At 38.5% G+C, this 56,828-nt stretch carries 61 protein-coding genes (1 of these 61 running past the window's edge); 47 read left to right on the top strand and 14 right to left on the bottom strand.

Translation table 11 applies throughout. From position 1 onward, the window contains the following. The 24 genes from rplV to rplQ form a co-directional block, all read left to right on the top strand. On the top strand, window positions 1–238 hold the 3' portion of the coding sequence (gene rplV, locus EZ444_RS15090) for a 50S ribosomal protein L22 (protein ID WP_090777451.1). 125 nt of this gene lie to the left of the window's left edge; the window shows 238 of its 363 coding nt (coding positions 126–363); its start codon lies beyond the left edge, outside the window; it ends in the stop codon at window positions 236–238. A gap of 5 nt (window positions 239–243) precedes the next feature. Next, on the top strand, window positions 244–1,098 hold the full coding sequence (gene rpsC, locus EZ444_RS15085; protein ID WP_131609993.1) for a 30S ribosomal protein S3: 855 nt from the start codon (window positions 244–246) through the stop codon (window positions 1,096–1,098). 38 nt (window positions 1,099–1,136) lie between these two features. Further along, complete coding sequence (rplP, locus tag EZ444_RS15080) at window positions 1,137–1,559, top strand: 50S ribosomal protein L16 (RefSeq protein ID WP_131609992.1); 423 nt, start codon at window positions 1,137–1,139, stop codon at window positions 1,557–1,559. 72 nt (window positions 1,560–1,631) lie between these two features. Further along, a complete protein-coding gene (rpmC, locus tag EZ444_RS15075) occupies window positions 1,632–1,841 on the top strand; it encodes a 50S ribosomal protein L29 (RefSeq protein WP_131609991.1) in 210 nt (69 codons plus the stop codon). Window positions 1,842–1,854: 13 nt separating this feature from the next. After that, on the top strand, window positions 1,855–2,109 hold the full coding sequence (gene rpsQ, locus EZ444_RS15070) for a 30S ribosomal protein S17 (protein ID WP_048907439.1): 255 nt from the start codon (window positions 1,855–1,857) through the stop codon (window positions 2,107–2,109). Window position 2,110: 1 nt separating this feature from the next. Further along, window positions 2,111–2,479: a 50S ribosomal protein L14 gene (rplN, locus tag EZ444_RS15065; protein ID WP_090777443.1), complete on the top strand. Its 369-nt coding sequence runs from the start codon at window positions 2,111–2,113 to the stop codon at window positions 2,477–2,479. A 1-nt stretch (window position 2,480) separates the two neighbouring features. Then, window positions 2,481–2,819, top strand: coding sequence for a 50S ribosomal protein L24 (gene rplX / locus EZ444_RS15060; protein ID WP_131609990.1), 339 nt, complete (start codon window positions 2,481–2,483; stop codon window positions 2,817–2,819). Then, window positions 2,819–3,385 carry a 50S ribosomal protein L5 gene (gene rplE, locus EZ444_RS15055; RefSeq protein ID WP_090777441.1) on the top strand — a complete coding sequence of 189 codons (567 nt, stop codon included), beginning with the start codon at window positions 2,819–2,821 and terminating at the stop codon, window positions 3,383–3,385. The genes rplX and rplE overlap by 1 nt, the downstream gene beginning before the upstream one ends. Further along, window positions 3,385–3,654 (top strand): 30S ribosomal protein S14, encoded by a 270-nt coding sequence (rpsN, locus tag EZ444_RS15050; protein WP_131609989.1) that lies wholly within the window; start codon window positions 3,385–3,387, stop codon window positions 3,652–3,654. The genes rplE and rpsN overlap by 1 nt, the downstream gene beginning before the upstream one ends. A 115-nt stretch (window positions 3,655–3,769) precedes the next feature. Then, the gene (gene rpsH / locus EZ444_RS15045; RefSeq protein ID WP_090777439.1) at window positions 3,770–4,168 is read left to right on the top strand and encodes a 30S ribosomal protein S8; all 399 of its coding nucleotides are present in this window, start codon (window positions 3,770–3,772) and stop codon (window positions 4,166–4,168) included. Window positions 4,169–4,186: 18 nt separating this feature from the next. Continuing rightward, the gene (rplF, locus tag EZ444_RS15040) at window positions 4,187–4,744 is read left to right on the top strand and encodes a 50S ribosomal protein L6 (RefSeq protein ID WP_131609988.1); all 558 of its coding nucleotides are present in this window, start codon (window positions 4,187–4,189) and stop codon (window positions 4,742–4,744) included. Window positions 4,745–4,749: 5 nt separating this feature from the next. Next, window positions 4,750–5,103 (top strand): 50S ribosomal protein L18, encoded by a 354-nt coding sequence (gene rplR, locus EZ444_RS15035; RefSeq protein WP_131609987.1) that lies wholly within the window; start codon window positions 4,750–4,752, stop codon window positions 5,101–5,103. 18 nt (window positions 5,104–5,121) lie between these two features. Next, the gene (gene rpsE, locus EZ444_RS15030; protein WP_131609986.1) at window positions 5,122–5,640 is read left to right on the top strand and encodes a 30S ribosomal protein S5; all 519 of its coding nucleotides are present in this window, start codon (window positions 5,122–5,124) and stop codon (window positions 5,638–5,640) included. A 4-nt stretch (window positions 5,641–5,644) separates the two neighbouring features. Then, window positions 5,645–5,824 carry a 50S ribosomal protein L30 gene (gene rpmD, locus EZ444_RS15025; RefSeq protein ID WP_090777433.1) on the top strand — a complete coding sequence of 60 codons (180 nt, stop codon included), beginning with the start codon at window positions 5,645–5,647 and terminating at the stop codon, window positions 5,822–5,824. 111 nt (window positions 5,825–5,935) lie between these two features. Next, a complete protein-coding gene (rplO, locus tag EZ444_RS15020; RefSeq protein WP_090777431.1) occupies window positions 5,936–6,382 on the top strand; it encodes a 50S ribosomal protein L15 in 447 nt (148 codons plus the stop codon). A gap of 3 nt (window positions 6,383–6,385) precedes the next feature. Further along, a complete protein-coding gene (gene secY, locus EZ444_RS15015) occupies window positions 6,386–7,723 on the top strand; it encodes a preprotein translocase subunit SecY (RefSeq protein WP_131609985.1) in 1,338 nt (445 codons plus the stop codon). A 9-nt stretch (window positions 7,724–7,732) separates the two neighbouring features. Beyond that, window positions 7,733–8,518, top strand: coding sequence for a type I methionyl aminopeptidase (gene map, locus EZ444_RS15010; protein ID WP_131609984.1), 786 nt, complete (start codon window positions 7,733–7,735; stop codon window positions 8,516–8,518). A 71-nt stretch (window positions 8,519–8,589) separates the two neighbouring features. Further along, window positions 8,590–8,808, top strand: coding sequence for a translation initiation factor IF-1 (gene infA, locus EZ444_RS15005; protein WP_008244555.1), 219 nt, complete (start codon window positions 8,590–8,592; stop codon window positions 8,806–8,808). A 1-nt stretch (window position 8,809) separates the two neighbouring features. Then, window positions 8,810–8,926, top strand: a complete 117-nt coding sequence (ykgO, locus tag EZ444_RS15000; RefSeq protein ID WP_008244551.1) for a type B 50S ribosomal protein L36 — start codon at window positions 8,810–8,812, stop codon at window positions 8,924–8,926. Between the two features lie 84 nt (window positions 8,927–9,010). Next, entirely contained in the window at window positions 9,011–9,388 is a 378-nt protein-coding gene (gene rpsM / locus EZ444_RS14995) for a 30S ribosomal protein S13 (RefSeq protein WP_090777426.1), read from the top strand. 21 nt (window positions 9,389–9,409) lie between these two features. Next, entirely contained in the window at window positions 9,410–9,799 is a 390-nt protein-coding gene (gene rpsK, locus EZ444_RS14990) for a 30S ribosomal protein S11 (protein ID WP_048907426.1), read from the top strand. A gap of 65 nt (window positions 9,800–9,864) precedes the next feature. Continuing rightward, window positions 9,865–10,473, top strand: coding sequence for a 30S ribosomal protein S4 (rpsD, locus tag EZ444_RS14985; protein WP_131609983.1), 609 nt, complete (start codon window positions 9,865–9,867; stop codon window positions 10,471–10,473). Window positions 10,474–10,552: 79 nt separating this feature from the next. After that, the gene (locus EZ444_RS14980) at window positions 10,553–11,545 is read left to right on the top strand and encodes a DNA-directed RNA polymerase subunit alpha (RefSeq protein WP_090777424.1); all 993 of its coding nucleotides are present in this window, start codon (window positions 10,553–10,555) and stop codon (window positions 11,543–11,545) included. Between the two features lie 92 nt (window positions 11,546–11,637). Continuing rightward, complete coding sequence (gene rplQ, locus EZ444_RS14975; protein WP_131609982.1) at window positions 11,638–12,150, top strand: 50S ribosomal protein L17; 513 nt, start codon at window positions 11,638–11,640, stop codon at window positions 12,148–12,150. 57 nt (window positions 12,151–12,207) lie between these two features. Here rplQ and EZ444_RS14970 read toward each other — a convergent pair whose 3' ends face one another. Then, complete coding sequence (locus tag EZ444_RS14970) at window positions 12,208–12,762, bottom strand: 2'-5' RNA ligase family protein (RefSeq protein WP_131609981.1); 555 nt, start codon at window positions 12,760–12,762, stop codon at window positions 12,208–12,210. Between the two features lie 54 nt (window positions 12,763–12,816). Here EZ444_RS14970 and EZ444_RS14965 point away from each other — a divergent pair, with 54 nt between their 5' ends. Continuing rightward, window positions 12,817–14,028, top strand: a complete 1,212-nt coding sequence (locus EZ444_RS14965) for a class I SAM-dependent methyltransferase (protein WP_131609980.1) — start codon at window positions 12,817–12,819, stop codon at window positions 14,026–14,028. Between the two features lie 171 nt (window positions 14,029–14,199). After that, on the top strand, window positions 14,200–16,116 hold the full coding sequence (gene dnaK / locus EZ444_RS14960) for a molecular chaperone DnaK (protein ID WP_131609979.1): 1,917 nt from the start codon (window positions 14,200–14,202) through the stop codon (window positions 16,114–16,116). 73 nt (window positions 16,117–16,189) lie between these two features. Here the strand turns inward: dnaK and EZ444_RS14955 are convergent, their stop codons facing one another. The 6 genes from EZ444_RS14955 to EZ444_RS14930 form a co-directional block, all read right to left on the bottom strand. Beyond that, complete coding sequence (locus EZ444_RS14955; RefSeq protein WP_131609978.1) at window positions 16,190–17,089, bottom strand: nucleotidyltransferase family protein; 900 nt, start codon at window positions 17,087–17,089, stop codon at window positions 16,190–16,192. 98 nt (window positions 17,090–17,187) lie between these two features. Continuing rightward, window positions 17,188–18,732, bottom strand: a complete 1,545-nt coding sequence (locus tag EZ444_RS14950; protein ID WP_131609977.1) for a helicase HerA-like domain-containing protein — start codon at window positions 18,730–18,732, stop codon at window positions 17,188–17,190. Between the two features lie 115 nt (window positions 18,733–18,847). Further along, the gene (locus EZ444_RS14945) at window positions 18,848–19,963 is read right to left on the bottom strand and encodes a M42 family metallopeptidase (protein ID WP_131609976.1); all 1,116 of its coding nucleotides are present in this window, start codon (window positions 19,961–19,963) and stop codon (window positions 18,848–18,850) included. A 53-nt stretch (window positions 19,964–20,016) separates the two neighbouring features. Beyond that, on the bottom strand, window positions 20,017–20,433 hold the full coding sequence (locus EZ444_RS14940) for a GNAT family N-acetyltransferase (RefSeq protein ID WP_131609975.1): 417 nt from the start codon (window positions 20,431–20,433) through the stop codon (window positions 20,017–20,019). Window positions 20,434–20,451: 18 nt separating this feature from the next. Beyond that, a complete protein-coding gene (locus EZ444_RS14935) occupies window positions 20,452–21,993 on the bottom strand; it encodes an acyl-CoA carboxylase subunit beta (RefSeq protein ID WP_205945276.1) in 1,542 nt (513 codons plus the stop codon). A gap of 36 nt (window positions 21,994–22,029) precedes the next feature. Next, window positions 22,030–23,268 (bottom strand): porin family protein, encoded by a 1,239-nt coding sequence (locus tag EZ444_RS14930; protein WP_131609974.1) that lies wholly within the window; start codon window positions 23,266–23,268, stop codon window positions 22,030–22,032. Between the two features lie 199 nt (window positions 23,269–23,467). Between EZ444_RS14930 and EZ444_RS14925 the strand changes: the two genes are divergently transcribed. The 5 genes from EZ444_RS14925 to ltrA all read left to right on the top strand — a co-directional run bounded on the left by EZ444_RS14925 (window position 23,468) and on the right by ltrA (window position 28,448). After that, window positions 23,468–23,806, top strand: a complete 339-nt coding sequence (locus tag EZ444_RS14925) for a hypothetical protein (RefSeq protein ID WP_131609973.1) — start codon at window positions 23,468–23,470, stop codon at window positions 23,804–23,806. A 77-nt stretch (window positions 23,807–23,883) separates the two neighbouring features. Next, on the top strand, window positions 23,884–25,488 hold the full coding sequence (locus EZ444_RS14920) for a SulP family inorganic anion transporter (RefSeq protein WP_131609972.1): 1,605 nt from the start codon (window positions 23,884–23,886) through the stop codon (window positions 25,486–25,488). Between the two features lie 6 nt (window positions 25,489–25,494). Continuing rightward, a complete protein-coding gene (locus EZ444_RS14915) occupies window positions 25,495–26,166 on the top strand; it encodes a carbonic anhydrase (protein ID WP_131609971.1) in 672 nt (223 codons plus the stop codon). A 157-nt stretch (window positions 26,167–26,323) separates the two neighbouring features. Continuing rightward, on the top strand, window positions 26,324–26,515 hold the full coding sequence (locus EZ444_RS14910) for a hypothetical protein (RefSeq protein WP_131609970.1): 192 nt from the start codon (window positions 26,324–26,326) through the stop codon (window positions 26,513–26,515). Between the two features lie 667 nt (window positions 26,516–27,182). Beyond that, the gene (gene ltrA, locus EZ444_RS14905; protein WP_131609969.1) at window positions 27,183–28,448 is read left to right on the top strand and encodes a group II intron reverse transcriptase/maturase; all 1,266 of its coding nucleotides are present in this window, start codon (window positions 27,183–27,185) and stop codon (window positions 28,446–28,448) included. Between the two features lie 117 nt (window positions 28,449–28,565). On the opposite strand, the gene pruA is transcribed toward ltrA, so the two are convergent. Then, the gene (pruA, locus tag EZ444_RS14900; protein WP_131609968.1) at window positions 28,566–30,194 is read right to left on the bottom strand and encodes an L-glutamate gamma-semialdehyde dehydrogenase; all 1,629 of its coding nucleotides are present in this window, start codon (window positions 30,192–30,194) and stop codon (window positions 28,566–28,568) included. Window positions 30,195–30,312: 118 nt separating this feature from the next. Here pruA and lpxK point away from each other — a divergent pair, with 118 nt between their 5' ends. Genes lpxK through EZ444_RS14885 form a run of 3 tightly spaced genes read left to right on the top strand, consistent with a single transcriptional unit; the run spans window position 30,313 to window position 34,188 of the window. After that, window positions 30,313–31,374 carry a tetraacyldisaccharide 4'-kinase gene (gene lpxK / locus EZ444_RS14895; RefSeq protein ID WP_131609967.1) on the top strand — a complete coding sequence of 354 codons (1,062 nt, stop codon included), beginning with the start codon at window positions 30,313–30,315 and terminating at the stop codon, window positions 31,372–31,374. Continuing rightward, a complete protein-coding gene (locus tag EZ444_RS14890; RefSeq protein ID WP_131609966.1) occupies window positions 31,346–32,161 on the top strand; it encodes a purine-nucleoside phosphorylase in 816 nt (271 codons plus the stop codon). Before lpxK ends, EZ444_RS14890 begins: the two co-directional genes overlap by 29 nt. After that, window positions 32,161–34,188 (top strand): putative porin, encoded by a 2,028-nt coding sequence (locus EZ444_RS14885; protein WP_131609965.1) that lies wholly within the window; start codon window positions 32,161–32,163, stop codon window positions 34,186–34,188. Before EZ444_RS14890 ends, EZ444_RS14885 begins: the two co-directional genes overlap by 1 nt. On the opposite strand, the gene EZ444_RS14880 is transcribed toward EZ444_RS14885, so the two are convergent. Further along, on the bottom strand, window positions 34,185–35,366 hold the full coding sequence (locus EZ444_RS14880; protein ID WP_205945280.1) for an asparagine synthetase B: 1,182 nt from the start codon (window positions 35,364–35,366) through the stop codon (window positions 34,185–34,187). The genes EZ444_RS14885 and EZ444_RS14880 overlap by 4 nt on opposite strands. A gap of 312 nt (window positions 35,367–35,678) precedes the next feature. Between EZ444_RS14880 and EZ444_RS14875 the strand changes: the two genes are divergently transcribed. From EZ444_RS14875 to EZ444_RS14860, 4 genes are all read left to right on the top strand, one after another. Beyond that, complete coding sequence (locus EZ444_RS14875) at window positions 35,679–37,154, top strand: xylulokinase (RefSeq protein ID WP_131609963.1); 1,476 nt, start codon at window positions 35,679–35,681, stop codon at window positions 37,152–37,154. Between the two features lie 23 nt (window positions 37,155–37,177). After that, window positions 37,178–38,509: a xylose isomerase gene (xylA, locus tag EZ444_RS14870; protein WP_131609962.1), complete on the top strand. Its 1,332-nt coding sequence runs from the start codon at window positions 37,178–37,180 to the stop codon at window positions 38,507–38,509. Window positions 38,510–38,563: 54 nt separating this feature from the next. Next, entirely contained in the window at window positions 38,564–40,240 is a 1,677-nt protein-coding gene (locus EZ444_RS14865) for a sodium/sugar symporter (protein WP_131609961.1), read from the top strand. Between the two features lie 83 nt (window positions 40,241–40,323). Continuing rightward, complete coding sequence (locus EZ444_RS14860) at window positions 40,324–41,337, top strand: LacI family DNA-binding transcriptional regulator (RefSeq protein WP_131609960.1); 1,014 nt, start codon at window positions 40,324–40,326, stop codon at window positions 41,335–41,337. 7 nt (window positions 41,338–41,344) lie between these two features. Here EZ444_RS14860 and EZ444_RS14855 read toward each other — a convergent pair whose 3' ends face one another. Next, window positions 41,345–42,085, bottom strand: a complete 741-nt coding sequence (locus EZ444_RS14855) for an SDR family NAD(P)-dependent oxidoreductase (protein WP_131609959.1) — start codon at window positions 42,083–42,085, stop codon at window positions 41,345–41,347. Between the two features lie 203 nt (window positions 42,086–42,288). Here EZ444_RS14855 and EZ444_RS14850 point away from each other — a divergent pair, with 203 nt between their 5' ends. Both EZ444_RS14850 and EZ444_RS14845 read left to right on the top strand, forming a co-directional pair. Further along, entirely contained in the window at window positions 42,289–42,750 is a 462-nt protein-coding gene (locus tag EZ444_RS14850; RefSeq protein ID WP_131609958.1) for a peptidylprolyl isomerase, read from the top strand. 26 nt (window positions 42,751–42,776) lie between these two features. Beyond that, window positions 42,777–43,310, top strand: a complete 534-nt coding sequence (locus EZ444_RS14845) for a DUF5606 family protein (protein WP_131609957.1) — start codon at window positions 42,777–42,779, stop codon at window positions 43,308–43,310. A 267-nt stretch (window positions 43,311–43,577) separates the two neighbouring features. On the opposite strand, the gene rlmH is transcribed toward EZ444_RS14845, so the two are convergent. After that, window positions 43,578–44,051, bottom strand: coding sequence for a 23S rRNA (pseudouridine(1915)-N(3))-methyltransferase RlmH (rlmH, locus tag EZ444_RS14840; protein WP_131609956.1), 474 nt, complete (start codon window positions 44,049–44,051; stop codon window positions 43,578–43,580). A 93-nt stretch (window positions 44,052–44,144) separates the two neighbouring features. Between rlmH and EZ444_RS14835 the strand changes: the two genes are divergently transcribed. Further along, on the top strand, window positions 44,145–45,959 hold the full coding sequence (locus EZ444_RS14835; RefSeq protein WP_131609955.1) for a MutS-related protein: 1,815 nt from the start codon (window positions 44,145–44,147) through the stop codon (window positions 45,957–45,959). A 15-nt stretch (window positions 45,960–45,974) separates the two neighbouring features. Here the strand turns inward: EZ444_RS14835 and EZ444_RS14830 are convergent, their stop codons facing one another. After that, entirely contained in the window at window positions 45,975–47,372 is a 1,398-nt protein-coding gene (locus tag EZ444_RS14830) for an alpha/beta hydrolase family protein (RefSeq protein WP_165503624.1), read from the bottom strand. 115 nt (window positions 47,373–47,487) lie between these two features. Here EZ444_RS14830 and EZ444_RS14825 point away from each other — a divergent pair, with 115 nt between their 5' ends. Continuing rightward, window positions 47,488–48,825 carry a GH1 family beta-glucosidase gene (locus EZ444_RS14825; protein WP_131609953.1) on the top strand — a complete coding sequence of 446 codons (1,338 nt, stop codon included), beginning with the start codon at window positions 47,488–47,490 and terminating at the stop codon, window positions 48,823–48,825. Window positions 48,826–48,861: 36 nt separating this feature from the next. Continuing rightward, window positions 48,862–49,077, top strand: a complete 216-nt coding sequence (locus EZ444_RS14820; RefSeq protein ID WP_131609952.1) for a putative signal transducing protein — start codon at window positions 48,862–48,864, stop codon at window positions 49,075–49,077. A 76-nt stretch (window positions 49,078–49,153) separates the two neighbouring features. Here the strand turns inward: EZ444_RS14820 and EZ444_RS14815 are convergent, their stop codons facing one another. Next, on the bottom strand, window positions 49,154–51,430 hold the full coding sequence (locus EZ444_RS14815) for an aconitate hydratase (protein WP_131609951.1): 2,277 nt from the start codon (window positions 51,428–51,430) through the stop codon (window positions 49,154–49,156). 158 nt (window positions 51,431–51,588) lie between these two features. Then, the gene (locus EZ444_RS14810; RefSeq protein ID WP_131609950.1) at window positions 51,589–52,206 is read right to left on the bottom strand and encodes a polysaccharide deacetylase family protein; all 618 of its coding nucleotides are present in this window, start codon (window positions 52,204–52,206) and stop codon (window positions 51,589–51,591) included. Between the two features lie 43 nt (window positions 52,207–52,249). Here EZ444_RS14810 and EZ444_RS14805 point away from each other — a divergent pair, with 43 nt between their 5' ends. From EZ444_RS14805 to EZ444_RS14790, 4 genes are all read left to right on the top strand, one after another. Further along, a complete protein-coding gene (locus EZ444_RS14805) occupies window positions 52,250–53,617 on the top strand; it encodes a TolC family protein (protein ID WP_131609949.1) in 1,368 nt (455 codons plus the stop codon). A gap of 32 nt (window positions 53,618–53,649) precedes the next feature. Further along, window positions 53,650–55,008: an efflux RND transporter periplasmic adaptor subunit gene (locus EZ444_RS14800; RefSeq protein ID WP_131609948.1), complete on the top strand. Its 1,359-nt coding sequence runs from the start codon at window positions 53,650–53,652 to the stop codon at window positions 55,006–55,008. Window positions 55,009–55,083: 75 nt separating this feature from the next. Next, on the top strand, window positions 55,084–56,082 hold the full coding sequence (locus EZ444_RS14795; protein WP_131609947.1) for an NAD(P)H-dependent glycerol-3-phosphate dehydrogenase: 999 nt from the start codon (window positions 55,084–55,086) through the stop codon (window positions 56,080–56,082). Between the two features lie 58 nt (window positions 56,083–56,140). After that, entirely contained in the window at window positions 56,141–56,488 is a 348-nt protein-coding gene (locus EZ444_RS14790; protein ID WP_131609946.1) for a hypothetical protein, read from the top strand. Window positions 56,489–56,828 lie beyond the last annotated feature (340 nt).

Below are 56,828 nucleotides of genomic sequence, written 5' to 3'. Positions count from 1 at the left end.
AGCAGCAATAAGAGTTGAGAAACTATTATTATCAGCTATCAAAAACTGGGAAACTAAAAATGAAGGTTCTCGCCCTGAAGAAAACCAGTTATACGTGAAAACGATAATGGTAGGCGGTGGTCGTCAGTTAAAAAGATTAAGACCAGCACCTCAAGGACGTGGTTACAGAATACGTAAGCGTTCAAACCATGTAACTTTGGTAGTAGATAGTAAAAACGTTGAAACTCAAACTAATTAACAGAAATGGGACAAAAAGCACATCCAATAGGTAACAGGTTAGGAATCATCAAAGGTTGGGATTCTAACTGGTTCGGTGGCAACAACTATGCTGATAAATTAGTTGAGGACGAAAAAATAAGAAAATACCTTTCTGTACGTATCGCAAAAGGCGGCGTGTCAAAAGTGGTTATCGAGCGTACGTTAAAGCGTATCACGGTTACAATCCACACGGCTCGTCCAGGTATTGTGATTGGAAAAGCAGGAGCTGAGGTTGATAAGATCAAAGAAGAGTTGAAGAAATTGACTAAAAAGGAAATTCAAATCAACATTTTTGAGATCAAACGTCCTGAGCTTGATGCACAATTAGTAGCAGAAGGTGTTGCAAAACAATTAGAGGCAAGGATTTCATTCCGTAGAGCAATGAAATCTACTATCGCATCAACAATGCGTATGGGTGCTGAAGGTATCAAAATTATGACCTCTGGTCGTTTAGGTGGTGCTGAGATGGCTCGTAGCGAACAGTATAAAGAAGGAAGAATTCCTTTGCATACTTTCCGTGCAGACATTGATTATGCATTAGCAGAAGCTTTGACTACTTATGGTAAAATAGGTGTTAAAGTTTGGATCTGTAAAGGTGAGGTTTACGGTAAACGTGATCTTTCTCCTAACATCGGTGCAACTAACAATGCTCCTGGTAAACCAGGTGGCAGACCAGAAGGTGCATTTGGTGGCAGAGACAGAGATAACCGTGGCGGTGGCGACAGAAGAAACGATAACCGCGGTGGTGGTAATCGTGGCGGAAGAGGCCCTGGTCAAGGCGGTCCTGGTGCAGGAAATAATAGAGGCGGAAATACTCAGAATAGAGGTCCTCGTAAATAATTAGTTAACAAATCGTTTAACGATAATATTAAAATACAATGTTACAGCCAAAAAGAACGAAGTTCAGAAAGATGCAGAAGGGCAGAATGAAAGGTTTAGCAACTCGTGGTGCTGAATTATCATTCGGGTCTTTCGGGATCAAATCTCTAGAGTCGACCTGGATTACCAGTCGCCAGATAGAGGCAGCCCGTATCGCCGTAACTCGTTTCATGAAACGTGAAGGTCAGGTATGGATTAGAATATTCCCTGACAAGCCGATTACTAAGAAACCAGCTGAAGTACGTATGGGTAAAGGTAAGGGTGCTCCAGAATACTGGGTATCAGTAGTTAGAGCTGGACGTATCATTTTTGAAGCCGAAGGTGTTCCTTTAGAAGTTGCTAAAGAAGCAATGCGTTTAGCCGCTCAAAAATTACCGATCCAAACAAAATTTGTAGTACGTAGAGATTACGTAGAAGCATAATTAGTATAGGGTTGAATGTTGTAAGTAACTTGTTATTACAACCTCTGGACCCGCAATATAAAAATTAATAAAATGAAGAACTCAGAAATTACAGGGCTTTCACAAGAAGAGCTAGTAGCCAGGATTGCAGAAGAGACAGAAAACTTAGTTAAGTTAAAGTTTGCGCATACAATTTCGGCTATAGAGAACCCAAGCCGCATTAGCAAGGTTAGGAGAAATATTGCCCGATTAAATACTGAAGTGACTAAGCGTAAAGCTGAGTCTGCTACTGAAACTAAATAACTTTAGAGTCGAAATGGAAAGACAATTAAGAAAAACAAGAACCGGGTTGGTGGTAAGCAACAAGATGGATAAATCTATTGTTGTAGCGGTAGAACGTAAAGTGAAACACCCGATCTATGGTAAGTTTGTTAAGAAAACTACCAAATTTATGGCTCATGACGAGAAAAACGATTGCGGTATTGGAGATACAGTACTGATCATGGAGACTCGTCCGCTGAGTAAAAACAAGAACTGGAGATTAGTGGAAATTTTAGAAAGGGCTAAATAACATGGTACAACAGGAATCAAGATTAAACGTAGCCGACAATAGCGGCGCAAAAGAAGTATTGGTTATCCGTGTACTTGGTGGTACTGGAAAGAGATACGCTTCTATTGGTGACAAAATCGTTGTTACCGTTAAAAGTGCATTACCTTCTGGAAACATTAAGAAAGGAAGCATTTCTAAAGCAGTTGTAGTAAGAACAAAGAAAGAGATCAGACGTAAGGATGGTTCTTATATTCGTTTTGACGACAACGCCGCAGTATTATTAAATGCACAAGATGAGCCGCGCGGTACACGTATTTTTGGCCCGGTAGCAAGAGAACTGCGTGAAAAACAATTCATGAAAATTGTATCATTAGCACCGGAGGTATTATAAAATGAAAAATAAAGTAACTACACCAAAAATAAAAATCCGTAAGGGTGATTTAGTAAAGGTTATTGCCGGCGATTCAAGAGGTCAGCAAGGAACTGTGCTTTCAGTATTAATTTCTAAAAGCAGAATTCTTGTAGAAGGTGTTAACCTTGTATCAAAACATACAAAACCAAATGCTGCTAACCCTAATGGTGGTATCATTAAAAAAGAGGCTGCTCTTCATATTTCTAACGTAGCGCTGATTGATCCTAAAACGGGTGCAACTACGCGCGTTGGCAGAAAGCTTAATGCTGATGGGAAATTAGTTAGGGTATCTAAAAAATCAGGAGAGGAGATCAAATAATGGCTTACGTACCAAGATTAAAAAGTAAATATAAAGAGGAAATTGTAACTGCACTTAAAGATAAGTTCAATTACAAAAGCGTTATGCAGGTTCCTAAGTTAGAGAAAATATCTATCAACCAAGGGGTTGGTCGTTTCTCTGTAACTGACAAAAAGATTATGGATAGCTCTATTTTAGAGATGACTACAATCGCAGGTCAGCAAGCAGTTGGAGCGAAATCTAAAAAAGATATCTCAAACTTTAAATTGCGTAAAGGTATGCCAGTAGGTGTACGTGTAACTTTACGTGATAACAACATGTATGAGTTTTTAGATCGTTTAATTTCCGTAGCTTTGCCACGTATCCGTGATTTCAAAGGTATCAATGATAAAGGTTTTGATGGTAAAGGAAACTACACTTTAGGTGTAACTGAGCAAATCATCTTCCCTGAGATCAACATCGATAAAATCAGCAAGATTTTAGGTATGGATATTACATTTGTAACATCTGCTGCTACTGACGTTGAGGCATTGGAACTTTTAAAACAATTTGGCTTACCATTTAAAAACCAAAAAACAGAACAATAATGGCAAAAGAAGGAGTAAAAGCTCGCGAAGTTAAGCGCCAAAAATTGGTTGCTAAATATGCAGAAAAACGTGCAGAACTTAAAGCTGCAGGTGATTACGAAGGATTAGATAAGTTACCAAAAAACTCATCAGCAGTACGTTTACACAATCGTTGTAAATTAACTGGCCGTCCTCGTGGATATATGCGTACTTTCGGTATATCAAGGGTATTGTTCCGTGATATGGCTTTAGCAGGAAAAATTCCTGGAGTAAGAAAAGCAAGCTGGTAATCCCAGCTTACTTGTGTTTAGGGTTCAATGCCCTAAACAATAAACAAAAACATTAACCGATGGCAGGTCGTCTCGAATAGGTCGGGAAGGAAACCACTATCACAATTATATAACAATGAATACAGATCCAATAGCAGATTATCTTACAAGAGTAAGAAATGCCATCAAGGCAAATCACAGAATTGTAGAGATTCCTGCATCAAACCTGAAAAAGGAAATTACTAAAGTACTTTTTGACAAAGGTTACATCGCTAACTACAAATTTGAAGACACTACGGTTCAAGGAATAATCAAAATCGCTTTGAAATACAATGCGATCACGAAAATCCCTGCTATCCGCACGTTAACTCGTATTAGCAAACCAGGTTTAAGGCAGTATGCCGGCGTAGAGAATATGCCAAGAGTATTAAATGGTTTAGGTATTGCAATCTTGTCTACATCTAAAGGTGTTATGACAGATAAAGAAGCGGCTAAACTTAACATTGGTGGCGAAGTTTTGTGTCACGTTTATTAATTAAAGGAGGATAACAAAATGTCAAGAGTAGGAAAAGCCCCAATTAATGTACCTGCAGGCGTAACAATTACGGTATCTAAAGATAACGTAGTAACTGTTAAAGGCCCTAAGGGAGAATTAACTCAAGCAGTAGATTCAGATATCACTGTAAGTCAAGAAGAAGGTGTATTAACAGTACAACGTCCTTCAGAGCAAAAAAGACACAAAGCATTACATGGTTTATACCGTGCTTTGATCAATAATATGGTTGTTGGTGTAACAGAAGGTTACAAGATTTCTCAAGAACTGGTAGGTGTTGGTTACCGTGCTACAAACACAGGTAATACATTAGACTTAGTTTTGGGTTATTCTCACCATTACGTGTTCCAATTACCGGTAGAGATTAAAGTGACTACAACCTCAGAAAAAGGTCAGACTCCTAAAATCATTTTAGAAAGTATTGATAAGCAATTGATAGGACAAGTAGCAGCGAAAATCCGTTCGTTACGTGCACCAGAACCATATAAAGGTAAAGGTATCAAGTTTGTAGGCGAAGTGTTAAGAAGAAAAGCAGGTAAATCAGCTTCTAAAAAATAATCATCATGGCAGGGAAAAAATTATCTCGTAGAGATCGTATAAAAAAAGGAATCAGAAAAAGAATTACAGGTTCTGATAGCCGTCCACGTTTATCGGTATATAGAAGCAATAAAGGAATTTATGCTCAAATCATTAACGACGTAACCGGCAGTACAATTGCTTCAGCTTCATCTTTATCAAAAGACTTTTCTGGAACTGGAAACAAATCTGAACAATCAGTAGCTGTAGGTAAATTAGTAGCTGAAAAAGCTATTGCAGCTGGTGTTAAAGAAGTAGTTTTCGACAGAAATGGTTATTTGTACCACGGACGTGTTAAATCGTTGGCGGAAGGTGCGCGTGAAGCTGGTTTAGTATTTTAATCTGAAAATAGGATAAGAATGTCAACTATCAATATAAAAAGAGTTAAGACTAGCGAGATCGAATTAAAAGATCGTTTAGTTAGCATACAACGCGTTGCCAAAGTAACCAAAGGTGGTCGTACTTTCAGCTTTTCAGCCATCGTGGTTGTTGGAGATGAGAACGGAATCGTAGGTTACGGATTAGGTAAAGCGAAAGAGGTAACAGAAGCAATTGCAAAAGGAATTGATGATGCTAAAAAGAACTTAGTTAAAGTTCCTATTTTACATGGTACTGTTCCTCACGAGCAAATCGGTAAATTCTCGGGTGGTTTTGTATTAATCAAACCAGCTGCAGTAGGTACAGGTGTTATTGCTGGTGGTGCGATGCGTGCTGTATTAGAGAGTGCTGGTGTACATAACGTATTAGCAAAGTCAAAAGGTTCATCAAATCCTCACAACGTGGTAAAAGCAACAGTAGATGCTTTAACAAAAATGCGCGATGCTTATACCGTTGCACAACAACGTGGTGTTGATTTAAATAAAGTTTTTAACGGATAATATTATGGCTAAGATCAAAATAACCCAGATAAAAAGCATTATCGACAGAAGCGAACGCCAAAAAAGAACGATGCAAGCTTTAGGTTTAACTAAAATGAACCAAAGCGTAGAAGTTGAAGCCACTGCTGCCATTATCGGAATGGTTAGAAAAGTGAATCACTTAATAGCAATAGAGAGTATATAATTTATTAAAAGGTTGTTAATGTAGTTAATATAATTACATTTGCAACCTTTGTATATTGTTTCACCGTTGCCCTGATTAGTGAAAGCGAAGGGCAGCACAATAAGTTTCAAAATGAACTTAAGTAATTTAAAACCTGCAGCAGGTTCTACTAAAAATAGTAAGAGAATTGGTCGTGGTACCGGATCTGGTCGCGGTGGTACTTCCACTCGTGGTCACAAAGGTGCTGGATCTCGCTCTGGTCACAAAACCAAAATCGGTTTTGAAGGTGGTCAGATGCCATTACAACGCCGTGTACCTAAGGTAGGTTTCAAACCTATTAACCGTGTTGAATACGTTGGTGTAAACTTAGACGTATTGCAAGGTTTGGCAGAAAAGTTTAACTTAACAAGTATAGATTTCGCAACCTTGCAAGAGCATGGTTTGGCATCTAAAAATGACTTAGTTAAAGTTTTAGGTCGTGGTGAAGTTAAATCTAAGATAGAAGTTAAAGCACATGCTTTTTCTGCAACTGCACAAAAAGCTATTGAGGCTGTTGGAGGCTCAATCGAAAAATTGTAATTAATGAAGAAGCTGTTTACTACTTTAAGTAATATTTGGAAAATTCAAGAATTGAAAGAGCGTATAGTTTATACGCTCATGATTCTTTTAGTTTATAGGTTTGTATCTCACGTGGTTTTACCAGGTGTAGACGCAACACTTTTAGGCGATAATACTAAGTCAGGCATTTTAGGTCTGTTGGATATGTTTGCTGGGGGATCATTCTCTCGGGTATCTATATTGGCCTTGGGTGTTATGCCTTATATTTCAGCCTCTATTGTAGTTCAGCTATTAGGTATTGCCGTTCCTTCTTTTCAAAAAATGCAAAAGGAGGGTGAAAGCGGAAGAAAGAAACTTAATCAGATTACACGCTATTTAACTGTAGCCATTACTGCTGTTCAGGCGATTGGTTATGTTAAAACTCAAGTTCCTGCTGAAGCTATCGTTATTGATCATGGCTTATTCTTTGTTCTTGCAACATTTGTTTTGTCTGCAGGTACATTGTTTGTGATGTGGTTAGGCGAGAAGATTACAGATAAAGGTATTGGTAACGGTATTTCACTAATCATTATGGTTGGTATCATTGCTCGTTTACCTGTAGCATTATCGCAGGAAGTAAGCTCAAGAGTTGTTGGTGAAGGTGGTGGATTGATCGCGCTTGTACTTGAAATTGTTGCTCTTTTTGCGGTTGTGATGTTTACCATCATGATTGTTCAAGGTGTACGTAAAGTTCCTGTTCAATATGCTAAAAGGATTGTTGGTAACAGACAATTTGGAGGAGTAAGACAGTATATCCCTTTAAAGGTTAATGCTGCTGGTGTAATGCCAATCATTTTTGCTCAGGCATTGATGTTTATTCCTGCAACTTTAACAGGTTTCTTTCCTTCATTACAAAATACCTGGTTGATTCAGTTTAGTGATTATACCTCATTGGCATATAGTTTAACATTTGCATTTTTAATTATTGCATTTACATTCTTCTATACTGCTATAACTGTGAATCCAACTCAAATGTCGGATGATATGAAGAAGAATGGTGGATTTATACCAGGTATTAAACCGGGTTTATCTACATCGTCATTTATTGATGATGTGATTTCTAAGATCACGTTCCCAGGAGCAATTTTCTTAGCGATCATCGCGATACTTCCTTCAATTGCTGTTAAATTTGGAATCAAATCTGAGTTTGCACATTTTTATGGAGGAACATCTTTATTGATTTTAGTGGGCGTTGTTTTGGATACATTGCAACAGATTGAAAGTTATTTGTTGATGCGTCATTATGATGGATTAATGAAAACAGGTAGAGTTACCGGTCGCACAGGAATTCCTGCTGAGAGCGGTAGTAATGCCGTGATTTAATATATAGAAATGTCTAAGATCTATTATAAATCAAAAGAAGAAGTAGAACTCATTAGAGAAAGTTCTTTACTGGTATCAAAGACTTTGGCTGAAGTGGCCAAAGTCATTGGTCCAGGGGTTACAACCCAGGAACTAAATGATCTTGCAGAAACGTTTATTAGAGACCATGGTGCTATACCAGCTTTTTTAAACTATAATGGATTTCCTTATTCCTTATGTATTTCGCCAAATGAACAAGTAGTTCATGGTTTTCCTGGCGATTATAGAATTAAAGAAGGAGATTTGATTTCTGTTGATTGTGGTGTAATAAAGAATAATTTTTTTGGTGACTCTGCTTATACATTTTCAATCGGTGAGGTGGATGCGGAGCGGAAGAAGCTAGTAGATGTTACACAGGAATGCTTGAAGCTTGCAATTGAAAAGGCTGTAGTTGGTTCTAGAATAGGTGATGTTGGGTATGCGGTGCAGGCTTATGCTGAAGCAAATGGATTTGGAGTAGTAAGAGAATTGGTTGGTCATGGTGTTGGGGTGAAATTACACGAGAAACCTGAGGTGCCTAATTATGGCAGACGGGGGAGTGGAATTAAGCTTGAGGAGGGGATGGTTATTGCCATTGAGCCTATGATCAACGCAGGTACAGCAGGTGTTAAATTTTGGTCAGATGGCTGGACAGTAACCAGTAAGGATAGTAAGCCATCCGCTCATTTTGAACACACTGTTGCGATAAAAAAGGGTAACGCAGACGTTTTATCAACCTTTTCATTTATTGAAGAAGTTTTAAAAGAAAAAAAGTAAATAATTAAATTTTTTTATTTAATTTTGCGTCCCTGTTTAATAGCAGCTAATTAAGTAAAAATCAATATTATATGGCTAAACAAGCCTCGATTGAACAAGACGGTGTAATAAGAGAAGCACTATCAAATGCTATGTTCCGGGTAGAACTGGAAAATGGCCACGAGATTATCGCTCATATCTCTGGGAAAATGAGGATGCATTATATCAAAATTTTACCAGGGGACAAAGTCAAATTAGAGATGTCGCCTTACGATTTATCAAAGGGCAGGATTACTTATAGATATAAATAAAATGAAAGTTAGGTCATCAATTAAAAAACGTAGTGCTGATTGCAAGGTTATTCGTCGTAAAGGTAAACTTTACGTTATAAACAAGAAAAACCCTAAATTTAAGCAACGTCAAGGTTAAGACATTATTGAAGTATGATATAGATTGGATGTACAGGTTACTCAATCTGTACTGCATTCAGATAATCAAACATTAGTATAAAATATGGCAAGGATATCAGGTATTGATTTACCAAGAAACAAAAGAGGCGAGATTGGATTAACCTATATCTTCGGAGTAGGTAGATCAACTGCACAACGTATATTGACGGAAGCAGGTATCGATTTAAACAAAAAAGTACAAGATTGGTCTGATGATGAGTTATCAGCAATCCGTACCATCATTAACGACAGCATTAAAGTAGAAGGTGCTTTGCGTTCAGAGGTTCAATTGAACATTAAACGTTTAATGGATATCGGATGTTACCGTGGTTTACGTCACAGAAAAGGTTTGCCTGTACGTGGTCAACGTACTAAGAACAACTCTCGTACACGTAAAGGCAAGAGAAAAACAGTTGCAAACAAGAAAAAAGCTACTAAATAAAATTAGTACTGAATAATAATTATGGCTAAGAGTAAAAAAGTTACCAAAAAGCGTATTGTTGTTATTGAGCCTGTTGGACAGGCACACATCAATGCTACGTTTAACAATATCATTGTTACCTTAACAAATAACAATGGTCAAACTATTTCATGGTCTTCTGCAGGTAAAATGGGATTCAAGGGTTCTAAAAAGAACACTCCATATGCGGCAGGTCAAGCTGCATCTGATTGCGGTAAAGTAGCATTTGACTTAGGTCTACGTAAAGTAGAGGTTTTTGTTAAAGGTCCTGGTTCTGGTCGTGAATCTGCAATTAGAACATTGCAAGTTTCAGGTATCGAAGTAACCTCGATCAAAGATATTACACCGCTTCCACACAATGGATGTCGTCCTCCTAAGAAGAGAAGAGTTTAATTTATTAATTTTTAAAGCTAAGAGTCTGCAGCGTAAGGTTGCATGATACTTTAAAACAAAAAGCAATGGCAAGATATACAGGACCAAAGTCCAAAATCGCCCGTAAATTCAGAGAACCAATTTTTGGTCCTGATAAAGTACTAGACAGAAAAAACTACCCTCCTGGGCAACATGGTGCTTCAAAAAGAAGAGGTAAGCAGTCTGAGTACGCCGTACAGTTAATGGAAAAGCAAAAAGTGAAATATACTTATGGTGTATTAGAGCGTCAATTCCGTAACTTATTTACTAAAGCGTCAGCACGCGGAGGTATTACAGGTGATAACTTATTACAATTATTAGAAGCTCGTTTAGATAACACAGTTTACAGATTAGGTATTGCTACAACACGTTCAGCTGCTCGTCAGTTAGTTAGCCATAAACACGTGACAGTTAACGGTGAGGTAGTAAATATACCATCATATCAATTGAAATCTGGTGATGTTATCGCTGTGCGCGAAAAGTCTAAAACTTTAGAAGCTATTACTAATTCAGTAGCTGGTAGAGTAATCAATAAATTCAATTGGTTAGACTGGAACGCAAGTGAATTAACAGGAAAGTTCTTAACTTATCCTAATCGCGACGAGATACCAGAAAATATCAAAGAAAACCTTATAGTAGAGTTATACTCTAAGTAATATATTTAGTTAATTGCCTTTATCGGCAATTAACTTTTTTACGTTACATAAATTTAATAACGATCTAAAAACATTATAAATGGCAATTTTAGCATTTCAGAAACCCGATAAAGTAATCATGCAGAAATCAACTGATTTCGATGGTACATTTGAGTTCCGCCCTTTAGAGCCCGGTTTCGGTGTAACAATTGGTAATGCCTTAAGAAGAATATTGCTTTCTTCTTTAGAAGGTTATGCCATTACAAGTATTCGTTTTTCAGGCGTATCTCATGAGTTCTCTACAATGAAAGGTGTTGTAGAAGATTTAACAGAAATTATTCTTAATTTAAAACAAGTACGTTTTAAAAAATCAGGAGATGCTGGCGATTCAGAGAAAGTTTTTATTTTAATTAATGGACAAGATCAGTTTTTAGCTGGGGACATTACTAAATTCTCAAACAACTTCGAGGTGCTTAACCCTGATTTCGTTATTTGTAACATGGAGAAATCTGTTACTTTAGAGGTGGAATTAACCATTAATAAAGGACGTGGTTATGTGCCTGCTGAGGAAAATAAAATCAATGATGCTGTAGTTGGTGTGATCGCAATCGATTCGATCTTCACTCCAATGAAAAATGTAAAATACACGATTGAAAACTATCGTGTTGAGCAAAAAACAGATTATGAAAAATTAATATTAGATATTTCTACAGATGGTTCAATCCATCCTGAAGAAGCACTTAAAGAAGCTGCGAAGATTTTAATCCAGCACTTTATGTTGTTCTCTGATGAGAATTTAGTATTAGAATCTCAAGCTAAAGAAGAAACTAAAGAAGTTGATGAGGAAATCTTGCATATGCGTAAGATCTTAAAAACTGAATTAGTGGATTTAGATCTTTCAGTTCGTGCATTGAACTGCTTAAAAGCAGCTGATATACGCACTTTAGCTGATCTGGTTTCTTATGATGTTGCTGATATGTTAAAATTCAGAAACTTCGGTAAAAAATCTTTAACAGAGATACAAGAACTTGTTAAATCTAAAAGTTTATCTTTTGGCATGAACTTGTCAAAATTTAAATTAGACGAAGAATAATAAGTACAGAATATAAATAACAATATTGTTAATAGTATATAATTCCCTCGGATTCAATTCATAGAGACGGTATATGCTGAATAAATCAAAAAATGAGACACGGTAAGAAAAACAACCACTTAGGAAGAACAGATTCACATCGTAAAGCGATGTTGGCTAACATGGCTTCATCGTTAATTAAACATAAAAGGATTTCAACTACTTTAGCTAAAGCAAAAGCTTTACGTATGTATGTTGAGCCAATTATTACAAAATCTAAAACTGATACTACACATTCACGTCGTATTGTATTTAGTTATTTACAAGATAAAGAAACTGTTACTGAATTGTTCCGTGATATCGCAGCGAAAGTTGCTAACCGTCCGGGTGGTTATACCAGAATCATTAAGTTAAACAATCGTTTAGGTGATAACGCTGAGATGGCATTAATCGAATTGGTTGATTACAATGAGGTTTATGGTAAAGAAACAGAAGCTGCTGAAAAGAAAACTACTCGTCGTGGTAGAAGCAAAGCTAAAGCTACTGATGCTCCTGCTGCTAAAGCAGAAGTTGCAGTTGAAGAAGCTCCAGCAACTGAAGAAAAATCAGAAGATAAAGGCGAATAATTATTCCCTGATTCAAAATACAGAAGCCCTGTCCGTTATTCGGACAGGGCTTTTTGTTTATAAATTGAATTCCAACTGTTGATCTCCCGGTTTACTCTTGTAATTTCTAAGAATATTCCAGTGGGAGCGATCGTGTTTTAGTAATGTAAAATGGTCTACCGAAAAGTTTGCCTCAAAGCTTTTATTTTTGTATTCCGCATAGATTTGAGAAAACTGATCTTTCAGATCTCTGTAGGCAATAGTGATATGTGGGCTAATCTGGCTTCGCGGTTCTTTTGCTAGATCCCCAAGGATTTTTTTAATATTTCTGAATAGTTTAGTGATTTCTGAGTTAGCCAGGGCTTTTATAAATACGACCTCATTGCCAACGAATGCATCATAGTTTTCTAATTTCTGGGTAAATGGTTCGAAATTCCTGGCGGCCTCGAGACTGTTGATCAACTGTGACTCAAAAACATCATCTAAGTTTTGTAGGAATAGGAGAGTAATGTGAACTGGTGGTCGTAGTGCTTTATAGATTTTGTATTTTTCTGAACATGCTTTTCGAATTTGATCAATTTGCCAACTTAATTCTGGAGGAGGTAAGATGGCAATTAAATAATTGTGTTTCATAAAGCCAATTTACTATAATTTCAAAAGGTTATCTTTGTGAAGTAATTCAAATTCATGTCCAATCAACTCCATTTACAACAATTTCAGTCTCAGTTAGCAGATAGTATTTCTTCCAATGTATTTTTAAAAGCTTCACTTGGTAATTACCAGGGGAATGAAAAGGAACTAAAAAATATTTATGTGCGTAAGGTGAAGATTAAGAGAGCAGATATGCTTTCGTTTAATTATCGTTATAAAACGAGAGACATCTTTAAGAACTTTCCAATTGCTGAGGGGATTACGCTCATCTCTCATTTTGTAAGTAATGACTTTAAAGTATGCACACTGTTTACTACGGAAAAGGAAGTTATATTGGAGCATGGGAAGAAGCAACAAATCTCTTTAAGAGAGAAATTGGTGAGTACAGCTGTGCAACCTACGCTTGCCCATAATAAGGAAAAGAAGAGATTGATTAAGCCAGTTGGAAAGGCTTATTTACAAGAATTGAAGATCACAGATCATGAAGGCAATGTATTTAAAAATGCGCAAGACAAGTATCGTCAAATCAACCAGTATATTGAGATACTAAGTACACTGATTAAAGATCTACCTGCTGGTAAGATTAACAAGGTGGTAGATATGGGATCCGGTAAAGGGTATCTTACGTTTGCTTTGTATGATTACTTGCATAATGTCTTAAAACTAAGTACTCAGGTTACAGGAGTAGAATTTAGAGAAGATCTTGTGAATTTATGTAATGGTATTGCAGCTAGTTCTGAATTTAAACAGCTTGATTTTGTTCAGGGAACAATTGAAGCATATGCCGTAGATGAAATAGATCTGTTGATTGCACTGCATGCTTGCGATACGGCAACTGATGATGCTATTTTTAAGGGGATAAAGGCAAATGCCGAACTAATTGTAGTGGCGCCCTGTTGCCATAAACAGATTAGAAGGGAAATGGAAAAGAGTAAAGTTAAAAATGGTGTTTCTTTTTTAACTAAGTATGGGATTTTCATGGAGCGACAAGCTGAAATGGTAACTGATGGATTAAGGGCATTGGTACTTGAATATTTTGGTTATAAAACAAAAGTATTTGAATTTATTTCGGATGCGCATACACCTAAGAATGTACTGGTAGTTGGCATTAAATCTAAGGGCACTAAGGTAGCTGATGGTGTGTCGGAGTCTAGGAAAGCAGAGATTCTTGAAAAGATAAAAGAAACTAAGGCTTATTTTGGAATTGGATACCATCATTTGGAAAGATTATTTGCACTAGAGAACTAGCGTTTATGTGCATTTCTGTCATACTGTCACATTTTTGTAATCGCTTTCGGACATAAAATTCGTTAATTATTCATTGTACGAATGATTTTCTGCCAAAACTCAATTGGCACATTGCTTGTTAAACAGATATAAATAATAAAAGATTTCATAACATAAAGAGAGATAAATAACATGTCAAAAATTATTGGTATAGACTTAGGAACAACAAACTCTTGCGTAGCCGTAATGGAAGGTAACGAACCTGTAGTTATAGCCAACAGTGAGGGTAAACGTACTACGCCATCCATTGTTGCATTTGCAGAGAATGGTGAGCGTAAAGTTGGTGAGCCGGCTAAACGCCAGGCGATAACTAACCCAACAAAAACAATTTATTCAATTAAGCGCTTTATGGGTAGCAGCTTTGCTGAGGTTAGTAAAGAAGCAGCGCGCGTGCCATATAAAGTAGTAAAGGGCGACAACAATACACCACGTGTAGAAATTGACGACCGTAAATATACTCCTCAGGAGCTTTCTGCAATGATTTTGCAGAAAATGAAAAAGACTGCAGAGGATTTCTTGGGTCATGAGGTAACTGAAGCCGTTATTACGGTTCCTGCTTACTTTAATGATGCTCAGCGTCAAGCTACAAAAGAAGCTGGTGAAATTGCAGGTTTAACTGTAAAACGTATCATCAATGAGCCAACTGCAGCTGCTTTAGCTTACGGTTTAGATAAAGCTCATAAGGACATGAAAATCGTTGTGTTTGACTGCGGTGGTGGTACTCATGACGTTTCTGTACTTGAATTAGGTGATGGTGTATTTGAAGTAAAATCTACTGATGGTGATACTCACTTAGGTGGTGATGACTTTGATCATATCATTATCGATTGGTTAGCTGATGAGTTTAAAAACGAAAATGGTATGGATCTTCACCAAGATCCAATGGCATTACAACGTTTAAAAGAAGCTGCTGAAAAAGCTAAAATTGAGCTTTCAAGCACGACTTCAACTGAAATCAATCTTCCTTATATCACTGCCGATGCAACAGGACCTAAACACCTTGTTAGATCATTAAGCCGTGCTAAATTTGAGCAATTGGCTAGTGATTTAATCAAACGTACAATTGATCCTTGTAAATCTGCTTTGAAAAATGCTGGTTTAAAAACAAGTGATATTGATGAGATCATTTTAGTTGGTGGTTCAACACGTATTCCTGCTATCCAGGAAGCAGTAAAAGCTTTCTTTGGTAAAGAACCATCTAAAGGTGTAAACCCTGATGAGGTTGTAGCTATTGGTGCTGCAATTCAAGGTGGTGTATTAACTGGAGAAGTTAAGGATGTATTGTTATTAGATGTTACTCCACTTTCTTTAGGCATTGAAACTATGGGTGGTGTAATGACTAAGTTAATTGAAGCTAACACTACTATTCCTTCTAAAAAAGCAGAAACTTTCTCTACTGCTGCTGATAACCAGCCTTCTGTAGAGATCCATATTTTACAGGGAGAGCGTCCAATGGCTGCTCATAACCGTACAATTGGTCGTTTCATTTTAGATGGTATTCCACCAGCTCCACGTGGAGTTCCTCAGGTAGAAGTAGCATTTGATATTGATGCGAATGGTATCTTACACGTAAGTGCTAAAGATAAAGCTACTGGGAAAGAGCAAAAAATCCGTATCGAAGCTTCTTCAGGTTTAACGGATGAAGAGATCAAAAGGATGAAAGAAGAAGCAGAGCAAAATGCTGATGCTGATAAATCTGCTAAAGAAGAAGCTGAGAAAATCAATGGTGCTGATGCTTTAATTTTCACAACTGAGAAACAATTAAAAGAGTTTGGCGACAAACTTTCTGCTGATAAAAAAGCACCTATTGAAGAAGGTTTGAAAAAACTTAAAGATGCTCATGCAGCAAGAAACTTTGCTGATATTGATGCAGCTCAGGAAGAATTGCAAAATGCATGGAATGCTGCTTCAGAAGAGATGTATAAAGGTGGTCAGGACGGTGCACAGCCAGAAGCTGGTGCAGAAGGTCAGGCTAGCGGACATGCTGCTGATAACGGCGATAACGTTACTGATGTTGACTTCGAAGAAGTTAAAGACGACAAAAAGTAATCGTTGATTTCTATAAAAAGGAAAGGCCCTTGATCATTGATCAAGGGCCTTTCCTTTTTATAATTGATGTAGATTAATTCCAAAGGTTTTCAGGATAGGTGCCATTTTTAACTAGCTCATCTATACAGTTTTGTACAAATGGTTTATCCTCTTTATAAGTTACACCAAACCACTGGCTATCCGTAGGGATAACTTTAAAGCTTGCTGCATTGCTTTTAACTAGGTTCTCGCCAATTAAAGGAATAAAGAACTCCGCTTTAGGCTTATCTTTGTTCGCTAAAGCAAATACTTTAAACAAGTCTTCAGTTAGTTTAAATACTGCTGGTGTAAATCCCCAGAAGTTCATTGAAACAGGCGTATTATACTCTAAAGGATACTCTACACCATTTTCTTCATAAACGATAGCATCTCCTTTTTTATAAACTTGTGTACGCTCTGTAATTTCTTCCAGGTAACCTGCGTCACTAGTTTTGCAAACTCCGCGAGAAACTGATCCAAAATCAGATAGGGTTTTTCCAATCTGGTAGCCAACGATAGAGTAATTACTATCCGTTGCTTCATTATTTAGAAAGTCTACCATTTTACTGAAAGCATCAAAGCCATAATAATCATCGGCATTGATTACACAAAATGGTTCTTTAATGGCATTTCTAGCCGAAAGAATGGCATGAGCCGTTCCCCATGGTTTTTCACGATAGATTTCTTCTTCGATTCCAAACTGTTTTAAATCAAAGTTTTGGAATACATAATCTGTCTCAATTTTACCACTCAGCTTTGGCTCAAAAATAGCTTTAAAGTTATCTACAAATTCTTCCTTGATGATAAAGACTACTTTGCCAAAACCTGCCTTTATTGCATCGTGTATTGAATAGTCGATAATAGTTTCGTCGTTTGGACCGAAGCCATCAATTTGTTTCATGCTGCCATAACGGCTCGCCATACCGGCGGCTAATATTAGTAGGGTAGGTTTCATTCAATTAAAATAATGAATTGGTTAATAATCAATGTAAACGTTAAAATTTTAAAGGGCTAAAATACATTTTTTGATTCATCTAAGAATAGTTTTTTAAGTTAAAATCCAAATATCCCCTTACCTCCGCTGCTGCGCGGTTTTTTACCGGTAAGCATACCAAATATTCCCCGGACAATTTCTTTGCCTATCTGCCTGGTTATTGTCGCGCCCATGACTTGCTCAATGATACTTTTTTCTCCTTTTGCAGGAGCTGGTGTTTGCTCCACCTCCCCTTGGTCTCCTAATTTATCATTAACACGTTTGGTTAGTATTTCATATGCGCTTTCAGGATCGATAGCCTGTGCGTATTTTGTAGTCATAGGACTGGCTTGAACCAAAGAATTATAGTCTGCAAGTGCTAGTGGAGCCATAATGGCTCTGGGGGGAGTAAGCATGGTTGCTGCTACCTCCGTTGGTATACCTTTCTCGTTTAATACGGTAATTAATGCCTGGCCCGTTCCCAGTGATGTTAATATTTCATCAATCTTGTAAAAATCCGATCGGGGATAAGTATTGACTGTCTTCTTTAAAGCATCGGCATCATTGGGCGTGAATACCCTTAAAGCATGCTGTATACGATTTCCTAATTGTGACAATACGCTTTCGGGTACATCTGTAGGCGCCTGAGTGCAAAAGAAGACGCCTATGCCCTTAGATCTGATTAGCCTGATGATGGTTTCGATTTGTTCTAAAAAGGCTTTAGAGGAGTTGTTGAATAGTAAATGGGCTTCATCAAAAAAGAAAACCAGTTTAGGTTTGTCCAAGTCGCCAGCCTCCGGCATACTGTAAAATATTTCGGCCAGTAAGCTTAACAGGTATGTAGAGTATAAAACTGGTTGGGTCTGAACATCAGAAATATTCAGCAAGCTAATTGTTCCTTTACCATCTACTTTTTCAAAAAGATCTTCAATATCAAAAGAACGTTCCCCAAACATAGCGCTTAGTCCTTGTTGCTCTATGGTTACTATTTTTCTTAAAATGGTACCTGAGGTAGCAGTTGATATTTTGCCATAAGTGCTTTTAATCTCTTCAGCGCCTTCATCTTCGGCCAGGTAGTTAACTAATTTTTTAAGATCATTCAGGTCTATAATGGGCATTTTATTGTCATCCGCATATTTGAATATAACTGCTAATACGCCGGATTGGGTGTCATTTAAATCAAGGATTTTGGCTAACAGGGTGGGGCCAAACTCCAAAACGGTTGCTCGCATTTGTGCACCAAGCTTACCTGATAATGAATAAAGTTCCAGGGGAAAGCCCGATGGATTAAATGGTTTATTAAGCTGTTGAGACCTTTCCTCAATTTTAGGGTTACTAACTCCAGGTTGGTTTAATCCGGATAAATCACCTTTTACATCTAACATAAAAACAGGCACTCCGGCATCCGATAGTTGTTCGGCAAGCAGTTGTAGTGTTCTGGTTTTTCCTGTACCAGTCGCTCCGGCAACCAATCCGTGCCTGTTCATCATATGTAAGGATAAGTTTACTTCAGCGTCAGACAGTACCTCACCATTTAATATACCAGCACCTAAATAAATATATGAACCGGATGGTTTATACGAAGCTTTAATTTTTTCTGTGAATTTTGCTGATTGATCGCTCATAAGTAATTGATTTTTAACGATGATATTATAAAAGTAACAAAACCCATGGGATTAAAAAAAGAAAGGGGGGTGTCTGAAAAAAATCAAACACCCCTCCTTTTTTTATTAGCTAATATTATTTACCGTATCTGAAATCGTGATCTTTTTCGATGTTTAATAAAGCATGATAGATCAAGCTGATTACATTGTCTACATCTTCCTTGTGGATCATCTCGACTGTGGTATGCATATAACGTAGTGGTAATGAAATCAGTGCAGATGGAACACCTCCATTAGAATATGCAAAAGCATCAGTGTCGGTACCTGTTGAGCGTGAAGATGCCTGGCGTTGGAAAGGAATATTATTCTTTTCAGCAGTTTCAATCAACAATTTATTTAGGTTGGTTTGTACTGCTGGGGCATAAGAAACTACAGGCCCTTTACCGCAAGCCAAATCACCCTGAGTTTTTTTATTGATCATTGGTGTGGTCGTATCATGCGTTACGTCGGTAATAATTGCAACATGAGGTTTAATTCTGTGCGCAATCATTTCGGCACCACGTAAACCAATTTCTTCCTGTACCGAGTTTACAATATACAATCCGAATGGAAGTTTCTTTTTATTCTCCTGAAGTAAACGCGCCACTTCGGCAATCATAAAACCACCCGCTCTGTTATCCAACGCTCTGCCAACATAATAGCGGTCGTTTAAAACCATAAATTCATCTTCGTAGGTAATTACACAGCCTACATGAACGCCTAGTTTTTCCACTTCATCTTTGGAAGTACATCCGCAATCCAGGAATATATTTTTAAGGGCAGGCGCTTCTTCTTTTTCACCACCATGACGGGTGTGTATCGCTGGCCATCCAAATACAGCCTTTACCATACCTTTGTCAGTATGGATATTAACCCTTTTAGAAGGCGCAATCTGATGATCTGAGCCTCCATTACGGATTACATAGATTAATCCATCCTCGGTGATGTAATTCACAAACCAAGAGATTTCATCCGCATGTGCTTCAATTACTACTCTAAATTCGGCTTTAGGATTAATTACACCTACAGCGGTGCCATAATTGTCAATAAAACTTTCATCGATATATGGTTTTAGATAGTCAAGCCATAATTTCTGACCTGGATATTCAAAGCCGGTGGGAGAAGGGTTGTTGATATATTTTTCAAAAAACTGCAGTGATTTTTTATTAACCACAGTAACATGATTCTGCTTGTCGTCTTTCTTTTTAGCCATTATTCTGTTTTTTTATTGTAAGCAAATATATAAAACCGGGGATAAGTCGCCGGTTAATTGTTCAGTTGTAACTCCATGGTGACAAATTCAATGCCGTTACTGATATAGGGTTGATCAGTCTGTATCATACCAAACTTGTTGTAAAACCCTGTGGCAGAAACACGGGCATTAAACCATAGTTTTTGTCCGCCCATTTCATTTACATAATTGATGACATGATTTAGCAATATCGTCCCATAGCCTTTACCTTGTTCGGTAGTTTTAGTCGCAAATTTTCTGAATTGGTAAATATTCCCTACGTTAAATAGGGAAACGACGGCAATGAGTTGATGGTTTGCATATAGTCCGAAATGTAAACCATTAGGATCATCCGCTAGTTTAATTGCATCAAAAGGTAAATCAGGATACATCGCCTCATGCCTGATGGGCCAGGTTAAATCAAATCTGATCTGCTCAATTTGAGTTTCCAAATGGTTAGGCTTTAAATTTTATAGAGGTATATTTCCGTGTTTTTTGCGGGGCGTATTTACAACTTTGTTTTCCAGCATTTTAAAGGCTTTAATGAGCTTATTTCTGGTTTGCGAAGGTTCTATCACCTCATCTACAAAACCGCGCTCAGCAGCACGATAAGGGTTAGCAAAAGTTTCAGAATAAAGCTTTTCCTTCTCTAGCCATTTTTCTTCTGGTTTTTCTGCAGTCGTAATTTCTTTTTTGAAGATGATTTCGGCCGCACCTTTAGCCCCCATAACAGCAATTTCTGCTGTAGGCCATGCATAATTTAAATCGGCACCAATATGTTTGGAGTTCATTACGTCGTAGGCGCCGCCGTAAGCTTTTCTGGTGATCACTGTAATGCGTGGCACCGTAGCTTCACTAAAGGCATAAAGTAATTTAGCCCCATTAGTAATGATCCCATTCCATTCCTGATCTGTTCCTGGTAAAAATCCTGGAACATCTTCAAAAACGAGTAGGGGGATGTTGAAACAATCGCAAAAACGGACAAACCTTGCTGCTTTAGTTGAGGCATGGTTGTCTAAAACCCCAGCAAGGTAAGCTGGCTGATTGGCTACAATACCAATGCTTCTGCCTGCAAGACGGGCAAAGCCGACAACAATATTCTCCGCATAATCCTTATGCACCTCTAAAAAGCTCTCGCTATCTGTAGTCGCCTCAATAATACTCCGCACATCATATGGTTGATTTGCATTTTGAGGCATAATGTCATTTAATGCCGGCCTATTCTCATTGGCCATTTCGTAAGGCAATTGAGCTGGTACTTCCTCACAATTTTGCGGCATATAGCTCAGCAATTTTTTTACATGATTGATCGCATCAAGCTCATTGCTACAGGCAAAATGAGTTACACCCGATTTGGTAGCATGTGTAGAAGCACCACCAAGTTCTTCCGAACTCACTTCCTCGTGTGTTACTGTTTTAACCACATTAGGGCCAGTAACAAACATATAAGAAGTGTTTTCCACCATTAATATGAAATCTGTAATGGCAGGAGAGTATACCGCTCCGCCAGCACAAGGGCCCATGATAGCCGATAATTGAGGGATAACCCCTGATGCCTGAACATTTCTGTAAAAAATATCAGCATAACCGCCCAAGGAAACCACGCCTTCTTGTATGCGGGCACCACCGCTATCATTCAAACCAATAACAGGAGCACCGTTCTTCATGGCCATATCCATGATTTTGCAAATCTTTTCGGCATGAGTTTCTGATAATGAGCCACCAAAGACAGTGAAATCCTGAGAGAATACGTATACCAAGCGGCCATTAATATTGCCATATCCGGTTACTACACCATCACCTAAATATTTTTCGCGTTCCATCCCAAAATCGGTACTGCGATGCGTAACCATCATTCCGATTTCTTCAAAAGAGTTTTCGTCCATTAAAAAATGGATTCTTTCCCTTGCAGTAAGTTTGCCTTTTTTATGTTGACTTTCAATTCGGGCTGTACCACCACCAGCCAGAGCTTGTTGAATTTTATCTTCTAGTAACTCTATCTTATCCTTCATTAAAAATGATTTTATCAAATATTATAAATATATCTATTACCAACGATATTGCAACCTCATCGTAAATACATCATCCTTAAGATCATTTACATATTCAGGTAATTCAGTAGTGTCGTTTACAACATGCTCGTTATAAGCCGTTAATTTTATTCTTGGACCAACCTGACAAGTCATGCCATAGCCTAAAGTACTAAATTTAATATCTCCAGCGGTAGTGAAGCTGTTGGGCGCACCAATCTCACTTTCCTTAACATCAGTATTAGGATCGTAAACATCATAAGCTAATAATGCAGTGAACCTACTTTTTGCTATCCGTTGAGAAAGCCACAGGTAATATCCTGAAAATGGGCGCAGATATAGATCGGTAGCTGGTTGTGCCGCAAAACTCTGGCTGGCAATCGCACCTGTAGTGCTCGATGTGCTGGCTACACCAGGTTGTGTACCCGCAACATATTCTGCTTTAAATGATGTAGCTCCGAAAGTATTGTCATACTGTATTTGCAAGTTTCCACCATAATAATTACGTTTTGCATTCGATCCTACATTATTTGGGCTTGTGTTTTTAACAAAGCCATTGCTTGTACTTGTATAATAGGTTTCCTTATCATTACGTACCGAGCCTTTATAAAAGGAACCGCCAAAACCTATATGTAGTTTTTTGTTGGCGAGACTGTCAAACCTAAAGCCGAGGTTCCCAACAATATCTTTTTTAGTGTCATAATCTCTTGCTGAGTATCCACTTCCGTTAATTACGGCCAATTCGGCAGTTAAGAAATGGAACATTTTATGGTCTGGTCTAAAGGTAACCATAGCACCAATATCTCTTTCGCGGGGCATTAAGGTTTGGAATACTCTAGCTCTTTCCGGAAAATCGCGATATCCTGATGAATATACAATAGAGTATCCAAAAGGGCGGTTGAACAATCCAGCAGTAAACAATAAGTTTTTTGAATCAGGTCTATGCAGTTGTATAAAAGCATCCATTAATGCAACACCATTTTGTGTGGCATCAATTTGAAAAACAATACTTGAATATTTGTCAGAACGGTCAATTTTTAGTCTACCTCTACGGATCATGAAACGATCCTGTGAGTTTTTTTCAAAATTTCCACCAGAAAACGATGATATCCCTGGTGATTGTGCACGTTGATATTGCGTTTGAAGGTAACCTGTAATGGCAATTTCGTGTGGATCGTAGCTAGAAGGGGAGTTATTGCTCTGTGAAAATGCAAAAAACGGGCATAAAAGCAATAAACTGAATAATAATTGTTTCATAAACAGATGAAGGTATATAAGTGGCCTAAATTACGCTTAATGCTTCATTTTTCTATAAATTGATGAGTAGATTTTCAATTTTATACAAGTAAACTATTGTTTTATCACAACTAAATTACATTTTTATTACATCTTGATTTGCTAGTTAACCTATTTTGGAGTTATTTTTGAAGATAGCTAATACTAAAACCAGAGATAAATGTTCCTAAGGAAATATCGTTTATTTATTATTATCGCCTTTCTTGGCATCTTCTCAGCGAAGATGATGATATCTGGTGCGCCTGTGTTTTTTAATCATATTGACAAAGAGATTATGAACGCTGTGATAATGCAAATAGAAGTAGAGCATAGCGCAGATGGCGAAAGCGGCAAATCAAAAGTAAAACTTTGTGATTTTAAAATCGATATGCACTACGACTATAGCTTTTCGGCTGTACTTAGTCATTATGGTATAAACAACAGTTTTATTAATCATTTTAAACGATACGTCGATCCATTCCACCCTTCGGTACCAACGCCGCCTCCTAACAGGTGCTGATTTTTTGCTGCAGAACTCCCTCGTAGGGATAGCTATGCATTTTTTAAAAAATTAGTTACAACATTAGAATTATTTTTATGCAAAGTGGAAACTCAGTCTTTTCAAGATTGGAAGTGAAGAAGTATATATTAAAAAAGAATTTAAAGCGTGATTTGCCATCCAGTATCGTAGTATTTCTGGTAGCATTGCCTTTATGTTTAGGAATAGCACTAGCCTCAGGTGCTCCGTTATTTGCGGGTCTTATTACAGGTATAGTTGGGGGAATAATTGTGGCGAGTCTTAGTGGCTCGCAGTTAAGTGTAAGTGGTCCGGCGGCGGGATTAACCGCTATTGTTTTGGGTGCTATAGGTACGTTAGGAGGTTATCAAACCTTTTTACTTGCTGTGGTTCTTGCCGGTGCAATGCAACTTGTGCTTGGTTTATTAAAAGGTGGTACTATAGGCAACTATTTTCCGTCAAGCGTAATTGAAGGGATGTTAGCTGCAATTGGACTAACCTTGATTCTTAAACAATTACCTCATGCGTTAGGAGTTGATTCAAATTTTTTTGGAGATGAAAGTTTTTTCCAAGGCGATAATGAGAATACCTTTTCCGCTGTAGGAAATGCCTTAAATCATTTTACCTTGGCGGCCGTAGTGATTAGTGGATTGTCTATCTTAGTGCTTATTTACTGGCCTAAGTTTAAAAAACTTAGTGCAATTCCTGCTCCATTGGTAGTTGTAATTTTAGGTGTTGGCTTAAGCTTGGTTTTTCAAGGTACAGGATATGCCCTAGAGGCAAAACAAATGGTAGAAATACCAGTAGTAAGTGGCTGGTCGGAGTTTAAAAATTTGTTTATAGCACCGGATTTTTCGCAAATTATGAATGGAAAAGTTTGGGTAGTAGCTGCCACCATTGCTGTAGTAGCGAGTTTAGAAACTTTGTTAAGTATTGAGGCTGTTGACAAAATTGATCCTATTAAAAGAGTGTCGCCAACCAATAGAGAGTTAATGGCTCAAGGTGCGGGTAATATGGCTAGTGGTTTGTTGGGTGGTTTACCTTTAACATCAGTTATTGTACGTAGTTCGGCAAATGTAAATGCAGGTGGACGAACCAAGATGTCAGCAATTTTTCATGGATTATGGTTGCTTTTATCGTTACTTTTTATTCCAGGTTTGATAAATATGATACCTTTGGCATGTTTAGCTGCTATACTATTGGTAACAGGTTATAAACTTACACGAGTGGCATTATTTAAGCACATGTTCCACAAAGGTTGGGACCAGTTCGTTCCATTTGTGATCACGATCGTAGCCGTACTGCTTACTGACCTTTTAAAAGGCGTAGCCATAGGTATGCTATTCTCTGTATTTTACTTGCTACGTACCAATATGCGTAATCCATACTTCTACAAAATTCAGGAAGAAGGAAATAAAAAGAACATCAGAATTAAACTGGCAGAAGAAGTATCTTTCTTAAACAAAGCTGCTATTCAGGTCGTTTTAAATAACATTCCAAAAGAAACAAATGTGATTATTGATGGAACCAACTCCCGGTATATTGATCCGGATGTGTTGGAGACCATTTTTAATTATAAGCACAACGCTTATACAAAGGGTGTCATTGTCATGCTTGAAAACGTAAAGGAGCAGTATACCGTACCAAAATTGAATAATAAAGTCATTGAAGAAATTAATAATTAAAATATTATGTGTGCTAAATTAGAAAAACAAGATACAGACAAAATAACATACGAAGGTCTATTACAGGGAAATAAGGATTGGGTAGCGGAAACGCTTAAAGAAGATCCAACATTTTTCGCCAGACTTTCTGCTGGTCAGGCTCCTCCGGTTCTTTGGATTGGATGTTCTGACAGTCGTGTGCCGGCAAATCAAATTACGAATACAATGCCCGGTGATATCTTTGTACATCGTAACATTGCAAATGTAGTTACACATACGGATATGAATTTACTGAGTGTGTTGGATTATTCAGTTAATGTATTAAAAGTAAAACATATCATTGTGTGCGGCCATTATGGTTGCGGTGGTGTAAATGCTGCTTTGGGTGATAAACAGGTTGGTTTGATCGACAATTGGTTAAGAAATATCAAAGACGTTATCCGGATGCATGATCGTGAGATGCAAACAATTAAAGATCCTGTAAAGAGATCGAATCGTTTGGTTGAACTCAATGCAATAGAAGGTGCAGCGAATGTTATGAGTACATCTATTGTGCAAAATGCTTGGGCATCAGGTCAGGAATTGGCTGTTCATGCTTGGGTGTATAGTCTGGAAACAGGATTGATTAAAGATCTGCAGGTAAGTGCATCTGGGCCTGAAGATATTTCTCCGGTATTTAAAATGCAAGCTCAAAAATAGAGCGTAATTCTAACCTTAAATAAATAAAGGTTCCTTGCATATTCAATGCGGGAGCCTTTTTTTATTATTCGTTTTGGACAAAGTTATTGTACTGAAATTACTATCTTAGATTAGCATATGAGAGATTAGTTTTGAACCCAATGATAAATTGATAAAGATGAAAAAGGAAAATTATAAAAATGTGATGACCGCCTATTCATTGATAGGGTTGGTACCTCCTTTAGGTATATTGTTTATTATTATCGACTGGCTAAAGGGAGCTAAAGTAAATGCAGCCTCTGTTATAGGTGTATTTTTGGGAATTGTACTAACCGTAGTATATTATTTGCAATTAAGCGGTCAAATGTAGCTGTTGCCAGTCCATAAGATTTGATAACTAACAATTTTAGTTTAGACATACAAAAAACTCCCGGTTCATCACCGGGAGTTTTTGTTTTTGTGTGCGCCCGGCACGGGCGCAAGCTCTAGGGTGGAAGTCCCGAACGCGCCTTGATAGTGGGAAGCGTTAACCTAAGGCAAGGGTGTCCTCCGTGAGGAGGAATCTGAAGGAAGCCGGCGGTAAATCTCCGGCCTGACGAACAGGAAGCGAATCAGGCAGTTGGATGTGGGTGAGTTTGCACAACAAAACAAAGCCCTAAACTATCCGAAACATCCTGCTGTATATTCGACAGGTATATGGAGAGAAAGTTTGCGCTCTTACCCGGGGAGATCTGCCGGGCAGTTGCCGGAGGGGGATGCGCCTCCCGAAGGAACAAGGTTCTGTAGCAATACACAACTGGCCCCGCAGAAGTCAGCAGAGGCCATAGTACTTTTTTTTAGAAGGAAGGGCTGAACATTAAACGTCCGAGTAGTACTACCGGAAATGGGATTGTCGTAAAGAAAGCAGAAAACTCCGAATGGAGAGCTGGGCCTGTAAGGAATATGCTGGAAGCAGAAAAGTAGCAGGGAGCGCTGAGCGATGTCTTGAAAGAAAGCAGGAAACAAGGAAACAGAGGGGAAAAAAAAAGCAATTCGACATGTTACTCGAAGAAATCATTAGTAAAAGCAACCTGCATCCGGCCTATGACCGGGTTGTGGGAAACAAAGGGGCTGCCGGAGTTGATCATATTGGTTTTTCAGACTTTTCCGAGCAGGTTAAAGCTGAATGGTCATTGATCAAAAGCCAACTGGAGGAAGGTAAATATGGGCCTAAAGCAGTCAAGCGGGTTAAGATTCCTAAGTCTAATGGAGGGGTCCGTTTATTAGGTATCCCTACATACATGGATAGGCTGATTCAACAAGCTATCTCGCAGGTACTGGTTAAACTGTATGATCCTGATTTTTCGGAAAATAGCTATGGCTTTCGCGCCGAGAAGAATGCCCATCAGGCCTTGGAAAAGGCAAAGGAGTACATCAACGCAGGCTATAGCCATGTTGTAGACCTTGATCTGGAACAATTCTTTGACCGGGTAAACCATGACTACCTGATGAATGAACTAAGTAAGAACATCGCTGATAAGCGAGTGTTAAAACTCATTCATAGTATACTTCGGGCTGATATTGATGACGATGGGAAGATGGTGTGTTGTAAACAAGGCGTTCCACAAGGAGGTCCACTAAGCCCATTACTTTCTAATATTATTCTGGATAAACTGGATAAGGAACTAGAAAGGCGTGGGCATCGTTTTGTGCGGTATGCGGATGATTGTAGCATCTACGTGAAGAGTAAGCGGGCAAGAGATCGGGTGATGGAAAGTATCAGCGCCTACATTGAAAAGGAACTAAAACTCAAAGTCAATGTAGAGAAGAGTGTGGTGACCCGGCCATGGCGAACCCGATTACTAGGGTTTACTTTCTATCATAAGAAGGGCTCCAAGGGTATTACCGTACACCGGAAAAGCATTGTCATCTACAAGGATAAGATCCGTGGCATCACCTGTCGAAGGAAACCCTCTACGATGGAAGATCGGATGATGCAAATCAGACAATTGAACCAAGGTTGGGGAAATTACTTTAAGTTGAGTGATGCTAAAACGGTATTCGGAGAGTTGGATGAATGGGTTCGTAGTCGGGTTCGACTATGCTACTGGGTTCAATGGAAACAGGTAAAAACTCGTGTTAAGCAGCTTGAGAAACTAGGGGTAAAACCCTATCAAGCCTATCAATGGGGAAATACTCGTAAAGGCTATTGGAGAACGGTGCATAGTCCGATCCTGACCAGGACGCTTAACAACGCATTTTTAAAGAAACAAGGGCTACTAAGTCTTAAAGAAATAGTAGCCCCTAAAGCTGTTTATGTTTAATGAACCGCCGTATGCCGAACGGCACGTACGGTGGTGTGAGGGGACAGGTAATCAAATAATGATTACCTTCCTACTCGATGACCAAAAATCACCTTCTCTGAGGAGAACGGTTATTTTTTACCCTAAGAATGGATAACGATAATCCTTTGGCATATCAAAAGTTTCTTTGATCGCACGTGGAGATACCCAACGTAAAAGGTTGATCATTGAACCAGCTTTATCGTTAGTACCAGAACCTCTGGCGCCACCAAATGGCTGCTGTCCAACTACCGCACCAGTACACTTATCATTGATGTAGAAGTTTCCTGCTGCATTTCTCAAAGCGTGTGATGCTTTTTCAATAGCATAACGATCCTGAGCAATTACAGCACCTGTTAATGCGTAGATAGAGGTTGTGTCGATAATTTCTAATACCTGATCAAAATCTTTGTCCTCGTAAACGTAAACCGTCAAAACAGGGCCAAACAACTCTTCGCACATTGTTGTATATTTTGGATCGTCAACAACTAAAACTGTAGGCTCAATAAAGTAACCTTTAGATTTGTCGTAACCACCACCGGCCATAATTTCTACGCCTTTATCTTTTTTAGCCTCATCAATATATTTAGTCAGCTTATCAAAAGAGTTCTCATCAATAACTGCGTTCATGAAGTTGTTGAAATCTTCAGTACCACCCATTTTAAAGGTAGCTAGGTCGCGCAACATATATTCTTTTACTTTAGGCCATACACTCTTAGCTACGTAAACACGTGAAGCTGCCGAGCATTTTTGTCCCTGGTATTCAAATGCACCACGGATAATTGCAGTACTTGAAGCTTCAGCCTCAGCAGAACCATGTACTAAAATAAAGTCTTTACCACCAGTTTCACCAACGATACGTGGGTAGGTTTTAAACTTATGAATGTTATTACCAATAGTTTTCCATATGTTTTGAAAAACACCAGTAGAACCTGTAAAGTGTATACCTGCAAAATCAGGGTGACTAAAAATCACATCACCTGCATCAGGACCTGATACGTAAACAAGGTTAATTACACCATCGGGTAAACCTGCTTCTTTAAAGATCTGCATCAATACATTGGCTGCATAGATCTGCGTGTTTGCTGGTTTCCAAACCACTACGTTACCCATCATGGCAGCCGAAGTAGGCAAGTTACCTGCAATAGCTGTAAAGTTAAATGGAGTTAGGGCGAATACAAAACCTTCTAGTGGGCGTTGCTCAACTCTGTTCCATGATCCTTTAGGAGATACAGGAGGTTGTTGTTTATAAATATCGGACATGTAACTTACGTTGAAACGTAAGAAGTCAATCAGCTCACAAGCTGCATCAATTTCTGCCTGGTAAGCATTTTTAGATTGCCCCAGCATAGTCGCTGCATTTAACTTATAACGATAAGGACCAGCAATTAGATCTGCTGCCTTTAAAAAGATCGCTGCACGGTGTTCCCAAGCTAGGTTTTCCCAGTTAGCTTTAGCAGCCAGAGCAGCATCAATTGCTTGTGTTACATGAGCTTTCTCGCCCTTGCTGTATTGTCCAAGAATATGTTGGTGATCGTGAGGAGGAGTAACCTTGCCTTTATTGTCAGTATGGACTTCCTTACCAGCAATATGCATTGGTATTTCAATCTGTTTAGCACGGGCATCGGCAATAGCTGCCATTAAAAGTTCACGTTCTTTACTTCCTGGGGCATAACCCAAAATGGGCTCATTTACAGGAGTTGGTACGTTAAAAAATCCTTTAAGCATGATATAATAAGTTGTTTTTACAAAGGTAGTTTTTATTTTTATTAGAGTGGTAAAATGCTGCATTCTGTATTATCTTCATACAATGCGCTGATATAATTCTTATTTTTGAACCCTAAACATGATTAAATATCTAAGATTACTACTGTTCCCTTTTTCCATTGGCTATGGAATAGTCATTGTATTAAGAAATAAGTTATATGATCTAGGACTTTTTAAATCAACACGTTTTGACATTCCTGTAATTTGTGTGGGTAACCTGGTTGTAGGAGGATCTGGTAAAAGCCCGGTAACCGAATATTTAGTAAGCCTGCTTTCTGATCATAAGATCGCGATACTCAGCAGAGGATATGGCCGGAAAACTAAAGGTTTTATCCTGGCAGATGAAAGCGCTACGGCACAAACCATAGGTGATGAACCTATGCAATTTTATAGCAAATTTAAACAAATTACTGTCGCCGTTTGTGAAGATAGAGTGACAGGGATTAATCGGTTAAAAGACAGTCATGACCTGATTATCTTAGATGACGCCTACCAACACCGGAGTGTAACTCCAGGATTCAGCATTTTGCTTTTCGAATACCAAAAATTATTAAGTCCGCAGTTTTTGTTGCCTGCAGGGAATTTACGCGAACCTTTTTCGGGCTATAAAAGAGCACAAGCACTGCTCATTACTAAGGGGCCTATAGTAATTGCAGAAGGGGAAAGATTGAAATGTGTCGAAAGATTTAATGAAAAGGCCAAGAATGAGCTGTCTTTTTCATTTATTACCTATGGCGAATTAAAGCATTTGTTTTCGTCTGCCACACAGCCTTGTGCATCAATAACTTCTAACACAACTGTGTTTTTGCTTACTGGTATCGCCAACCCATTACCTTTAATTAACTACTTAAAGACCTATTCAGGTGCGATTCAGCATCATGATTATCCTGATCATTATCACTTTCGCATGCAAGATGTGATGAAACTTGTTCAGGCTTTCAATAACGATCCTTCGAAAGAAAAAATCATTGTTACAACAGAAAAGGATGCACAACGTTTATTAGATGTTAGTTTCAAAGAATTACTGTTAAATTTACCTGTGTTTTATTTGCCGATTAAAATAGAACTACAAAAAGAAGATAAAAATACATTTGATCAAAAGATTTTAGACTATGTTTCAAGCACTACACGAAACCGTTGAATATATAAAACTCAAAACGAATAATTTTCAACCTGAAGTTGGAATTGTTTTAGGGACAGGCCTTGGTGGCCTGGTTAACGAAATAGAGGTCGAGTACAATTTAATGTATTCTAATATACCTAACTTTCCCATATCTACACTTGAATTTCATTCTGGGAAGTTAATCTTTGGAACTTTAAGAGGTAAAAAAGTAATTGCCATGCAGGGTCGCCTACATTACTATGAAGGATATAGCATGCAGCAAATTACTTTTCCAATCAGAGCAATGAAGGCATTGGGGATACATTGTTTATTTGTTTCAAACGCTGCGGGGTCTTTAAATCCAAACTTTAAAAAGGGAGATTTGATGATCATTAATGATCACATCAACTTGCAGCCAGAAAACCCTTTAAGAGGACATAATGATGCCGACATGGGACCAAGGTTTCCGGATATGAGCCAGCCTTATAGCCGCAAACTGATTGATGCTGCTATGCAAATTGCAGAAGAAAACAATATCGATTGCCACCAGGGAGTTTATGTTTCTGTAACAGGTCCTAACCTGGAGACTAAAGCAGAATATAAGTACCTTAGAATAATTGGTGGTGATGCCGTTGGGATGAGCACCGTGCCGGAAGTTATTGTAGCTAAACACATGAATGTGCCTGTCTTTGCAATTTCTGTGTTGACAGATGAAGGCTTTCCAGAAGTGTTATTGCCAGTTAGTTTAGATGAAATATTGGAAACTGCAAGGACTGCAGAACCTATGATGACAAAAATATTAAGCCAGTTAATTTCTACACTGTAATGTATAAACGCATTGTTTTATTTGTTAGTTTGCTGTTTACCATTGGTGTTGGGCGATTGTGCGCGCAGGATTTAAAGACGACGGTTAGAGATAATAAGGAACTCGATTCTCTAAGGAAAAAAGAAGAAGGGGGATTGGATTCAGTCGTATTCACTTCTAAATATATAAGGTACACTACCCTTAAATTGTCTAAAGACAGCATCCAAACAATGGCTTTGGATACAAGTTTAAATGGCTTTCAAAATTTTAGCGTGTTGTTGCAGCCGCGTACGCCGACAGTAGGTATTGGAAATCTAGGCTTAGCCGCTATGCCCATGTTGTTTGAGCCATCAAAATCTATTGGTTTTGATGTAGGTTTCCATTCGCTCGATTATTACGCAATGACCCAGGATGATGTTAAATATTATCAGGCCAGAACTCCTTTTAGTAGTCTCTATTATCTTTCAGGAGGGGAGGCTGAGCAGGTTTTTAAAGTGATTCTCTCTCAAAATATTAAAAAGAACTGGAACATAGGGGCTAATTTTAACCGGATAGGCGCAAATGGGATATATCCGAGACAAAGAGGCGATGATCTTAATGGTGCATTTTTTACCTGGTATCAATCTCCTAATAAACGTTATAACTTATGGAGTAATGCCGTTTTTAATACTTTAAAAGCAATGGAAAATGGTTCCATTACTAATGATTCGGTTTTTACGATTCCAGCTAACCGCGTCATCAGTAGAATTGCTGAACAAGTAAGGTTAAATACAGCTAAACAATTATGGCGTCAGGGTTCTTTTTTTATAAAGCAATCTTATTTTGTTGGTCGGATAGACAGCTCGGCTCAAGAAATATCGGATAAGATATTGCCAACCAATAAAATTACCTACACGTTTAAGTATGATAAAAATGCTTATTCTTTTCAGAAGGATGAAGCAGACGATCGTACTGTAATTCCAAAAGGATACGCTGATAGTACATTTACGAATGATTCGACTAGTTATACGCGCATTCAAAATGAGTTTTTATATAGTTTCTTTCTGAGGGCAAAGTCAAGCGCCTTCATTAAAAACGAGTTGAAACTGGATGCAGGAATTAGACACGAGTATTATAACTATTCGCAATTGGCCCTATATAGGGATGGTACTAATTTTTATGATTATGAGGCCACCTTTCAAAATATGACTTTGCTAGGGGCGGCGGGATACCGATTCAGTAATCGTATTGATTTGAATTTGGATGTAGAACAGATATTTCAAGGACGAAATATGGGGGACTTTCATTATGAAGCTAGAAGCAATGTCTTACTAAGTAATTCAATTGGCCGAGTAGTTTTGGGAGCATATTTTGAAAATAAATCTCCGGCAGAGATTTATAACCGATATTTTGGTAACCATTACCGTTGGATCAATGATTTTGACCGAACAAAAACGGTTAATTTTTCTTTTAAATACGAGAATCCAAAATTGAAACTGGATGCTACGGCAAATTATTATCTGATTAATAATTACATGTATTTTAAAGCGAATTTACCAACAAACGGAGATCCAACCGTTGCTGAGGTTCTTTCTGTTACGCCAACTCAGCTTGGGACAAGTTTAAATCTGTTAAAAATTGCTGTTGGCAAGAAATTTACTTTTGGCAAGTTCCATTTGGATGGTTACGTTGTTTATCAGAAGACAGATAATCCAGGTGTGCTCCGTACTCCTGAGGTTTATACTTTTAATAGTTTCTATGTAAACCAAACTTTCTTTAAAGCACTTAAAACCAATGTAGGTTTTGATGTGAGATACAATACACCTTATAGAAATTATTCTTATTCACCTGCGCTTGGCCAGTTTTACGTAGGATCTGATGAAAGCTTTGCTACTACGCCGATTGTTGATGTTTGGGTAAAAGCGAGCTTAAGAAAGGCTAATCTGTTTTTGAAGTGTGATTATGTAAACCAAGGTTTACCAGTCAAAGGATATTACGGTGTTAATCGCTATCCAATGCAAGATAGGGCATTGTTCAAGTTTGGCGTACAATGGAATTTTTATGATTAAGTTTTCTGCGGTTTCTTTTTAGCCGCAGGAAATAATACATTGTTTAATATCAAACGGTATCCCGGTGAGTTTGGATGTAGGTTTAAATCTGTAGGAGGATCGCCTACCGCATGTTGATAATCTTCAGGATCGTGCCCACCATAAAAAGTAAATTGTCCCTTTCCAATTTCACCATTTAAATAGCGCACTTCTTCAGCTCCCTTGTTTTCGCCCAGTACGGTAACGTTAGGTTTCACCAGGCGCTTTCTAAAGGCTGTGGTTTGTCCCATAAAGCCTTTGATTACCTTGTCGTGGTTTTGAGTTAGCATTGTCGGTACAAGGTCCCATTTGGCCGAAAAGTCAAATAAGGTGAAGAAATCGTTGCTTTGGACTAAACTACGGGTTTGGGTGACATCAATATCCGAAAATTCGTAATTGGAAGGATTTAGATCAAGCTGAAAATCTTTAAAGGCGAAGGTTCTATTGAATTTTAACTTAGCCTGAGCTTGCGGATCTGCGGGGTCACCATCAAACATGCTTTCACAAATGTCAAGTCCTTCGGCACTTAAAGCAATGTCAAAGCTATCGGTTCCAGAGCACATGGCAAATAGGAAACCACCACCAGCGCAAAATTCCTTTATTCTTTTAGCTACTTCAAGTTTCATTTCCGAAACCTTTTTTAAGCCGTTGCGCTTTGCTGCGGCCTCTTGATTCTTTACATCCTCACGATACCAGGTTGCATTTCTAAAAGCATTCCAGAAACGTCCATACTGCCCTGTAAAATCCTCATGGTGCATGTGCAGCCAGTCGTAGCCAGATAGTTTATCTTTTAATACCTCATCATCGTATACTACATCGTAGGGGATTTCTGCGTAAGTAAGCACTAAGGTTACGGCATCATCCCATGGCAATTTACTCTTAGGGGAGTATACCGCTATTTTTGGCGCTTTTTCAAGCTTTACCATTTCCATGTTTACCTGTGGGTCGCTGATCTCGTTTAGGATCGCTGTAACTTTGCCGTCTGCTAAAACTTGATAGGATACCCCTCGTGTTTTACATTCATCCTCGATAGCTTTATTGTATTTGATTAAAAAGCTTCCTCCTCTATAATTTAAAAGCCAACTTACATCAGCTTGCTGTTTGATCCCCCAGTAGGCTATGCCATAAGCTTTAAGGTGGTTTTTTTGATCTTCATCCATATAGATTAAAATAGATGATGCTTTAAGCGCAATGCTAAAGAATAGCAAGAAAAATAATATACTTAATCGTTTCGAAATCATAAACCCTGGCATAGGTACGAATGTAATTATATAACGACACAAAAAGAAGGAAATTATAGGATCAGTCAAGATGTATATTTCATGTTGTGCAACCGGTTGCGTTACTTTTAGGGCTGTTTATTTTCATCGGTCAAAAATAAATACAATTTTTATGCAAAATAAGTTGGGATTTATGAATTTACAATTACCTTTATGCAAACGGTTGCACGATTAATTATTAAACCAAATGATATGTATTTATTAGGCCTCGATATAGGCACATCTTCTATTAAAGTTTCAGTTGTTGATGTGGATACCCAGAAGCGGGTGGCTACGGCTCAATATCCCGAAGAGGAAGTGGAAATCAAATCCCTTAAATCTGGATGGGCGGAGCAATCACCTGTTGACTGGTGGCAAAATGCTGTTCATGCTATTCTTCAATTAAATGCAACAGGAATCTTTAATCCTAAGGATATTAAGGCGATAGGTATCGCTTATCAGATGCACGGTTTGGTGATTGTTGACAAAGAACAAAACGTTTTGCGCGATAGCATCATTTGGTGTGATAGTAGGGCGGTAGACTTGGGGGCGCAAGCTTTTGATGCCATAGGACATGATAAGTGTTTACAGGAGATGCTAAATTCTCCGGGTAATTTTACAGCTTCTAAGCTGGCCTGGGTAAAGAACAACGAGCCTGAGATCTACAGCCAGACCGATAAAGTAATGCTGCCGGGGGATTTCATTGCCATGAAATTCACAGGGAAGATTACGACCAGTATTGCATCTTTATCTGAAGGTGTGTTTTGGAATTTTGACAAGGATGAAGTGTCTAAAGAAGTAATGGAACATTATGGAATTGATCAAAAATTAATCCCCGACATTAAACCACTCTTCTCTATCCATGGATCCCTTAAAGCTGATGTAGCTGCGTTATTGGGATTGCAGCAAGGGATCCCGGTTTCTTATAAGTCTGGTGATCAGCCTAACAATGCTTTGTCTCTAAATGTGCTTAAGCCAGGCGAAGTTGCAGCTACCGCCGGAACTTCGGGCGTAATTTATGGGGTAAGCAATGAGCTGACTTACGATCCAGAGTCGAGGGTGAACACTTTTGCACATGTTACTTATGCTAAGGAGCAAAAACATACTGGTGTATTGTTATGTATCAACGGTACAGGAAGTATGTACAGATGGGCAAAACATAATTTTGCACCTCATTTGTCCTATGCTGCACTTAATGATCTTGCAGCTACAGCACCCATTGGAAGTAAAGGATTAAAAGTATTGCCTTTTGGCAATGGTGCCGAACGGATGCTGAATAATAAATATACAGGAGCACAATTGTTGGGCATCGACCTCAATTTACATAAACAAGCTGAAATTTTTAGAGCAGTACAGGAGGGCATCGCGTTTGCATTTCGCTATGGGCTTGATATTATGCGCGAAAATGGAATGCAACCAAAGGTGATCAGGGCAGGCATGGCTAACTTATTTTTAAGTGAGGTATTTGCACAAACATTTGTCGATGTAACCGGCGTTCCGGTAGAGCTCTATGAAAATGATGGTAGCGTAGGAGCGGCACTTGGAGCAGGTATTGGAGCGGGGATTTTTGAAAGCCCTGAAGCGGCATTTACACAACATGAGCTGATCAGGTATTTGGAGCCTAAAAATTCTGAGGCCTACGAGCCCATATACGCTGAATGGAAAAGCCTTTTAAACAAAGCATTATAATTAGAATCAAAAAATATATCAACATGACAAAAGTAGTAACAGGAGCAAAGGAATTTTTTAAGGGAATTGATCAGATACAATTTGAAGGGCTGAATAGCGATAATCCGCTGGCTTTTAGATGGTATGATGCAAATAGAGTTGTAGCAGGAAAAACCATGAACGAGCATTTTAAATTTGCTTGTGCTTATTGGCATTCATTTAATGGAAATGGTGCGGATCCTTTTGGTGGCGCTACACACATTTTTCCATGGGATGAAAAGAAAGATGTGGTAGAAAGGGCAAAAGATAAAATGGATGCTGCCTTTGAATTTATTACGAAGATGCAATTGCCTTATTACTGTTTCCATGATGTGGATGTGGTAGATTATGGCGATGATATTGCTGAAAACGAGCGAAGATTGCAAGCTTTGGTGGAGTATGCGAAGGAAAAACAAGCCAGTAGTGGCGTGAAATTACTTTGGGGAACAGCCAATCTATTTAGCCACAAACGTTACATGAACGGGGCATCAACCAACCCAGATTTTCATGTACTTGCACACGGTGCGGCGCAGGTTAAAGCTGCTTTAGATGCAACAATTGCATTAGGTGGAGAGAATTATGTTTTTTGGGGTGGAAGAGAAGGCTATATGAGCTTATTGAATACCAATATGAAACGTGAGCAGGAGCATTTGGCTAAGTTCTTACATACCGCTAAAGATTATGCACGCAAACAAGGTTTTAAAGGCACATTTTTTATTGAGCCAAAGCCATGTGAGCCATCTAAACATCAGTATGATTACGATGCAGCAACAGTAAGGGGCTTTTTACAGGAATATGATTTGCTAGCTGATTTTAAACTTAATCTGGAAGTGAACCATGCAACTTTAGCCGGACATACCTTCCAGCATGAATTACAGGTTGCAGTGGATAGTGGTTTATTGGGTTCAATTGATGCAAATAGAGGAGATTACCAAAATGGTTGGGATACAGATCAATTTCCTAATGACATCAATGAATTAACTGAAGCGATGCTGATTATTTTAGAAGGTGGTGGTTTAAAAGGTGGTGGTGTTAACTTTGATGCCAAGATTCGCCGTAATTCAACTGATCCTGCCGATCTTTTTTATGCACATGTTGGCGGTATGGATATTTTTGCCCGCGCCTTGGTAACCGCAGATGCCATTCTTCAAAAGTCAGATTATAAAACTATAAGGGCCGATCGCTACGCTTCTTTTGACAGTGGTAAGGGGGCCGAATTTGAGCAAGGGAAGTTAAGTATGGAAGATTTAAGGAACTATGCTGTACAACAAGGTGAGCCTGAAGTGCGCAGTGGGAAACAAGAATACTTGGAAAATTTAATCAATCGCTATATTTAAATTTATTTTAATCGTAGTTTGTAACCGATTATTAAACCTAACTAAACCAAATTGATGAAAACCAACGTGCTGGATACGAAAGATTATATCGTATTCTTAATTTACTTTGTAATTGTAGCGGCTTATGGGCTCTATATTTACAATAAGAAAAAATCTGCCGCCAGCGGTTCTAAGGATTATTTTCTTGCAGAAGGCTCCCTTACCTGGTGGGCTATTGGAGCTTCTCTAATCGCCTCAAACATTTCGGCCGAACAATTTATCGGGATGAGTGGCTCAGGCTTTAAAATGGGGCTCGCAATTGCTACCTATGAATGGATGGCTGCGGCAACACTTATTGTAGTAGCCGTTTTCTTTATTCCGGTATACCTGAAAAATAAAATCTCTACCATGCCCCAATTCCTTCATCAAAGGTATAATGGAACGGTAGCGATGATCATGGCTGTTTTCTGGTTGCTGTTGTATGTAGTGGTTAATCTAACCTCTATCCTGTACTTGGGCGCATTGGCGGTAAGCAGTATTTCGGGCTTCAACCTCGATCTTTGTATGTATGCTATCGCAGCGTTTGCGATCATCATTACCTTGGGTGGAATGAAGGTTATTGGCTATACTGACGTGATCCAGGTATTCTTTTTAATCCTTGGTGGATTGGCCACCACTTATCTGGCCCTTAGTTTAGTCTCAGAACATTATGGAACAACAGGGATTTTAGATGGTTATAAGTTGATGACCAGTAAGGCTTCTGAGCATTTCCACATGGTACTGAAACCAGATAATGAAAATTATATCGACCTTCCGGGACTGAGTGTGCTTGTAGGGGGGATGTGGATTGTGAACTTGAACTACTGGGGTTGTAACCAGTATATCACGCAACGTGCTTTAGGAGCTGATCTGAAAACAGCTCGTTCGGGTATTTTATTCGCTGCGTTTTTAAAGTTATTGATGCCTATTATCGTAGTATTGCCTGGTATAGCTGCTTACGTGCTATATAAGGATGGAGCCTTTCAAACCGAAATGCTTCAAGATGGTTCTGTAAATCCTGACCGCGCGTATCCTGTATTACTTAATCTTTTACCTGCCGGATTAAAAGGGCTTTCTTTTGCAGCACTTACTGCTGCGGTAGTGGCTTCTCTGGCTGGAAAGGCAAACAGTATTGCGACTATATTTACGTTGGACATTTATAAAAAAGTAATTAAACCTGATGCTACGGAAGCTAATCTAGTGGTAACAGGTAAAATTGCGATTATAGCAGCCATGATTTTGGGCGTACTGATTGCTCCGCATTTGGGAATTGACAAAAAGGGCGGTTTCCAGTACATTCAAGAATATACAGGCTTTGTATCACCAGGTATTTTTGCCATGTTTATTCTAGGATTCTTCTGGAAAAAAACGACATCTAATGCAGCCCTATTTGCTACTATAGGTGGTTTTGGACTTTCTTTATTGCTTAAGTTTTTACCTGGTATGGTCGATCTTTCCTGGTTGTCGGAATTCGGCTTTGCAGTTAAAGGTTCGGCTGGTATTTATGAAATACCTTTCTTAGACAGAATGGGCTTTGTGTTTTTATTCTGTGTGATCGGAATGATTATCATCAGTCTGGTAGAAAACAAAGGTGAGGAAGATGCTAAAGGACTTGAAATTGATGCAACTATGTTCAAAACTTCTACAGGTTTTGCTGTTGGAGCTTTAATTATAGTGGGCATTCTTGTCGCACTTTATAGTGTATACTGGTAATAATACTAACCGTTATTTGGTGTTTCTAATGCCAAATAACGGTCTTTTTATTATACTTGCACAAATTTGCTATTCCCCAGATTTTGAAGAAAAAAACAACTATATACGATATTGCTAAGGAACTGAACATTACAGTTTCAACAGTGTCCAGGGCGCTTAGCGGTTTTCCTGCAATTAGTGAATCAACAAGACAAAGCGTAATTGATGTAGCGAAAAGACTTAACTATAGTCCTAATAAGCTAGCTTCTGCGCTTAAATCAGGGAAAACTTATATTGTCGGTGTAATTGTGCCAAGCGTTCAGGCACATTTTTTTGCTTCAATTATCCATAGCATAGAAGAAGGATTAAAAGATAGCGGTTACAGAATCATCCTATACCAATCTAATGAATCTGTCGAAAATGAGATTAAAGGTGTAAAAACGCTGCTTGAGGCTCAGGTAGATGGGATTATGGCTTCAATGTCACTAGAGACTAACGAAGTGTCACATTTTCAAGAGATTATAAATCAGAATAAACCCCTCATTCTTTTTGATAGAATTAGCCCAAAACTAAAAGTCCCAACCGTTACCCTGAACGATTTTCGGGCAGGTTTTTTAGCAACTCAACATCTCATTGATCAAGGCTATAAGCGCATCGCTTTTGTAACTACTATTCACCAGATCCAAATTTTTAATGATCGTTTGGAAGGTTATAGAGAAGCCATGAAAGTGAATAACTTGCCTGTGAATGAAGCGCAACTCATTTTTGGTGGCTTGTCCATAAAAGATGGAAGATATGGTGCTGGCAGACTTTTACGTGGCGATAATATGCCCGATGCTATTATTGCTGGGGATGACTTTACTGCTCTTGGGGTGATTAAGAAGCTAAAGGAGGTTAACCTGGTTCCACCGAAGATAGGGGTAATCGGGTTTGCGAATGAAGCTTTTTCAGCCTATATCACGCCGAGTTTATCTACGGTGGATCAACATCCGAATCAGATGGGACAGGATTGTGCTGAACTGTTTTTACAAATGATCAAACAGGATAACCCTTACGATGACATCCGTAACGTTATTCTGGAACCTACAATCGTAGAAAGACAATCAACAGAATTATAATTTTTTGTTAAAATCCGATTGAGTTTCCTCCATCAACAGGCATTACTACGCCGGTGATATACTTTGCACTAGCCGAACTTAGAAAGTAAACCGCGTCGGCAACATCTTCGGGCTCACCCATTTTTGCCATTGGCGTTCTGGAAAATACCTTGTTTTTTCTCTCTGGATCGGCATCTAATGCTTTGGCAGACATCGCTGTTTTTATAAAGCCAGGAGCAACGCAGTTGATCCTGATTCCTAATGGCGAAAGTTCAGTAGCCATTGCCCTTGTCATTCCTTCTATTCCTGTCTTCGCTGCCGAATATGCAATTACTTTTGGGATGCCGTATTGCGCTGCCATCGAACTAATGTTTACAATAGCGCCACTTTGTGCATCAATCATTTTTTTTACCACTTCGCGACTAATGCTAAATACTGCAGATAAATTGACTTGAATTACATTTGCAAAATCTTCATCTGTCACCTCGATAAAAGGCTTTTTCATATTAATGCCAGCATTGTTTACCAGCACGTCAATCTTTCCAAATGAGGCATGAATCTCTTCAATAAGCGCCGGAATACCTGCAAGGTTTTGAAGATCAAATACACGATAGCTACATAGCTCCCCAAATTCGGCAGCAGCAGTTTTTAATTTATCTTCATTTCTACCGATCATGATGACATACAGACCTTCCTGAATCAATTTTTTGCTGATGGCTAGACCCAATCCAGCTCCACCGCCTGTTACTATGGCAATCTGTTTATTCATTTTATTGTTTTTTTCTTTGTGGTGATGCGTTAAATTTTGGAGGACGTTATATTTGGGATGACCAAAGTAAGGCTATTTTTTTAAAGTTACAATCGGTTGCATAAATATTTGAAATATTAAAAACAGCTATCCTTTTGATTAGCGCACTGTCTTTTGCATATCAGCGCAAATTTCTCTAAGTTTGCCGTTTATAAAATTTTATCATGAGCAAAGCAATAATTAAAACAGATAAAGGTGACATGACCGTTCAGTTTTACGATCAGGATGCACCAAATACAGTTGCCAACTTTAAAAAATTAGCTAACGAAGGTTTTTATAATGGAGTAACATTTCACAGGGTGATCCCTAATTTCGTTGTTCAGGCAGGATGTCCTAACTCTAAAGATGCTGCTACAGCACACTTAGCAGGCACAGGTGGTCCAGGTTATAAAATTGATTGCGAATTAACAGGAGAAAACCAACACCACGAACGTGGCGTATTATCTATGGCTCACGCCGGAAGAAATACTGGTGGTTCACAGTTCTTTATTTGCCACAGCAGAGACAATACAGCACACCTTGACAGAAATCATACTTGCTTTGGTAAAGTGATTGAGAATGTTGATATTGTTGACGATATTAAACAAGGCGATAAGATTTTAAGTATTGAAGTAATAGAAGATTAATTCTAAACTTCTCAAAAACAAACGATATGAATTTAAGAGGAATTGTAGCAGTATCTGGAAGACCAGGGTTGTTTAAACTTGTTGGTCAGAATAAAGCAGGATATGTTCTTGAAAGTCTGGACGCACAGAAAGTTAAAATTATAGCCAATATGACTTCAACTAAACTGGCGTCATTGGAAGATATTACGGTATATGGTGAGGATGAGGATTTAAAATTAATTGATGTTTTAGCAAATATGACTGCCGCTAAAGGAAATGTTCCTGATGCAAAAGCAGATTCAGCTGTGTTAAAAACCTTTTTTAAGGAAGTAGCACCAGGCCATGATGAAGAGAAAGTTTACGCTTCAGATATGAAGAAAATTGTAAGCTGGTTCCACATTCTTAAAGATCTGCCTTTATTTAGTGAAGAAGCTCCTGCTTTAAGCGAGGAACATGAAGCATTGAAAGCTGAGGTAGATAAAAAACCTAAAGCTGCAGTTAAGCCATCAAACGCAAAAGCGCCAAGCAAAACTGCTCAGCCAGCTAAAAAAGCTAGTATGACAAGTAAAAAAGGTGTTTAGTTAGCCTTAATTGATCTTAATCATTTTACAAAAGGGTACCCACAAGGTATCCTTTTGTTTTTGCCGCCAGTTTGCGTTTTAAAATAAATACCAAATCAGCAAAAATGCAATGGCCGATATGATGATAGCAATGATGTAATTCATTCTATCCCTGCTTTTATTGCTTTTAAATTTATAGTCTCTTTTATAATCCGACGGTAAACGCATAATAACCTCCTTTTGTTTAATGATGTGCTGTGGCTTCAGTTTCCACAAATCAATTTCAAATTATTCGTGGTGATAGGGTTCACCTTTTAAGATGCTGAATGCCCTATAAAGCTGCTCTACAAAGAACAATCTCACCATTTGATGAGAGAAGGTCATGTCTGAAAGCGACATGCTGCCATTGGCTCGTTTATATATACTCTCATCAAAGCCATAAGGTCCGCCAATAATGAATATCAAATGCTGAACACTCCCAATCATCTGTTTGTTTAGATAATTTGAAAAAGCCACCGAAGTATATTTCTTCCCCTTTTCATCCATTAAAATCACGGTATCGAGATTGCTAATCTGTTTGTGGATCAGTTCTGCTTCTTTTGATTTTTGCTGCGCCTCACTTAAGTTTTTCGTGTTCTTTATTTCCGGTATAACCAATAGGTTAAAGTTAATGTAATGTTTCAACCTGCTCAGGTATTTCTCAATACCCTCAATCAGGTACTTATCTTCTGTTTTTCCTACAACCAGTAAAGTAATCTTCATTTATTTTATCTTTATCATCTAAACAATCCGTAACATCTAATCTTGACCATAGTCAAAGCTTGACCCAATAAATTATTAAGGAAATCAAATATAATGGTAAAAACAAAACATAGCATCTTAGCCGACTATCAAAATAACGCAGACAAGCAGCAAACTGAGGTTGATCGCCTTAAACGTAAGTTAAATAACATCTCATTTTCTCGGTTAGGACTATTCATTGCGGAAATCCTGATCATTGCTTTGATTATTAATTTTGGTTTTGGATGGCCGTTTGCGGTGTTGTTATGTGCACCTTTAATTGCATTCCTATTTCTAGTAAAAAAACAAACTGTTGTACAGAAACAATTAACCTATGCCGGTAAGTTGCTATGGGTTTATCAAAATGAGATTGATCAGTTAAGCGGTGGTAAAAATGGTTATAACAATGGAGAAGCCTATGCAGATGAATATCATCCCTATACTTCAGACTTAGATATCTTTGGTCAGGGTTCTTTGTATTCATTTATTAATCGCTGTAATATACAGCAAGGAATGGATATTTTGGCTGCTAATCTAAATCAGCCCAATGATCAGTTGACTATCCAACAAAGACAGGAAGCGATTGTAGAATTAAAAAGTCACATTGACGAGACTTTCCATTTTCGGGCAGAGCTTCAAAATCATAAACCAGGGCAACTGCAGGTGATCATCAATAAACTTCAGGATCAATTGCCAGAGCAGTTAAAATTTACCCGCAAGAAATCATTGCGCTTGTATGTTAAGGTTGTTCCTTTTATTACGATTGGTGTATTTATATTAGGTAATGTGTTTGGTGGTTGGGTATGGCAGCTTTTTGCGGCTGTTGCCCTGTTTAACGCGAGCTTAATCATTTTTAATATGCGCCACATTAATTTGATACATAACGGTTTTAGCCGAGAATCAAGTTTGTTGGGCGCCTTTGCAGATACCATTAAGTGGACGGAAGATGTAAGCTGGAAAAGTACTTATATACGACAGTTTTTTGGTGAAGGAAAGGCTGTTGTACCTATTAGTAAGCAAATCCTTAAGCTATCTTCCATTATTCAGGCCTTTGATGCCAGATTGAATATAATTGTGGGCATGGCCCTGAATCTTTTTGCGCTGTGGGATTTAAGGTGTTCTATTTCATTGTGTAACTGGCACGATCAATCTGCAGAGCAAACGATAGAAGGGATGAACAGGATCGGAAAGTTTGAAGAGTTGATTTCTTTTGCCACATTGACCCATAATCAACCAGAATGGACCTTCCCGGAAATAGCATCTGCTTTTCATTTAAAAGCTACAGCACTAGGGCATCCGCTTATTCCGGAGCAGGTAAGGGTATACAATAGTTTTAAATTTGAAGCTGCACCTACAGTCGACATTGTGACTGGCTCTAACATGGCAGGTAAAAGTACTTTTCTGAGAACTGTAGGCATTAATATGACTTTGGCCTTTGCTGGTGCTCCGGTATGCGCTGAGCAAATGTCGCTGTCTATCTTTAAAGTCCTTTCCTACATGCGAATCAAAGATTCATTGAACGACCAAACTTCGACGTTTAAAGCTGAGTTAAACCGGCTTAAAATGATTTTGGATGCGATACAGTCTAATCCAAATTCTTTTGTGCTGATCGATGAGATGCTTAGGGGGACAAATAGCAAGGACAAATACCTTGGTTCAAAAGTTTTTATAGAGAAATTAATTGAGCAAAAAACTCCTGCTTTATTTGCCACACACGATTTGCAATTGTCCGAAATGGAAGCTGATCATGCACATCAGGTTAGAAACTACCATTTCGATATACAGATCTCTGAAGGAGAAATGAATTTCGATTACAAAATAAAACATGGGCCTTGTACAACTTTTAACGCGGCGATTTTATTAAAGCAGATCGGCTTAAGTTTGAATTAAGCAGTACGCTGTTCATTATATACCATTCATCCAGCTTGAAATTTTTTGAAGGGCCGCAGGGTTGAGCGTCTCTTCAATATTTCCATATTCTGATTCTGCTCCTGTATTTGCCTTTTGGAACAAATGGTTTAGCCCCTCCATTGGAACAATTTCAAAACGTTTGTTTCCTGCTTTTTGTAGTCCGGCCTTAATGCCAGCTAAATTTGCAGCACTTTCTACCTGGAAGTCAAGGGTGCCATTAAGGGCTAAAACAGGGCATTTTACCTTCGTCAAATAAACTGCAGGATCAAAGCTGATGAAGTACCTGAACCATGGTGTTTTATATTGATTAAGGGTTTGTTGAACGATGGATTCTTTAGCCGTTCTATCTAGGCTCTCTAGTGGCTCCAAATCGAGTTCTTTGCGTAATGAAAGCTCAACTTGAGCCTCTGCATGTGGTAATGGAAGATCTTTGACATCATTCATCGCTGTAAATATCTTTAAATTGGAGGCCATTTTTTGTACGACCTCATCGGCAGGAACACCTGCAAGCTTCATTGCATCGCCAATCTGCTGTGCGTATAACTGCGCTATTGGAATGCCCGGTCCCGCCATTAAAACGAGGAATTTTACGTTTGGATTGCGACTGGCAACAATGGGTGCAATCATGCCTCCTTCGCTATGGCCTACAAGCCCGATAGTCATAGTTTTAAGGTCAGGTCTGGAAAGTATGTATTTTACTGCAGCTTCTGCATCATCGGCAAAGTCGGCTGTAGTTGCTTTAGAAAAAATGCCTGTTGATTTGCCAATTCCTCTGTCGTCATACCTTAGTACGGCTATACCTTGTCTGGTTAAGTAATCGCTAAGTACAAGGAATGGGCGGTGATTAAAAGGTGTCAATTCTTCATTCCGGTTCTGTGGACCTGAACCAGATATTAAGACTACAATTTTACTGGCTTTGCCATTGGCCGGCAGGGTCAATGTGCCAGCAAGATTACTTCCGCCAGCAGTGTTTGTAAAAGTTACTTCTTCTTGTTTATAAGGGAAATCTTTAGGGTCTTGGGGCCTTGTTTGCTTTTCCTGTTTGGTGTTCAGCACTAGCATTGTGCGTATTGTTTTCTGTTCAAAAGTTCCGTTTATTTTATTGCTGTCAGGTATATAAGTTCCTGTGTATTTCATTCCAATGTTTGATGCCTCAACGGTCAAAGTCTTATTTGTAAAAGTAGTTTTACTGGTAGGCATACTTTTTGCACCTTGCTGAGGGCTATCCATTGTCGTGACATATTCGCTTCCGGCTTTTATAATATGGAAAACCAGAGGTAATGAAGTTCCCTGGATGTTTAATGTGCCGTACCATGTTCCAATAGGTTCCTGAGCAAACAAAGTGCTGCTTAATAATATTAACGCTATTGTTGAATGTATACTTTTAATCATATGATGTAAATTAAACTTTATTATGATACGTTGCATTTAAAAATGATAAATTGTGGAATGGACTTAACACTAACTTAATAAGCGATTACCATATTGCCCTTTATACAGAAATGATATGATCAAGGCGTCTGATTTTGGAAAGGATTTTTTATGGGGGGTTGCTACTGCGGCGGCGCAGATTGAAGGCGCTGCGGAGGGGTATGGAAAAGGTTTGTCTATCTGGGATACTTTTGCTAAAAGGTCTGGAAAGACAAAAAAGGGACATCAGCCAACAATAGCTTGTGATTTTTATCATCGCTACAAGGAAGATATTGCCTTGGTTAAGCTGTTGGGCTTCGGTATTTTTCGTTTTTCTATCTCATGGCCCCGTATTATACCAAGGGGTAAAGGAGCTATCAATAAGGAAGGGCTCAGGTTTTACCATCAGGTAATTGATGAATGTTTATTGCAGGGTATTATACCTTATGTTACTTTATACCATTGGGATTTGCCAGAGGTGTTGGAAGATGAGGGGGGCTGGACAGCTTTTTCTATCAATGATAGCTTTAATTTCTTTGTCTCTATCTGTGCAAGAGAATATGGGGATAAGGTGAAGAACTGGATCGTATTAAATGAACCTTTTGGATTTACCTCTTTAGGTTATATGTTGGGCGTTCATGCGCCGGGGAAAACGGGCTTAACCAATTTCTTTTCCGCTGTTCATCATGCAGCCATAGCACAGGCTGATGGTGGTAGGATATTAAGATCGGAAGTCAAGAATGCGAATATAGGAACCAGCTTTTCCTGTTCTGAGATAATCCCCTATACACAAAGTGCTTCGGATGTACAGGCCGCCAAGCGGGTAGATTGCCTGATGAATCGACTGTTTATTGAGCCTTTGCTTGGGATGGGTTACCCAACGGCAGATTGGGATGTGATGGAAAAGTTTTCGATCCAGCACTCTACCTGGCGACATACAGAACGGCTGACCTTCGATTTCGATTTTATAGGTCTACAGAATTATTTCCCTTTAACTATAAAATACAATGCTTTTATTCCTGTAGTGCAAGCTTGGGAAGTAAAAGCTAAAAGTAGAAAAAAGCCACATACAGCGATGGGCTGGGAAATTAATGCCAACAGCTTTTATAACATCATTAAACAATTTGCAGCTTATCCAAATATTCCGCCTTTAATGATCACGGAAAATGGAGCGGCTTATCACGACAAGGTTCTCAACCATCAGATTCATGACCAGGAGCGTATTGCTTACTTCGAACAATATTTAGCTGCTTTATTAAAGGTAAAGCAGGAGGGAGTTCCTATTACCGGTTACATGGCCTGGACATTAATGGATAATTTTGAATGGGGGGAAGGGTTTAATGCACGATTTGGATTGATTCATACTGATTTTAAAACACAACAACGTACTATTAAGGACTCAGGACTCTGGTTTAAAGACTTTTTGGGGCATTGATATTTTTTACTATATTAAGGATAAACACAAGATCAAATGGATAAAATCGTCGTATTTCAAACTTTTTATAACCCAATAGAGGCTAATATTGTAAAATCAAGGTTAATGGATGCTGGTATACAATGCTTCCTTTCTGACGAAAATATTGGCGGTCAGTTGGGGTACAATCAGGCTATTGGAGGTGTTAGGCTTCATCTTTTTGAGAAAGATGCGGAAACTGCAAGAAATCTCCTTTCAGAAAAAGAAGAATAAATTCAGAATGACGAGCGTACAAAAAAAGAGCCTGATCATGAGATACAGGCTCTTTTTAATTTATATCAATTGCTGATTAAGCGTTTTTTGCTGCAGCTTCTCTACGGATGATATTTAAAGCGCCACCTGCTTTAAACCATTCGATTTGCTGTGCATTGTAGCTATGGTTAACAGTGATCTCTTCTTTAGAGCGATCAGCATGTTGTAATACCAACGTCAATGGAACATCAGGAGCGAAAGTTGTTAAGCCAACGATATCAATTGTATCATCCTCAAGGATTTTATCGTAATCTTCTTTGTTGGCAAACGTTAAACCAAGCATACCTTGTTTTTTAAGGTTGGTTTCGTGGATACGAGCAAAAGATTTTACCAATACTGCACGAACACCTAAATGACGTGGCTCCATTGCCGCGTGCTCACGACTTGAACCTTCACCATAGTTTTCATCACCAACTACGATAGACCCAATTCCTGCGGCTTTATAAGAACGTTGAGTAGCAGGTACCGGACCGTATTCGCCAGTCAATTCATTTTTAACGTTATCGGTTTTCTCATTAAAGTAATTAACCGCACCAATTAGCATGTTGTTAGAAATGTTATCTAAGTGACCACGGAATTTCAACCATGGACCAGCCATAGAGATATGATCCGTAGTACATTTACCTTTTGCTTTGATCAGGAGTTTTAAACCTTTAAGGTCAGTACCTTCCCAAGGAGTAAATGGATCAAGCAATTGTAACCTGTGTGAAGTAGGAGATACAATTACATTTACACCACTACCATCGGCAGCTGGTTCCTGATAACCTGCATCTTCAACAGCATAACCGTTTACAGGAAGTTCATCACCTTTTGGTGGATCTAATTTAACCTGCTCACCTTTATTGTTAGTTAAAGTATCTGTTAATGGGTTAAAGCTCAAATCACCTGCAATAGCAATTGCTGCTACAATTTCCGGAGAAGTTACAAAGGCATAAGTATTTGGATTACCATCGGCACGTTTAGCAAAGTTTCTGTTAAATGAGTGTACGATAGTGTTTTTCTCTTGTTTCTCTGCACCTACTCTGTCCCACATACCAATACATGGTCCACAAGCATTGGTAAAGATCGTTGCATTCAGATCTTCAAAAGTCTTCAATAGACCATCGCGGTTTGCAGTGTAACGTACTTGTTCAGAACCTGGGTTGATACCAAAATCTGCTTTAGTAACTAAGCCTTTATCAATAGCTTGTTTAGCAATAGATGCTGCTCTTGATAAATCTTCGTATGATGAGTTGGTACAAGAACCAATTAAACCCCATTCAACTTTTAATGGCCATCCGTTTGCAACAGCTACTTCTTTCATTTTGGAAATAGGCGTAGCCAAATCTGGAGTGAAAGGACCGTTTATATAAGGCTCAAGTTCAGAAAGGTTGATCTCGATTATCTGGTCAAAATATTTTTCCGGATCAGCATAAACTTCTGCATCACCTGTTAAGTGTTCTTTTACTGCGTTTGCAGCATCAGCAATATCAGCTCTGTTGGTTGCACGTAAATAACGCTCCATGCTCTCATCGTAACCGAATGTAGAAGTAGTTGCACCAATTTCGGCACCCATGTTACAAATGGTACCTTTACCAGTACAGCTTAGGTTTTCTGCACCTTCGCCAAAATATTCCACAATTGCACCTGTACCACCTTTTACCGTTAGTATACCAGCAACTTTAAGGATTACATCTTTTGCAGAAGCCCATCCATTCAGTTTTCCGGTTAATTTAACACCAATTAGCTTAGGGAATTTAAGCTCCCAAGGTAAGCCAGCCATTACATCACAGGCATCAGCACCACCAACACCAATTGCAACCATACCCAAACCACCTGCATTTACAGTGTGTGAGTCAGTACCAATCATCATTCCACCTGGGAAAGCATAGTTTTCTAGTACTACCTGGTGAATGATACCTGCACCTGGTTTCCAGAAACCAATACCATATTTGTTAGAAACAGAAGCTAAAAAGTCAAAAACCTCTTTACTCTCCGTGTTTGCTGCAGGTAAATCAACCTCAGCACCAAACTTAGCTGTAATTAAGTGATCACAGTGAACTGTAGAAGGAACAGCTACCTGTGGTCTGCCAGCCTGCATAAACTGCAATAAAGCCATTTGTGCAGTAGCATCTTGCATGGCCACACGGTCAGGAGCAAAATCTACATAATCAACACCTCTGTTGTAAGAAGTATTCGTGTTTCCCTCCCAAAGGTGGGTATAAAGTATTTTTTCTGAAAGTGTTAAAGGTCTGCCTACTAATTTACGAGCCGCCTCTACACGGGGGCCAAAGTTTGCATACACCTTTTTGATCATTTCTATATCAAAAGCCATTGATAATATGTGTTAAAAGGGTAAGTTATTACTATAATTGGTAGCGAATTTACAAAAAAAAACAGGCGATCATGATCATAAGCAGATCATTATATTATTTATACCTGTTCTAAATAACGAAGGGGAGTGTAAAGCGGACAATAAGTTGCAAAAATGCCTTAAAGTAGTCCGAATTCGTATCCTTGTTCTTTAAAAAATTTTAAAGCCAAAGGCAGCACATATTCCAACCTTTCAAAGGCTTTTAAGCTATCATGGAAAACAATAATCGACCCATTTCGAGTGTTTTTAATCACATTTTCGTAGCATTTTTGCGGAGAAAGGTTGATGTCGAAATCGCCACTTAAAACATCCCACATGATGATCTCCGTTTCAGGAAAAGCAGATTGGATTTCTGAAACCTGCGATTTTTTTATCCTTCCATAAGGTGGACGGAACAAATGGGTTTGGGTGAATTGCTGGCAGGCTTTAAAATTCTTAATATAGGTCTTATCCTCAGTCTTCCAGCCTTTAAGGTGATTGAAGGTGTGGTTGCCAATGTGATGTCCTTCTTTTTTAATGAGTTCAAAAACATCAGGATGTTTAACGATATTATCGCCTATACAGAAGAATGTAGCTTTTGCGTCAAAGCTTTTTAAAGTTTTTAAAACGAAGGTTGTAACATCAGGGATAGGTCCGTCGTCAAAGGTTAAATAAATAATTTTTTCACTGCGGGGCTTATTCCATGTTAAAGATGGGTAATACCATTTTAGTAAAAGTGGAGATTTGACTAGGTACATGTCCAAATGTAAGTTGTTTATATTAATATTGTGAAAAAAATCTATGAAGACAATCATCTCCTATAATGCTTTTCCAAAGCTTCTTCTGGCTTTCTCATTTCTTTTTTTTACCGCTTTTGCCCAAAAAACTGTGGCTCAGGAGGTGATTACTGTTCAGCGGGCCATTGAAGTAACGTTGAAAAATAACTTGCAGGTTACTAAATCCAAGCTGAGTGAAGATTTGGCTGAAGAAAATTTTAGGCAGGCTAAGCTTGCTCAATACCCGACTTTAAGTGGATCAGTAGGGCAAGATATGAATTGGGGACGTAATAATGTGAGTTCTGGAGTTTATGAAAATACACAGAATTATAGCTTTAGCCCAAGGGTTTCTGTAGGGCTTGATCTATTTAATGGTTTTTCTAAAATCAATCAGGTGCGACAGAACAAAATTTTATTAGAGTCAGGTAAAGTAAACACCGATAAGATTAAAAATGATCTTATTCTACAGGTCGTTACTTCTTACATGGAAATCCTCTATAATAAGGATCGTTTAAAAGCATCTAAACAACAACTGGAAGTTGCTCGCAAGCAATTAACTCAACAACAGCAACTTTTAGATGTAGGAAATAAGACTTTGGCAGACCTTGCTGAATCTAAATCACAGGTGGCTATAGCTGAGCTGGACGTGACGAAGGCAGAGAACGCATTAACGATATCTTTCATTACCCTTGCACAATTGATGGACATTCCCTCATCAACAAGATTTGATGTTGCAGCGCCCAATGCTTCTAGTTTTGCCCGCTCATCAGCAGTTTATGATGCGGAACAGGTATATACTGAAGCCTTAGGGATGTTTCCTGATGTCAAGTTAGCGGGCCTGCAAACCCAATCCGCTAAAAAAGGGATCGACATTGCAAAAGGCAACCTATATCCCCGGTTATCTTTGAGCGGAGGTTATGGCTCATTTTATAACTATAATTATAATATGCCATTTGATAGAAAAAATGAAGCGTTTAGAACCCAGATAGAAAATAATGTCTCGAAAGGGCTAGGTTTAAATCTTAGTATTCCAATCTTTAATGGTCTTCAGGCAAGATCTGGAGTGACAAAAGCAAAGATCAATTTATTACAAACGCAAGCGGACGAACAAATTACCAAAAATAACTTAAACAAAATCATATACCAGGCAGTGGCCGATTTAAAGGCTGCGGAAAGTACTTACGCATCTGCAACTAAAGCTTTTGAAGCGCAAAAAGAAGCCTTCTCCGTATTGGAACAACGCTACAATGTTGGATTGGTCAATTCACTTGACTACAGTACTTCACAAACCAAAAGAAATACAGCTGAAATAGATATGATCAGAGCAAAGTACGACCTGCTTTTCAGGGCTAAGGTTATAGATTATTATTTAGGCAAACAAATTGCTTTTTAACGTTCATAGAGATTCACATAATATATACAAGAATGAAACTAAAGACCATATTAATTATAGTAGGTATTATTGTCGCACTATTGGCTGTTGCTGTATACACTGGAGCAATAGGCGGTGATAAGCGTGAGAAGACAACCACTGAAAAGGCTGCAAACAGAAAGGTTATAGAAACCGTTACTGCTAGTGGGAAAATACAGCCTGAAACTGAAGTGAAACTGAGTTCCGAAGTGTCTGGCGAGGTAACTGAACTTTTAGTTAAAGAAGGCGATTTGGTGAAAAAAGGCCAGCTGCTGGCTAAAGTGCGCCCAGATGTACTTAAGTCGGGCTATGATCGCGCTGTGGCTTCTTATAGCTCTCAAAAAGCAAGTGTGGCAGGAGCCGCCCAAATGCTGAAGCAAGCAGAAGCAAATTTTGCAAATGAGGGCGTAACCTACAAACGTAATCAAGAACTATTTAATAAGAAGGTAATTTCAGCTTCTGAATTTGATGCTGCGAGAAATGCTTATTTAACTGCCAAAACAAATCTTGGAAGATCTAAAGAAGACCTTACCGCTGCTAAATTTAACTTAGAGCAGTCTGGAGCAAATGTTCAGGAAGCAAGCGCGAATTTGGCAAAAGCAACCATATTTGCCCCGGTGGATGGAGTAATCTCCAAGCTTTCAGTAGAATTGGGTGATCGTATCTTAGGTACTGTTCAAAATGCCGGTACAGAGATCATGCGCATTTCTAACCTTTCTTCTATGGAAGTAAATGTAGATGTAAATGAAAATGATATAAACAGAGTTAAGGTTGGAGATAATGCCGTTATTGAGGTAGATGCGTTTGCAGATAAAAAATTTAAAGGTACTGTAACTGAAATTGCGAGCTCTTCTAAAGATGTAGGTTCGGCAACTAGTTCGGTAGATCAGGTGACTAACTTCATTGTGAAAGTTCGCATCCTTCCAGAATCTTATAGTAGTGTTACTGGTGGAGCTAAGGATCTTCCGTCACCATTCAGACCAGGCTTGTCTGCTACAGTGGATATAGAAAGTGAAACCGTAAACGGTCTGTCAGTTCCTATTCAATCTGTTTTTACGATCGATAAAAAGAAAGATGATAAGGATAAGAAACCGGAAGAGAATCAGGAGAACGCTGATAAGCAAAAAACTAAGTTGACAGATAAGAAAGTTAAACAGTACGTTTACGTTTACAATGCTGATGAGACTGTTAAGCAGGTAGAAGTAACTACAGGTATCCAAAACGATCAGTTTATCATCATAAAATCTGGACTTAAAGCTGGTCAGGAAGTGATAACTGGTCCTTATTCCGCCATACAAAACAAATTAAAGGACGGAATGAAAGTAAAGAAAGTGACTAAGGATCAATTGTTTGCTGAACCGGGTAAGAAGTAAACTTTATCAATACTTTTTAAATGAGTAAATTGTCCCGGTTTAAAACATTAGACCGGGATTTTTTATTTATAATGTATGATACCTAAAGTCGCAATGATTGGTGGGGGTAGTTGGGCTACTGCTATTATAAAAATGCTCTCAGATAACTTTTCTGCAAAAGAGATTTATTGGTGGATGCGAAATGCAGAGGCCATAACGCATATTCAAAAATATAAGCACAACCCGAATTATTTAAGCTCGGTTGAAGTCAGGATTCCTGAAGATAATATATCTGATGATATTGCTGGAATTATTAAAAAAGCAGATTATATCATCTTGAATGTGCCGGCAGCTTTTCTTAAAGAAACACTTAGTACAATTACACCTGAGCAGCTGAAAGGTAAAAAGATCGTTTCGGCCATTAAGGGGATCGTGCCAGACGAAAATCAGATCATTGGGGAGTTTCTTCATCTGAAATACAATATTCCATTAGACGACATCCTGGTGATCAGCGGACCATGCCATGCAGAAGAAGTGGCCTTGGAAAAACTGTCTTATTTAACCATTGCCTCTGTAAACGTAGGTCTTGCCGGTTTTTTTGCCAATCTTTTAAGTACAAGGTACATCAAAACGAATGTTTCTGATGATATTTTTGGGACTGAGTATGCGGCTGTACTGAAGAATATTTATGCAATAGCGAGTGGCATTTGTCATGGTGTAGGTTACGGGGATAATTTTCAAGCGGTATTGATTTCCAATGCGATCCGAGAAATCAAACGGTTTGTTGATGCGGTTCATCCAATTACTAGAGATATCAAGGAATCTGCCTATTTGGGTGATTTGCTGGTTACGGCTTACTCACAATTTAGTCGCAATCGAACTTTTGGGAATATGATCGGGAAAGGCTACACTGTAAAATCTGCTCAATTGGAAATGAATATGATTGCTGAAGGGTATTACGCCGTTAGTTGTATGCATCACATCAATAAGAAATATAAGGTGGATATGCCTATCAGTAGGGCTGTATATGCGATTCTGTATGAAAAACATTCTCCACATATTGAAATGCGCCTGCTGACCGAACAGCTTAATTAAGCAAACAAAATTGACCAGAGATTGTTAATGGTTTTATTGTATACAAAACCATAGGACGATGAAAAAAAAGTATTTAGTAGGGCTGCTAACCATAGCGTTGTGTACTACCCTTGTCTTTAGTGCTAATGCGCAGGATAAGAAGAAAGAAACAGGAGTAGGTAAGGCGGTTGATAAAACGGGGAAGGCGATTGGTAAAACTGCAACAACTGTTGGGAATAAAACTGCCGAGGTTGCTGTAAAGGGGGCTTCTAAGGTCGCTGATAAGGTTTATAAAGGTAAAATGGCACCAGATGGGACTGATGTGTATATCGATGGTAAAAACAGAAAATATTACATCAATAAAAAAGGAGGGAAGGTTTATCTGAAAGCTTCTCAGATTAGAAATAGACCTGAACATAAAATGTAACTCTACAGCTAACCTATAAAGTAAAAAGGCCTCTGGAATTTCCGAGGGCACTGAAAAAGTTCCTCATTTATGAGCCAGCTTAAGGAACGATCAAGTAGAACATGTTTTTTACTTGATCGTTTTTTTTATTGAACAAAGTTGAGATTTCGTTATACTGATTTTTTGATCAATATATACCTGTCTTTTTCGAAGGATAAATAAGCATTTTGGTTGCAATTGACTGGATTTAACTCAGATTTATTGAATATTAGATCAGTTTTAGGATTCTTTTTAAGTTTACGGTAAAAATTGCCATAGCCCCCTGCATTTCCATATTCTGTATTCCATAGGAAGTCGCACG

The organism is Pedobacter hiemivivus, assembly GCF_004331685.1.
GTDB lineage: Bacteria > Bacteroidota > Bacteroidia > Sphingobacteriales > Sphingobacteriaceae > Pedobacter > Pedobacter hiemivivus.
The sequence above is the reverse complement of the archived record's forward strand: the minus strand, read 5'-3'. Positions and strand labels throughout refer to the sequence as shown.

What these genes read in the sequence shown, in the direction of transcription:
- rpsC (WP_131609993.1), top strand. Translation starts at nt 244, where the DNA reads ATGGGACAAAAAGCACATCCAATAGGTAACAGGTTAGGAATCATCAAA.
- rplP (WP_131609992.1), top strand. Translation starts at nt 1,137, where the DNA reads ATGTTACAGCCAAAAAGAACGAAGTTCAGAAAGATGCAGAAGGGCAGA.
- rpmC (WP_131609991.1), top strand. Translation starts at nt 1,632, where the DNA reads ATGAAGAACTCAGAAATTACAGGGCTTTCACAAGAAGAGCTAGTAGCC.
- rpsQ (WP_048907439.1), top strand. Translation starts at nt 1,855, where the DNA reads ATGGAAAGACAATTAAGAAAAACAAGAACCGGGTTGGTGGTAAGCAAC.
- rplN (WP_090777443.1), top strand. Translation starts at nt 2,111, where the DNA reads ATGGTACAACAGGAATCAAGATTAAACGTAGCCGACAATAGCGGCGCA.
- rplX (WP_131609990.1), top strand. Translation starts at nt 2,481, where the DNA reads ATGAAAAATAAAGTAACTACACCAAAAATAAAAATCCGTAAGGGTGAT.
- rplE (WP_090777441.1), top strand. Translation starts at nt 2,819, where the DNA reads ATGGCTTACGTACCAAGATTAAAAAGTAAATATAAAGAGGAAATTGTA.
- rpsN (WP_131609989.1), top strand. Translation starts at nt 3,385, where the DNA reads ATGGCAAAAGAAGGAGTAAAAGCTCGCGAAGTTAAGCGCCAAAAATTG.
- rpsH (WP_090777439.1), top strand. Translation starts at nt 3,770, where the DNA reads ATGAATACAGATCCAATAGCAGATTATCTTACAAGAGTAAGAAATGCC.
- rplF (WP_131609988.1), top strand. Translation starts at nt 4,187, where the DNA reads ATGTCAAGAGTAGGAAAAGCCCCAATTAATGTACCTGCAGGCGTAACA.
- rplR (WP_131609987.1), top strand. Translation starts at nt 4,750, where the DNA reads ATGGCAGGGAAAAAATTATCTCGTAGAGATCGTATAAAAAAAGGAATC.
- rpsE (WP_131609986.1), top strand. Translation starts at nt 5,122, where the DNA reads ATGTCAACTATCAATATAAAAAGAGTTAAGACTAGCGAGATCGAATTA.
- rpmD (WP_090777433.1), top strand. Translation starts at nt 5,645, where the DNA reads ATGGCTAAGATCAAAATAACCCAGATAAAAAGCATTATCGACAGAAGC.
- rplO (WP_090777431.1), top strand. Translation starts at nt 5,936, where the DNA reads ATGAACTTAAGTAATTTAAAACCTGCAGCAGGTTCTACTAAAAATAGT.
- secY (WP_131609985.1), top strand. Translation starts at nt 6,386, where the DNA reads ATGAAGAAGCTGTTTACTACTTTAAGTAATATTTGGAAAATTCAAGAA.
- map (WP_131609984.1), top strand. Translation starts at nt 7,733, where the DNA reads ATGTCTAAGATCTATTATAAATCAAAAGAAGAAGTAGAACTCATTAGA.
- infA (WP_008244555.1), top strand. Translation starts at nt 8,590, where the DNA reads ATGGCTAAACAAGCCTCGATTGAACAAGACGGTGTAATAAGAGAAGCA.
- ykgO (WP_008244551.1), top strand. Translation starts at nt 8,810, where the DNA reads ATGAAAGTTAGGTCATCAATTAAAAAACGTAGTGCTGATTGCAAGGTT.
- rpsM (WP_090777426.1), top strand. Translation starts at nt 9,011, where the DNA reads ATGGCAAGGATATCAGGTATTGATTTACCAAGAAACAAAAGAGGCGAG.
- rpsK (WP_048907426.1), top strand. Translation starts at nt 9,410, where the DNA reads ATGGCTAAGAGTAAAAAAGTTACCAAAAAGCGTATTGTTGTTATTGAG.
- rpsD (WP_131609983.1), top strand. Translation starts at nt 9,865, where the DNA reads ATGGCAAGATATACAGGACCAAAGTCCAAAATCGCCCGTAAATTCAGA.
- EZ444_RS14980 (WP_090777424.1), top strand. Translation starts at nt 10,553, where the DNA reads ATGGCAATTTTAGCATTTCAGAAACCCGATAAAGTAATCATGCAGAAA.
- rplQ (WP_131609982.1), top strand. Translation starts at nt 11,638, where the DNA reads ATGAGACACGGTAAGAAAAACAACCACTTAGGAAGAACAGATTCACAT.
- EZ444_RS14970 (WP_131609981.1), bottom strand. Translation starts at nt 12,762, where the DNA reads ATGAAACACAATTATTTAATTGCCATCTTACCTCCTCCAGAATTAAGT.
- EZ444_RS14965 (WP_131609980.1), top strand. Translation starts at nt 12,817, where the DNA reads ATGTCCAATCAACTCCATTTACAACAATTTCAGTCTCAGTTAGCAGAT.
- dnaK (WP_131609979.1), top strand. Translation starts at nt 14,200, where the DNA reads ATGTCAAAAATTATTGGTATAGACTTAGGAACAACAAACTCTTGCGTA.
- EZ444_RS14955 (WP_131609978.1), bottom strand. Translation starts at nt 17,089, where the DNA reads ATGAAACCTACCCTACTAATATTAGCCGCCGGTATGGCGAGCCGTTAT.
- EZ444_RS14950 (WP_131609977.1), bottom strand. Translation starts at nt 18,732, where the DNA reads ATGAGCGATCAATCAGCAAAATTCACAGAAAAAATTAAAGCTTCGTAT.
- EZ444_RS14945 (WP_131609976.1), bottom strand. Translation starts at nt 19,963, where the DNA reads ATGGCTAAAAAGAAAGACGACAAGCAGAATCATGTTACTGTGGTTAAT.
- EZ444_RS14935 (WP_205945276.1), bottom strand. Translation starts at nt 21,993, where the DNA reads ATGAAGGATAAGATAGAGTTACTAGAAGATAAAATTCAACAAGCTCTG.
- EZ444_RS14930 (WP_131609974.1), bottom strand. Translation starts at nt 23,268, where the DNA reads ATGAAACAATTATTATTCAGTTTATTGCTTTTATGCCCGTTTTTTGCA.
- EZ444_RS14925 (WP_131609973.1), top strand. Translation starts at nt 23,468, where the DNA reads ATGTTCCTAAGGAAATATCGTTTATTTATTATTATCGCCTTTCTTGGC.
- EZ444_RS14920 (WP_131609972.1), top strand. Translation starts at nt 23,884, where the DNA reads ATGCAAAGTGGAAACTCAGTCTTTTCAAGATTGGAAGTGAAGAAGTAT.
- EZ444_RS14915 (WP_131609971.1), top strand. Translation starts at nt 25,495, where the DNA reads ATGTGTGCTAAATTAGAAAAACAAGATACAGACAAAATAACATACGAA.
- EZ444_RS14910 (WP_131609970.1), top strand. Translation starts at nt 26,324, where the DNA reads ATGAAAAAGGAAAATTATAAAAATGTGATGACCGCCTATTCATTGATA.
- ltrA (WP_131609969.1), top strand. Translation starts at nt 27,183, where the DNA reads ATGTTACTCGAAGAAATCATTAGTAAAAGCAACCTGCATCCGGCCTAT.
- pruA (WP_131609968.1), bottom strand. Translation starts at nt 30,194, where the DNA reads ATGCTTAAAGGATTTTTTAACGTACCAACTCCTGTAAATGAGCCCATT.
- lpxK (WP_131609967.1), top strand. Translation starts at nt 30,313, where the DNA reads ATGATTAAATATCTAAGATTACTACTGTTCCCTTTTTCCATTGGCTAT.
- EZ444_RS14890 (WP_131609966.1), top strand. Translation starts at nt 31,346, where the DNA reads ATGTTTCAAGCACTACACGAAACCGTTGAATATATAAAACTCAAAACG.
- EZ444_RS14885 (WP_131609965.1), top strand. Translation starts at nt 32,161, where the DNA reads ATGTATAAACGCATTGTTTTATTTGTTAGTTTGCTGTTTACCATTGGT.
- EZ444_RS14880 (WP_205945280.1), bottom strand. Translation starts at nt 35,366, where the DNA reads ATGGATGAAGATCAAAAAAACCACCTTAAAGCTTATGGCATAGCCTAC.
- EZ444_RS14875 (WP_131609963.1), top strand. Translation starts at nt 35,679, where the DNA reads ATGTATTTATTAGGCCTCGATATAGGCACATCTTCTATTAAAGTTTCA.
- xylA (WP_131609962.1), top strand. Translation starts at nt 37,178, where the DNA reads ATGACAAAAGTAGTAACAGGAGCAAAGGAATTTTTTAAGGGAATTGAT.
- EZ444_RS14865 (WP_131609961.1), top strand. Translation starts at nt 38,564, where the DNA reads ATGAAAACCAACGTGCTGGATACGAAAGATTATATCGTATTCTTAATT.
- EZ444_RS14855 (WP_131609959.1), bottom strand. Translation starts at nt 42,085, where the DNA reads ATGAATAAACAGATTGCCATAGTAACAGGCGGTGGAGCTGGATTGGGT.
- EZ444_RS14850 (WP_131609958.1), top strand. Translation starts at nt 42,289, where the DNA reads ATGAGCAAAGCAATAATTAAAACAGATAAAGGTGACATGACCGTTCAG.
- EZ444_RS14845 (WP_131609957.1), top strand. Translation starts at nt 42,777, where the DNA reads ATGAATTTAAGAGGAATTGTAGCAGTATCTGGAAGACCAGGGTTGTTT.
- rlmH (WP_131609956.1), bottom strand. Translation starts at nt 44,051, where the DNA reads ATGAAGATTACTTTACTGGTTGTAGGAAAAACAGAAGATAAGTACCTG.
- EZ444_RS14835 (WP_131609955.1), top strand. Translation starts at nt 44,145, where the DNA reads ATGGTAAAAACAAAACATAGCATCTTAGCCGACTATCAAAATAACGCA.
- EZ444_RS14830 (WP_165503624.1), bottom strand. Translation starts at nt 47,372, where the DNA reads ATGATTAAAAGTATACATTCAACAATAGCGTTAATATTATTAAGCAGC.
- EZ444_RS14825 (WP_131609953.1), top strand. Translation starts at nt 47,488, where the DNA reads ATGATCAAGGCGTCTGATTTTGGAAAGGATTTTTTATGGGGGGTTGCT.
- EZ444_RS14820 (WP_131609952.1), top strand. Translation starts at nt 48,862, where the DNA reads ATGGATAAAATCGTCGTATTTCAAACTTTTTATAACCCAATAGAGGCT.
- EZ444_RS14815 (WP_131609951.1), bottom strand. Translation starts at nt 51,430, where the DNA reads ATGGCTTTTGATATAGAAATGATCAAAAAGGTGTATGCAAACTTTGGC.
- EZ444_RS14810 (WP_131609950.1), bottom strand. Translation starts at nt 52,206, where the DNA reads ATGTACCTAGTCAAATCTCCACTTTTACTAAAATGGTATTACCCATCT.
- EZ444_RS14805 (WP_131609949.1), top strand. Translation starts at nt 52,250, where the DNA reads ATGAAGACAATCATCTCCTATAATGCTTTTCCAAAGCTTCTTCTGGCT.
- EZ444_RS14800 (WP_131609948.1), top strand. Translation starts at nt 53,650, where the DNA reads ATGAAACTAAAGACCATATTAATTATAGTAGGTATTATTGTCGCACTA.
- EZ444_RS14795 (WP_131609947.1), top strand. Translation starts at nt 55,084, where the DNA reads ATGATACCTAAAGTCGCAATGATTGGTGGGGGTAGTTGGGCTACTGCT.
- EZ444_RS14790 (WP_131609946.1), top strand. Translation starts at nt 56,141, where the DNA reads ATGAAAAAAAAGTATTTAGTAGGGCTGCTAACCATAGCGTTGTGTACT.